The following is a 54,268-nucleotide window of genomic DNA, read 5'->3' on the forward strand; positions in this document are numbered from 1 at the left end:
TCAGCTTGCTGGAGCGGCTGGAGGTGCCCGAGGCCCAATCGCGCGCCTCGACGATGCCGGTGGCCAGGCCCCGCGTCGCCGCGTCCAGTGCCGTACCGGCGCCGACGATGCCGCCGCCGACGACCAGCACGTCCAACTCGGTCTCGGCCATCTTCGCCAGCGCCTCGGCACGCTGTTCCGGTCCCAGTGCCGCTGTCCTCACTGCTGCCTCCCGTGGTGCTCGTGTCGGTCATCGGACACCGCCCCCTGGATCCCCCCTCCGATGGTCCCCCATTTCCGCGACTTTGGCCGGTCGCTGGCCCTGCTAAGCGGCCAATCCGAAATATCTTTCATATAGGCCCTTAACCTTAAATTGCGCTACTTACAACCGGAGGGTTTCTTCAGGGACAGCTCCGGGACGATAGGGGAAGGGAAGACCGCTGTCATGCCCGCAGATCTCGCCGTTATCGGACTCGCCCATTCAGGGTTGCCGCTCGCCCAGGCCGCCACGGCGAGCGGAATCGGCACCATCGGGTACGACCCCGACAAAACCGCAGTCGCCGAAATCAGCGCTGGCCGCCCGCCGGGTGACGCGGCGTTGACCCCCGCCGAAGTGCGCCGGATGCTCGCCAAAGGATTCCGCGCCGAAACCGATCCCTCGGTCCTCGGACGCGTCCGCACCACCGTCATCTGCGCCCCCACCGCCCTCGGCGCCGACCGGGCGCTCGACATGAGCGCCGTGCGCACCGCGGCGCGCACCCTCGCCGCCCAGCTGCGCCCCCGCGCCACCGTCATCGTCGAATCGAGCGTCTACCCGGGCACCACCGAGGACGTCGTACGCCCTCTCCTGGAAGAGGGCTCAGGGCTCCGCGCCGGCCGGGACTTCCACCTCGCCTGCTCCCCCAGCCGCGTCGACCCGGGCAACCGCGTCCACGGATACCGCAACATCCCCAAGGTCATCGGCGGCCTCACCCCCGCCTGCACCGAGGCGGCAGCCGCCTTCTACGGACGGATCACCGACAAGGTCGTCCGCGCCCGCGGACCGCGCGAGGCCGAGACCGCCAAGCTGCTGGAGACCAACTACCGGCAGATCAACATCGCCCTGATGAACGAGATGTCCGTCTTCTGCCACGACCTCGGCATCGACCTGTGGGACGTGGTGCGCTGCGCCGAGACCAAGCCGTTCGGCTTCCAGCCCTTCCGCCCCGGCCCCGGCGTCGGCGGCCCCGGCGTGCCGCTCGACCCCAACTACCTGCCGTACCACAGCCGTTCCCTCGGCTATCCGCTACGCATGGTGGAACTCGCGCAAGAAGTCAACGAACGCATGCCGCGCTACGTCTCCCAGCGGGCGGCTGCGCTCTTGAACGAGCACGGCAAGTCCGCGCGGGGCGCGCGGATCCTGCTGCTCGGCGTCACCTACAAACCCGACCTGGCCAGCCAGGAGGGCGCCCCCGCGCGGGAGGTCGCCACGCGCCTGTTGGAGCTGGGCGCCCAGCTCAGCTACCACGATCCGTTCGTGCCCCAGTGGCGCGTGGCGGGCCGGCCCGTACCCCGCGCCGACTCCCTCTACGAGGCCGCCGCCGCGGCGGACCTCACGCTGCTGTTGCAGAACCACCGCACCTATGATTTGCAGGGGCTCGCTGCGAAGGCCCAGCTCTTGCTCGACACCCGAGGCGCCAGCCCCACGGGTGCGGCCCACCGTTTGTGAGGGCTCCGCCCTCTGTCACCCGTTGTTGGGGGCTTCGCCCCCACCCCCTTGGCCTCGCCGGCCGGGCGTTGGGGCGGCTCCTCCCCCAGACTCCGTCCGGGGGGACCCCCACCCAACAGCCCCCCGCTAGAGAGGCTCCGCCCCCCTAGGACCCCCCAGCCGCACCTAAGCCCTACTCCTACCTCACTCATCGCACCAAGACCCAGGCCCTTGGGCCGGCCGGTGACTACCCTGCAAGAGGCGTGAAAACCAAATGCTCCCGCAGGGAAGCCACCGGCCGGTCCGGGGGCCCCAGCCTTGATACGGAGCTCCCTCACGTGAGGGGCTCTGGAGTTCACGGCGGGGGGTCCTAGGGGGCGGAGCCCTCTAGCGGGGGGCTGTTGGGTGGGGGTACCAGGGGCGGAGCCCCGTCAGCGGCTGCGGGCGACCGTGACCTCAACTCGCTGGAACTCTTTCAGATCCGAGTAGCCGGTAGTCGCCATCGCCCGCCGCAGCGCGCCGAAGAAGTTCATGGACCCGTCCGGCGTATGGGAAGGACCAAGCAGGACCTCTTCCAGCGTGCCGACCGCCCCAAGGTCGACCCGGCGCCCGCGCGGCACATCCTCATGCACCGCTTCCATACCCCAGTGGCGCCCCCGCCCAGGCGCGTCCGAGGCCCGCGCCAGCGGGGACCCCATCATCACGGCGTCCGCCCCGCAGGCGATCGCCTTGGGCAGGTCGCCGGACCAGCCGACGCCGCCGTCGGCGATGACATGGACGTAGCGCCCGCCGGACTCGTCCATGTAATCCCGCCGCGCCGCGGCCACATCCGCGACGGCCGACGCCATGGGCACCTGGATGCCCAGCACGTTGCGCGTCGTGTGCGCGGCGCCGCCGCCGAAGCCGACGAGCACACCGGCGGCACCGGTACGCATCAGGTGCAGCGCGGCGGTGTACGTCGCGCAGCCGCCGACGATGACCGGAACGTCCAGCTCGTAGATGAACTGCTTGAGGTTCAGCGGCTCGGCCGCACCGGAGACGTGCTCGGCCGAGACGGTGGTGCCGCGGATCACGAACAGGTCCACGCCCGCGTCCACGACGGCCTTCGAGAACTGCGCCGTACGCTGCGGCGACAGCGCGGCGGCCGTCACCACGCCCGAGTCGCGGACCTCCTTGATCCGCTGGCCGATCAGCTCTTCCTTGATCGGCGCGGCGTAGATCTCCTGGAGCCGGCGGTTGGCCGTGTCCTCATTCAGCCCGGCGATCTCCTGGAGCAGCGGCTCCGGGTCCTCGTACCGCGTCCACAGACCCTCCAGGTTCAGGACGCCGAGGCCGCCCAGCTCACCGATGCGGATGGCGGAGGCCGGCGAGACCACCGAGTCCATCGGTGCGGCGAGGAACGGCAGCTCGAAGCGGTAGGCGTCGATCTGCCATGCGATGGAGACCTCCTTCGGGTCGCGGGTGCGCCTGCTGGGCACCACGGCGATGTCGTCGAAGGCGTACGCCTGCCGCCCGCGCTTGCCGCGCCCGATCTCGATCTCAGTCACGCTGCCGTTCCCTCGCTAGTCCTCAGTCGGCGAGATACAGGTCCTCGTCGAACACCGTGACCACCACGATGACCATCAGACCATGCCCGATCAGGTATTCGATGAGGATGCCGGGGGCAGCTTGTGCCTTCCGGTCGTCCTCGTGTGTTCCCACCGGCTCCGACGCCTTGTGATAGGGATCGTTGGCCAGCTTGGCCAAGCCCCGCTCAAGCATCTCACGGCGGTCCGCGCGCATGGAGTCGACGGGCTTCCGGGCCTCTATGGTGTACGTGACTCGATACGTCATGCCTGGGCCTCCCTCCTGCTGATTCGGCGGGCCGGCCTCATGCCGCGAGAGTCAGCGCCGCGGACGGTTCGGCGCCCGGGGCGTCAGGCGCCCCGTCTCCCGCGTCATCTGCTCCGTCGCCCGGGGAAAGACCTCGGCGCCGCGAACAGTTCGGGGCCTCCGTCTTCATCTGACCCCATCACCCGGGGGACCACCCCCGGGCCCCCGGCCGAAAAGACCTCAGCGCCGCGAATAGTTCGGGGCCTCCGTCGTCATCTGGATGTCGTGCGGGTGGCTCTCCTTGAGGCCGGCCGAGGTGATGCGGACGAAGCGGCCCCGCTCCTTCATCTCGGGGACGGTGCGCCCGCCGACGTAGAACATCGACTGCTTGAGGCCGCCCACCAGCTGGTGCACGACGGCGGAGAGCGGGCCGCGGTAGGCGACCTGGCCCTCGATGCCCTCGGGGATCAGCTTGTCGTCGCCGCTGACGCCCTCTTGGAAGTAGCGGTCCTTGGAGAAGGACCTGTTGTCCCCGCGCGTCTGCATCGCGGCGAGGGAGCCCATGCCGCGGTAGGACTTGAACTGCTTGCCGTTGATGAACAGCAGCTCGCCCGGGGACTCCTCGCAGCCCGCGAGCAGGCTGCCGAGCATGACCGTGTCGGCGCCCGCGACCAGGGCCTTGGCGATGTCGCCGCTGTACTGGAGGCCGCCGTCACCGATGACCGGGATCCCGGCCTCCTTGGCTGCGAGAGCCGCCTCGTAGATCGCCGTGACCTGCGGGACACCGATACCGGCGACCACGCGGGTGGTGCAGATGGAGCCGGGACCCACGCCGACCTTCACCCCGTCGACGCCGGCGTCGATGAGGGCCTTGGCGCCGTCGCGGGTGGCGATGTTGCCGCCGACGACGTCGACGCCCGGAGCGTTCGACTTGATCTTGGCGACCATGTCACCGACGAGCCGGGAGTGGCCGTGCGCGGTGTCGACGACGAGGAAGTCGGCCCCGGCCTCGACAAGGGCCTGCGCCCTGTCGTACGCGTCACCGGCGACGCCGACGGCCGCGCCGACCAGCAGCCTGCCCTCGGAGTCCTTGGAGGCCTGTGGGTACTGCTCGGCCTTCACGAAGTCCTTGACGGTGATGAGGCCCTTGAGCGTGCCGACGGGGTCCACCAGCGGAAGCTTCTCGATCTTGTGGCGGCGCAGCAGCTCCATCGCGTCGTCGCGCGAGATGCCGACCTGGCCTGTGACCAGCGGCATCGGCGTCATGACGTCGCGTACCTGGCGGCTGCGGTCCAGCTCGAAGGCCATGTCGCGGTTGGTGACGATGCCCAGGAGCTTGCCCGAGGCGTCGGTGACCGGGACGCCGCTGATGCGGAAGCGCCCGCACAGCGCGTCGGCCTCACCCAGCGTGGCGTCGGGCCGGATGGTGATGGGATCGGCGACCATGCCGGACTCGGACCGCTTGACCTGGTCCACGTGGTTGGCCTGGTCCTCTATCGAGAGGTTGCGGTGCAGGACGCCGACACCGCCCTGGCGGGCCATCGCGATGGCCATGCGGGCCTCGGTGACCTTGTCCATGGCGGCGGACAGCAGCGGCACGTTCACCCGTACGTTGCGGGAGACGTGCGACGCGGTGTCGATGTCCTGCGGGGCCATGTCCGACTCGCCCGGCAGCAACAGGACGTCGTCGTATGTCAGGCCAAGAGTGGCGAATTTGGCGGGCACTCCGTCGACGTTCTCTGTCATGACACCTTCCCATGCGGACCACCCCCGCTCGGGCGGGGCGCCGCTGCTTGTTCAGCCGCAGCTCCCATGCTATCGGCCTGGCGCGGGTGCCCGGACCGGCTGTGGAAAACCTCCCGGGCCCCCGTGACTACTGCTCGGCCAGTGCCCGCAGCCTGCTCAGCGCCCGGTGCTGGGCAACGCGCACGGCTCCGGGTGACATTCCCAGCATCTGTCCGGTCTCCTCGGCCGTCAGCCCGACGGCGACCCGCAGCAACACCAGCTCCCGCTGGTGCTCGGGGAGGCTGGCGAGGAGCTTCTTGGCCCACTCCGCATCGCTGCTGAGCACGGCCCGCTCCTCGGGGCCGAGGGAGTCGTCGGGCCGCTCGGGCATCTCGTCCGAGGGCACCGCCGTGCTGCCGGGGCCGCGCATGGCGGCGCGCTGGAGGTCGGCGACCTTGTGCTGGGCGATGGCGACGACGAACGCCTCGAAGGGCTTCCCCGTGTCCCGGTAGCGGGGCAGCGCGCACAGGACCGCGATGCAGACCTCCTGCGCGAGGTCGTCGACGAAGTGGCGTGCGTCACCCGGCAGTCGGGTCAGCCGGGTGCGGCAGTAGCGCACCGCGAGGGGGTGCACGCGGGCCAGCAGATCGTGGGTGGCCTGGCGGTCGCCGTCGACCGCGCGCCGGACGAGGGCGCTGACCTCCGCGACATCCGTCACGTCCGCGGGATCCGTCACCTGTGAGGGCTGCGCGGTGTCCGCGGGGTGCACGGGCGGCGCGGGCTCCGCGGCGTCGACCGCCGGGGCGCCTGCGGCGCCGCCCGCGGCGTTGACGGCGGCAGCGGCTGTGGCGGCGGCACTGACGACAACGTGGCCCTGGCCGGAAACGGCCCCGGGCGGTTGCCCGTTCTCGTCGTCACGCATCGGTCCATGGTGCACCGACGCCGCGCGGTCCGCCGCACCGCGCTGATAGAAATGAGCCGAAGCGTTATGAGCAGGCGCACTGGCCCTCATGTCCCACGCCCTCCCCTCACGCCTGACCGACCGGTCCCCGAGGAACTCCATACCTCAAGCATGCGGCACGCGCGAGATTTCTCGCCTGCCCCTCCGTGAGACAGCCCGGCTCCGGGCCTGACGTCCCACCCGTCTACAGCCGTGGACGGGCGGGAGTCGGCGGCCGGCCGGCGACTACCGGACGAGGCCCCAGCGGAAGCCGAGTGCCACCGCGTGCGCGCGGTCCGAGGCGCCGAGCTTCTTGAACAGCCGCCGGGCGTGGGTCTTGACCGTGTCCTCGGACAGGAACAGCTCACGCCCGATCTCGGCGTTCGAGCGGCCGTGGCTCATGCCCTCCAGGACCTGGATCTCCCGCGCGGTGAGCGTGGGCGCCGCGCCCATCTCGGCCGAGCGCAGCCTGCGCGGCGCGAGCCGCCAGGTCGGGTCGGCGAGGGCCTGGGTGACGGTCGCGCGCAGCTCGGCGCGGGACGCGTCCTTGTGCAGATACCCGCGGGCACCGGCCGCCACGGCCAGCGCCACGCCGTCGAGATCCTCTGCCACCGTCAGCATGATGATGCGGGCGCCGGGATCGGCGGAGAGCAGCCGTCGTACGGTCTCCACTCCGCCCAGGCCGGGCATCCGGACATCCATCAGGATCAGGTCGGATCGGTCGGCACCCCAGCGGCGGAGGACTTCCTCGCCGTTGGCCGCCGTCGTTACACGCTCGACGCCAGGCACGGTCGCGACCGCGCGGCGCAGCGCCTCTCGGGCAAGCGGGGAGTCGTCGCATACGAGGACGGATGTCATGACCGCCCTCCGCTGCTGATGCGCATCACCTTGAGCCTCCAGGCTGCTCTTCAGAATCGTCACCTGCGCGATTGACGGCCTCGGACAGATGTGCCCCGGCTTGTTTTCAAGTCAACCGCTTTCGCCCTTCCAACGACGGTCACCCGAAAGAGTTACGGCTTCCCGGGGCCGCCATCAGCACTCTACGTGAGCATCCGTACACGGATCAGCACTATCCCGTGTTCCGGAGGGCGGAACGACCATCTCTCCCGATGTGCCCCTATTTGGATCCATTCCTTTCGTTTTTCTGGATCACTCGCTAGATTCACAAAGAGTAATATTTACGCACGAGCGCCCCATGAGCCCTCACAAGCCCCAGCAGCAATCGAGGAGAGACGCGATGGCAGACTTCTCCCGCCTTCCTGGACCTAACGCGGACCTGTGGGACTGGCAGCTTCTGGCCGCCTGCCGAGGGGTGGACAGCTCGCTGTTCTTCCACCCGGAGGGGGAGCGCGGCGCGGCACGCAGTGCGCGGGAGGCTTCCGCCAAGGAGGTGTGCATGCGCTGCCCCGTGCGCGCCGAGTGCGCGGCGCACGCCCTCCAGGTCCGCGAGCCCTACGGGGTGTGGGGCGGGCTCACCGAGGACGAGCGCGAGGAGCTGCTGGGCCGGGCCAGGACCCGGATGGCCGCCGCGCCGCAGGGCGGCGAGGAGGACTAGCGGCCCGGCCGCTGCTCCCTCGGGGCCGAAGAAACGTTCACCCGCGGCCGGAGAGAACAGCAGTCGGGCCGGCCGCGCGGGCCGCTCCCCCGGAAGGCGGCACGCACACGCGGTGGACGGTCCCGCCGCGCGGGCGCGTGTTCGTTCAGCGCCGGGCCGCGGTCTCCAGCCTGTCCAGCATCGCGGCGACCGAAGGCACCTGCGCCAGGTCGGGCAGGGTCAGCGCCACCACCTCGCGCTGCACGGCGGGAGTGACCCGCACCGCGCGGGCGCCCTTGGTGCGTACGGACTCCACGGCCAGCTCCGGCAGCACGGCCACGCCCAGCCCCGCGCCGACGAGCCCGACCACGGCCGGGTAGTCGTCGGTCGCGAAGTCGATACGCGGGGTGAAGCCCGCCGCCTCGCACACCTCCACCAGGTGCCGTCGGCAGCGCGGGCAGCCCGCGATCCACGGCTCCTCGGCGAGCGTGCCGATACCGACCTCCTCGGCGTCCGCGAACGGGTGCCCCTCGGGCACCAGACCGACCAGCCGGTCGGTCAGCAGCGGACGGGCCACCAGGTCGTCCCACTCGGGGGCGGCGCCGTAGCGGAAGGCGAGCGCGATCTCGCTGTCCCCGCCGCGCAGCATCTCCACCGAGCGCGGCGGCTCGGCCTCCACCAGCGAGACCCGGGTGCCCGGGTGGTCGGCACGCATGGCCGCGACCGCCGTCGGCACCAGCGTGGAGCTGCCGCTGGGGAAGGACACCAGCCGCACCCGGCCCGCGCGCAGCCCCGCCAGCGCGGCGACCTCCTCCTCGGCCGCCGTCAGCCCCGCCAGGATCCCCGCGGCGTGCCGCGCCAGAGCCTCGCCCGCCTCGGTGAGCCGCATCTCGCGTCCGGCGCGCACCAGCAGCGGGGTGCCCGCCGATTGCTCCAGCGACTTCATCTGCTGGCTGATGGCCGGCTGGGTGCAGCCCAGCTCGCGAGCCGCGGCGGAGAAGGAGCCACCGGCGGCGACCGCGCGCAGGACGCGGAGATGACGGGCCTCGATCATCCGTCGAGCATAAGTCCGCCTTGGGGAGCATCCCAAAAAGCCCCTCGCGTCTTTGGGGCGGGGCGATCTAGCCTCAAAGGATGCAGCTCCTCTCCGTGAACATCGGCCGGCCTCGCCACTCCGAGCACAGCTCCGCCCAGGACCGGCTGACCGGTATCGACAAGCAGCCGACCGAGGGCCCCGTGGCCGTCTCGGCCCCGGGGCCGCGCGGCGCCGGCGGCAGCGGCCTGGCCGGGGACGCGGTCTGCGACCTGCGGCACCACGGCGGAAACGAGCAGGCGGTCTACGCCTTCGCGCGCGAGGAACTGGACTTCTGGGAGCGCGAGCTGGACAGGAAACTGCCCAACGGAGTCTTCGGCGAGAACCTCACCACCACGGGGGTCGCCGTCGACGACGCGCTGATCGGCGAGCGCTGGCGGGTCGGCGCGCCGGATAAGGGGCCGCTGCTGGAGGTCTGCTCGATCCGGATCCCCTGCCGCACGTTCGCGGGGTGGCTGGAGGAGCGCGGGTGGATGAAGCGGTTCATGGAGCGGAGGATGTCCGGCGCGTATCTGCGGGTCATCGAGCCGGGCGAGGTGTGCGCGGGCGACCCGGTGGAGGTGGTGCACCGTCCCGCTCACCAGGTGTCGGTGAGCCTGGTGTTCCGCTCGCTCACCCGGGAGCCGGAGCTGCTGCCGCTCATCCTGGAAGCCGGGGACGTGCTGGACCCCCTGGCGCGGGAGGTGGCGCTGCGGCGCACGTCCTGAAGCTGCGCACCTGGCCTGGAGCTGCGCGCGCACGGCCTGGAGCTGCGCACATGGCCTGAAAAAAGCGTCATTCGGCTTGCGGTGTCCGGCGCTTGGACTTCGTACGACGGGTTCCCCCGGGGGGCCGATAGCGTGCGCGTATGACGACTGCACTGATCACGGGAGCCACCGCCGGCATCGGCGCCGCCTTCGCCCGGCGGCTCGCCAACGGCGGCTACAACCTCGTGCTCGTCGCGCGGAACACGGAGCGGCTGTGGCGCGAGGCGACCGAGCTGCACGACCGGCACGGCGTCGAAGCCACCGTGCTGACCGCCGACCTGGCCACCGATGACGGCATCGCGGCCGTGGAGGAACGGCTCGACGACCGCGAGCACCCGGTCGACCTGCTGGTGAACAACGCGGGCTTCGGCAACAAGGGCCGCTACCTGGAAGTGCCGGTGTCCGAGGAGCTGACGATGCTCAAGGTGCACTGCGAGGCGGTGCTGCGGCTGACGTCGGCTGCGACCGGGTCCATGCTGGAGCGGGGCAGGGGCGGCGTGGTCAACGTCGCCTCGGTCGCGGCGTTCTTCCCCCGCGGGACCTACGGCGCGTCCAAGGCGTGGGTCACCCAGTTCACCCAGGGCGCCGCCAGGGATGTGGCGGGGCGGGGGGTGCGGCTGATGGCGCTGTGCCCCGGTCTGGTGCGCACCGAGTTCCACGAACGCGCCGGGATGGATGCCGGGGACGTCCCCGGCTGGATGTGGCTGGACGCGGACCGGGTGGTGGAGACCGCTCTCCGGGACCTGGCACGCGGGCGCACCCTCTCCGTACCTGACCCCCGCTACAAGGCCCTGCTCGGCGCCTCACGGCTGGTGCCTCGCGGCGTACTGGCCCGCGCCTCGTCGACCACGGGCCGCAAGTACGGCCCGAAGTAGCGGTTTTGAGCCCCTCCCCGGCGGAGGGCAGGGGCCGGAACGACGGAGGCGCACCCCCACAACCAGGTGCGGGGGTGCGCCTCCGAGCGGGAGCGGGATGCCTCAGTGGGCGTGGCCGTGGCTGTGGCCGCCCGCGGCCTCCTCTTCCTCGGCCGGCTTCTCGACGACCAGCGTCTCGGTCGTCAGCAGGAGCGAGGCGATCGAGGCGGCGTTCTCCAGCGCGGAGCGCGTGACCTTGACCGGGTCGATGACGCCGGCCTTCACCAGGTCCGCGTACTCACCCGTCGCCGCGTTGAAGCCGTGCCCGGCCTCCAGCTCGGCGACCTTGGAGGTGATGACGTAGCCCTCCAGGCCCGCGTTCTCGGCGATCCAGCGCAGCGGCTCGACGGCGGCGCGGCGGACGGTGGCGACACCGGTGGCCTCGTCGCCCTCCTTGCCGAGGTTGCCCTCCAGCACCTTGACCGCGTGCACGAGCGCGGAGCCACCGCCGGAGACGATGCCCTCCTCGACGGCCGCGCGGGTCGCGGAGATCGCGTCCTCCAGGCGGTGCTTCTTCTCCTTCAGCTCGACCTCGGTGGCCGCGCCGACACGGATGACGCACACGCCGCCGGCGAGCTTCGCCAGGCGCTCCTGGAGCTTCTCGCGGTCCCAGTCGGAGTCGGTGGACTCGATCTCGGCCTTGATCTGCGCGACCCGGCCCTGCACGTCCTCGGACTTGCCGGCGCCGTCGACGATCGTGGTGTCGTCCTTGGTGATGGTGATGCGGCGGGCCGAGCCCAGCACGTCGAGACCGGCCTGGTCGAGCTTGAGACCGACCTCCTCGGCGATGACGGTGGCGCCGGTCAGCGTCGCCATGTCGCCGAGCATCGCCTTGCGGCGGTCGCCGAAGCCGGGGGCCTTGACGGCGACGGCGTTGAAGGTGCCGCGGATCTTGTTGACGACGAGGGTCGAGAGGGCCTCGCCCTCCACGTCCTCGGCGATGATCAGCAGGGGCTTGGAGCCGCCGGCCTGCATGATCTTCTCCAGCAGCGGCAGCAGGTCCTGGATGGAGCTGATCTTGCCCTGGTGGATCAGGATGTACGGGTCGTCGAGGACGGCCTCCATACGCTCCTGGTCGGTGACGAAGTACGGCGAGAGGTAGCCCTTGTCGAAGGCCATGCCCTCGGTGAAGTCCAGCTCCAGGCCGAAGGTCTGGGACTCCTCGACGGTGATGACACCGTCCTTGCCGACCTTGTCCATCGCCTCGGCGATCAGCTCGCCGACCTGCTTGTCCTGCGCGGACAGGCCGGCGACGGAGGCGATGTCCTCCTTCGAGTCGATCGGGCGGGCCGTGGAGACCAGCTCGTCGGAGACGGCGGCGACGGCCGCGTCGATGCCCTTCTTCAGGGCGGCCGGGGAAGCACCCGCGGCGACGTTGCGCAGGCCCTCGCGGACCAGCGCCTGGGCCAGCACCGTGGCGGTGGTGGTGCCGTCACCCGCGATGTCGTTGGTCTTGGTCGCCACCTCCTTCAGGAGCTGGGCGCCAAGGTTCTCGTAGGGGTCCTCGACCTCGACCTCGCGCGCGATGGTCACGCCGTCGTTGGTGATGGTCGGGGCGCCGAACTTCTTGTCGATGACGACGTTCCGGCCGCGGGGGCCGATGGTCACCTTCACGGTGTCCGCGAGGCTGTTGACGCCCCGCTCAAGGGCGCGACGGGCGTCCTCGTCGAACTTCAGGATCTTGGCCATGGGAGCTGCTGTGTCCTCTCACACGTCTCGCACGAGCCGCGCCCTGGCCCCTGCTACCTCATGGGGAGCGGGCACCAGGGCGCGATTCACCTGCAAACTGCTGTGTCCGGATTACTGCTGTGTCCGGATTACTTCTCGACGATCGCGAGAACGTCGCGAGCCGAGAGGACGAGGTAGTCCTCGCCGCTGTACTTCACTTCGGTGCCGCCGTACTTGCTGTAGAGCACGATGTCGCCGACGGACACGTCGAGCGGCAGGCGGTTACCGTCCTCGAAGCGGCCCGGGCCCACGGCCAGGACGGTGCCCTCCTGGGGCTTCTCCTTGGCGGTGTCCGGAATGACCAGGCCCGAGGCCGTGGTCTCTTCAGCGTCGAGCGGCTGGACCACAATGCGGTCCTCAAGCGGCTTGATGGCAACCTTGGAACTGGCGGTCGTCACGATCCGACCTCCCCCTTCGGAGATCTCATCACGGGGTCACATGTCTGGAGTGGCGACCTGGTAGATCCGTCGTCGCGGGTGCCGGATCTGCCCGTCGCTACTGCTGGCACTCCCACGGGGAGAGTGCCAGGGTCGACATTATGCCGGGCTTAGCACTCGGTCAAGCGGAGTGCTAGCCGCACCGGCTGGTGGGGGTGTCTTGGTTGCCGTACGTTTTCGGCTTTCCCGCCGTGGGAGGTTGTCGCTCGCGCTCGTCCTCAAGCGCCGGACGGGCTACTTGTAGCCCGTCCGGCGCTTGAGGAGCGGGGGTTCGGGGCGGAGCCCCCTGAAAGAAGCAGGAAGGGGCGGGGTTGGGGAAGAGGGAGAATGGCGGGGTGGAACCGGACGTGTTCGAGCGGCTGCTCGGCGAGGAGGGGCAGGCGCTCCTGCATGAGGTGCGGGACGTGGATCCCGCGCGGGAGTTGGAGGCGGCCACCAAGCTGCGGCGCGCGTACGACGCCGACCTCGTGTCGGCCGCGCTCGCTCAGGCCAGGTTCCGGCAGCGCGCGGCGGCCAAGTTCGACGCGGCCGACGCCGCGCGGATGTACTTCACGCCGAACGGTCTGGAACAGGCCACCCGGGCGCCGGTCGCGGACCACCGGGCCCGCCGGTTCGCGGAGCTGGGTGCCCGCCGCGTCCTGGACCTGTGCTGCGGCGCCGGCGGCGACGCCCTCGCGCTGGCGCGGGCCGGGATCCAGGTGCTGGCCGTCGATCGTGACCCGCTGACCTGCGCGGTCGCCCGCGCCAACGCGGAGGCGCTGGGGCTGGCCGACCGGATGGAGGTGCGCTGCGCCGATGTCACCGAGGTCGCCACGGACGGCTGGGACGCGGTGTTCGCCGACCCGGCGCGCCGTACGGGGCGGGGCAGGGTGTTCGACCCCGAGGCGTACTCCCCGCCGCTGAGCTGGGCCGTGGAGACCGCGCGCCGCGCGCCGCCGGCGGCGGCGCTGAAGGTCGCGCCCGGCATCCCGCACGAGGCGGTGCCGCCGGAGGCCGGGGCCGAATGGGTCTCGGACGGCGGGGACGTGAAGGAGGCGGTGCTCTGGTTCACCGGATCGCCTGGTGAGATCAGGGCGACGCTGCTGCCCGCCGGCCGGACGCTGACCGGCCGGGGCCTGCCCGATCCGGACGTCGGGCCGGTGGGCCGGTTTCTCTTCGAACCGGATGGTGCGGTGATTCGCGCGCACTTGGTCGCCGAGGTGGCGGCGGAGGTGGGCGGGCGGCTGATCGACCCGACGATCGCGTACGTGACGGCGGACGCGCCGCACCGCACGCCGTATGCCACCGGGTACGAGATCACGGACGTCCTGCCGTTCAACGTCAAGAAGCTGCGCGCGCTGCTGCGGGAGCGCGGGGTCGGCGTCGTCACCGTGAAGAAGCGCGGCTCGGCCGTCGAACCGGAGGAACTGCGCCGCAAGCTGAAACTGGACGCGAAGGCGCACCGGGGGGCGTGCACGATCTTCCTCACCCGGGTCGCGGGCGCCCCGAGCATGCTGCTGGGGTACCCGCTGGGTCAGTCCGGGGCGTCCTGAGCTTCACGGTCGCGGCTGTCACGGCCGTCGCGCGTGCGGGAGAAGTCGCCCCTGATGACGCGCTCGGTCAGCGGGACCTCCCCGAGCGAGCCGTATCCGGTCGCCGCCCACAGGCTGCGCTCGGCCGGCACCTCGAAGTACGGCACGGTGCGCCCCTCGTGGGTGTCGGTGAGGGCCTCGGGCGCGCGGTGGCCGCTGACGGCCGAGGAGCAGGTGTCGCAGGCCGCGATGTGCAGCGCCTCGCGGCGGCCCAGCGGACGCCAGCGGATGCGGCCGGATGCCGGGCCGTGCAGGGGGTTGAAGAAGCACAGCGGCAGCGCGCTCTTGGGCTTCTTCCTGGGGCGCCGCCCCGTGCCGGGCCGGGACGCCGCCTCCGATGCCCGCGCCAGGGCACCACGGCCCTCGTGGACGAGGGCGAGGGCCCCGGCGAGGTCCGGCGTGCCCTGGGCCCCGTCCAGGACGGTGCCGGCCGCCGTGTAGGCGTCCAGGGCGAGCTGGAGTGCGGCGGCATCCGGTGCCTCGCCGGACTGGTGGGCGCTCAGCTCCTCGCCGAAGGCGAGCACCTCGCGCTGCGCGCGGGCGCGCAGATCGCGCTCGTCCGCCTCGCGCGCGGTGGCGAACACCGAACTCGGGGAGGTGAACGCGCCACCGCGTGACAGCCCGCCCGCGCGGCGGAGGCGGCGCACCAGCAGCCACAGCGCCGCCAGGACGGCCAGGCCCAGCGCGGCCAGGCCCCCGATCAGCAGCGGTGAGAGGCCGCCGCCGTCCTTGTCGTCCGCCAGAGAGCCGCCCTTGAGGTCCTTGGTCGCCTTCTCGTAGACCTTCAGGCCGTTGCCGCCCTCGACGATGTCGATCGCGCGGTCGAACTTCGCGTACAGGCTGCGGCCGTCCATGTCCTCCTGGCGGCCGACGGCGGCGACACCCCAGAACGCCTCGTGCTTGTCGCGCGGGTACTCGCGTGCCGACAGGAAGTCGTCACCCGACTTGCTGATCGACATGTAGACCGCTTCGCGCTTCGGGCTCTCCCCCAGCCGGTCGCGCACGACGTCCGCCATCTTGTCGGGGTCGCCGCCCCAGGAGTCACCGGAGATCAGCGGTACGAGGACGATCCGGATCGGGATCCCGGACTTCTCGATCCGCTGGACGAGCTTGCGCTGCTGGGAGGGCGGCAGACCCTGCTCGTACGAAGGGTCCACGTAGACGGGGGACTTGCGCAGGCCGTTCGCGATCTTCTGTCCGGGGCTGGCTTTGGCGGGTGCGGCGCTCGCGTCCGTCCCGGGCAGTGGCACGGCCAGCACCAGAGCGACGAGAGCGACGAGGAGCGCCTTCACGGTGGCTCGGAGGACGGCGCGTGGGTTACTGGACACCTAGCTGCTCCCGTACACGGCGGACGAGTTGGTCGATGGTCAGGCTCGCGCCCGTGCCGGTGCCCTGGGTGGCGCCGAGCGGGCCGGGAAGCCGGTCGTAGGGCTCGTGCGGTGCCGTGCGGCCACGGCCCGGCACACGCAGCAGCAACAGCCGCTCCGTCACGGCCGTCTCGTGCCGCAGCGCGGCGCGGGCGCCGTCGCCCGCCGTGGTGAGCGCGGCCCGGCACCCGGCGCACACGGGGCGGGCTCGCGCCCGCATCTCGTCGCCGGGCAGCTGGAGCCTCTTGGTGCCGACGGCGGGACCGTGCAGCGGGTTGAGCAGGCACAGGCGGAGCTCGGCGGGCAGCGTGCGGCGGGTGTCGCGCAGTACCGCGCCGCCCGCGCGGATGAGGGTGAGTCCTGCGGCGAGGGTGGGCGCGTCGGCCTCCTCGTCCGTGCGGCTGTCGCCGTCCTGGTCGAGCAGGAGCGTGGCCGCGTCGAGGCAGGCCCAGACGCGGGCCCGGACCTGCGCCGTGACTTGTTCGGACAGCCGCTCGAACTCCTCGTTCAACTCGTCCAGCTCGCGCCGGGCGGTTCTGCGCAACCATCCGGTGGACGGGCGGGCGGGGGCGTCCGGGGTGGTGTCCGGGCCGGCATCCAAGGCGGCGGAGGCGCCTCGCGGGGGCCCTCCGTTGGTGCCTCGCGGGCCGGAGGAGCGAGGGCCGCTCGCGAGGCCCGTACGGCGCGCCACGGCCAGTCCGGCCGCCGTCAGCGCGAGCGCGCCCAGCGCGGCGAAGGCTCCCAGGACGGCGCCGCTGGTCAACTGTCCGGAGTAGAGCGGCGGGAGCGCGTCCTCCTCCACCGGGTCGTCCACCCCGATCGGCGGCAGGAAGGGGTGATCGGGGCGTGCGCTGGCGGGCGCGTCGGCGATGTGGGAGAGCACCTGGTCGAGCTGACCGTAGAGGGCCGCTCCGCCGCTTTCCGCGTCGTCGGAGCTGCCCGAGCCGTAGCGCAGCTTCTCCGTGGACCGGAAGAGGGCGCCGCTGTCGACCTTGGCACCGTAGTTCGCGATCTCCACGCTCTCCTCCCCGTCCACGCCGGAGATCACATAGACCCCGTCCTTGCCGAGCCTCTCGTGCAGCTTCTTGGCCAGCACGTCGCTGTGGCCCGTCGACTCGTCCTCCGTGGTCATGGGGAGGGCCGCCATGTAGACCGGCACGTCCAGGCGGGCCAGGCGGGTCTTGAGTGCCTTGCGCTGCGCGGCGGTGAGGGGCTGGGGGGCGAGAGGGTCGACGTAGAGCGGGTCCTTCGCCAGCCCGTCGGCGACCCGTTCCGTCCTGGCCTCCATGTCGGCCTTCGTGGGAAGGGGGTCGCCGTCGGAGCGGGTGTCGTCGTACAGGAAGAACGCGCCGACGCCGATGACGGCCGCGGCGCCCACCGCCACCGGCAGGAGGACGGGGAGACCAGGACGGCGCCTGCCGCGCCAGTGGTACACGTACCATCCGGTCGCCAGAATCGTCAGCGGCACTCCGCTCAACAGGATGCCGGTCGAAAAGCTCTGGTCGTCCCGCTCGCTGCGGGTGGTGTGCAGGTCGTCCGGGTGCTCGTTCTTTCTGGACGCCTCGACGCCCTTCCCCGCGCGCTCGGCGGCGTCGCCGGACCGGACGATGTCGACAACCTTCGTGAAGGTGCGGAACGCGCCCGCGTCGTAGGGGAGTTCGAAGGTGGTGGCCGACTCGACGTCCTGGGCCGGCACGTCCACGTTGAACGCCGCGACGGTGGCCATGCCGCCGACGCCGTCGAGCAGCACGTACAGCCCCTTCTTGCCGAGCCGGTCGTGCACCGCCTCCAGCAGCCCGCTGGCGCCACCCGTGCTCGGCAGGACCATCACATACGTGGGCACTCCGGCGCGCTTGGCCTCCTTGGCGAAGGCGGGGGCTGAGGAGCGGGGGACGGTGCGCGGGAGCTGGTCGGAGAGGTAGACCGGACTCTCGCGGAGACGGGCGGCGAGGAAGGCGCTCTGGGAGGCGGGGACGTCCTTCGCGGTGGCGGTGGCGGTGGCCGCGCCCTTCGCCGCGTCGTCCTTCGCTGTGACCGGCGCCGCGCCCTTCGCCGCCGGGTCGGCGGTCGCGGGCGGAGCGGTGAGCGTCGCCAGTCCGGCGAGGAAGAGCGCCGCGCATATCCGCGCGCCGCGCCGCCGCACGCTCCCTCGCTTACGTATCGCGCCCCTCATCGAAGGTGCGGCTCCCTGCCTGCGCATCCCGGTCCCCACCCGTCCCATCCCTGTCCCGCTGTCCCGACCCTCCGAACGTCCGCCCCATCCTGCCGCGTCACCCACGGTGAGCACACCTCGACTCCGGTCCGCGCTCCGGTGCTGGTAGCGGCGGCGCCACCGGCCCCGACAGGGGGAATCGGACGACTGTGTCCCGCAGGCGGACCACGTCCCATTTCGTCCCGGCTCCGTGCGCCTCCATGACCGCGGGCATCGGGCCGTGGGTCCCGTCGTCCAGATCGCAGTAGAAGGAGCAGTACGGGAAGGACCGGCGAGCGGCGGTGAGGAGCGCTCGGGTGACGACGGGGGCCTCGGGGGACGCGGGGGTGCGGGGGCCGCCCTCGAACTCCAGCTCGTCGTTGCCGAGCGGCACATCCAGGCGGACGGCACCCGCCACGCTGCCGTCCGCACGGTACGCGGCGACCAGCGGGGGCTGCTCGTACGCGTTCCACTCGTCCACGGGGAACCAGCGCTCGCGCAGTTCGGGGGCGGGCAGCCGCTCGGTCGGCCACGAGTCGGTGGCCAGCAGGGTGTCCTGCCAGGCGACGAGGACCTCGTCCGGGGCATCGCGGGGATCGCCGTAGAGCTCGACCGCGTAGCCGTCACACTCGCCTGACCAGCGCATCGGGACGCTCTCCGCGCTCTGCCGCGGACGGAGGGCGGGAACGCTGAACTGGCGGGTACGACCCACCACTTCGAACCCGCGTGCCAGCAGGAAGCGGTGCTCGTCGCCGCCGTTCGCCGCCCGCACCGACAGGGGCGGACGGCCGGAGAGACCAGCAGCTCCGGGAGTCATGGGAGCGCCAGGAGCACCAGGAGCCCCCGAAGCACCGGAAGCACCGGAAGCACCGGAAGTCGCAGAGCCCTCGAAGTCCGCCGCCAGTTCCCGCAGCGCTGCCAGAGCCCTCGTACCGTAGCCCTGGCGGCGCAGCGCCGGAACGATCTCCAGGTGCCCGGTGCGCTCGCCCGCCCCGGTCTCTCCCGCCCCGCGCTCGTCCATCAGCGCGAAGACGCCCGCCAGGCCGACCACGGCGCCGCCCGGCCCCCCTTCGCGGCAGCGGTCCCGGAGCAGCAGAGCGCGTCGCTCCCAGCCGTACGAGGACGGGTCGCGGTCCGGTCTGAGGATCGAACGGGCGGTGCCGACCGGCCAGCTCTCGGCAGGGCCGAGCGCGTGCAGCACCGCCTCTACGGCGTCGGTGTCCGCCGATCCCGGCTCCCAGGGCTCAGCCTCGACGCACACGGCCACCTCCACGGGCACGGCCCCAGGCGCTCCCCCACGCGCGGGCGGCGCCCCCGCTCACACCCGTACGAAGCGCCACCGGTGCACCGGCCTGGCGATCATGTCACCCGCCGGGTCGGGCAGTTCGGGCACGTCGGCGTCGTAGCCGCCCTCCCACCAGGTGATGACCAGCACGCGGTCGCCGGGCGCGGTGTAGTGCTCGCGGCGCTCGGGCTCGGCGGACAGCTCCTGGGCGCGGGCCCACTCCAGCAGTCCGGGGGCGCGGCCGGGGGCGGCCTTGGCCTCCCACATGAGGGCGACGGTCGACATCAGGCGTAGAGGTTCTTTCTGCTCAGCTCGTGCACGTGATCGTGGTCGTGGGTGTGGCCGTGGGCAGGAGCGTGGTCATGGCCATGGGAGTCGGCGTCGCCGCCGCCCGTCCCGGGCACATGCGGCTCCGTCACGGGCAGGGAGGAGTCGGCCGGCAGGTCCCAGTCCGAGGCCGCGCGTCCCCGGGCGACCATCTCGGCGCCGAGCGCGGCGACCATCGCGCCGTTGTCGGTGCACAGCTTCGGCCGGGGCACCCGCAGCGTGATGCCCGCGTCGGCGCACCGCTCCTCGGCCATGGCGCGCAGCCGCGAGTTCGCGGCGACGCCGCCGCCGATCATCAGGTGGTCGACGCCCTCGTCCTTGCAGGCCCGGATCGCCTTGCGGGTCAGCACGTCCGTCACAGCCTCCTGGAAGGAGGCGGAGACATCCGCGACGGGCACCTCCTCGCCCGCGTTCCGCTTCGCCTCGATCCAGCGGGCCACGGCCGTCTTGAGCCCGGAGAAGGAGAAGTCGTACGGCGCGTCGCGGGGGCCGGTCAGCCCGCGCGGGAAGGCGATGGCGGCCGGGTCGCCCTCCTTCGCGTACTTGTCGATCACCGGCCCGCCGGGGAAGCCGAGGTGGAGCACCCGGGCAACCTTGTCGAACGCCTCACCCGCCGCGTCGTCGATGGTCGAGCCGAGCGGCCGTACGTCCGAGGTGATGTCGGGGGCGAGCAGCAGTGAGGAGTGCCCGCCGCTGACGAGGAGCGCCATCGTCGGCTCGGGCAGTGCGCCGTGTTCGAGCTGGTCCACGCAGATGTGCGAGGCGAGGTGGTTGACGCCGTAGAGCGGCTTGCCCAGCGCGTAGGCGTACGCCTTGGCCGCCGATACGCCCACCAGCAGCGCGCCCGCGAGACCGGGCCCGGCCGTGACGGCGATGCCGTCGAGGTCGGAGGCGGCGACTCCGGCGTCCTTCAGGGCGCGCTGGATCGTCGGGACCATGGCCTCCAGGTGGGCCCGGCTGGCGATCTCGGGCACGACACCGCCGAAGCGCGCGTGGGTGTCCACGCTGGAGGCGATCGCGTCGGCCAGCAGGGTGTGGCCGCGGACGATGCCGACGCCGGTCTCGTCGCAGGAAGTCTCGATGCCGAGAACGAGCGGTTCGTCAGCCATGGCTCTCTGTTCCTTGGGGAGTGCTGGGGTGTGGTGAGGCGAGGGAGACGGCGGGCGGTCCGGCGGCGGCCGGCCCGGAAGCACCCGCTTCTGAAGCGGGTGTGGACGAACCCTGCGCGGCCGTCCCTGAGACGGACGCCGACGCCGACGCCGGGTCGGCGAGGCGCATGACCAGGGCGTCCACGTTGGCGGGCTGGTAGTAGCCGCGGCGGACGCCGATGGGGGTGAAGCCGAAGCGTTCGTAGAGGCGCTGGGCCGGGAGATTGTCGACGCGGACCTCCAGGAGGACCTCCGCGCATTCGAAATCCGTGGCGGCGCCCAGCAGAGCGCGCAGGAGGCGGGAGCCCAGGCCGGTGCCGCGGTACGCGGGCAGGACGCCGATGGTCTGTATGTCGCCCGTGCCGCTGACCGCGGCGAGGCCCCCGTAGCCCACGAGGTCACCCTCGGGGTCGACGGCCACCAGATAGCGGCGGGTCGCCCCCCGGCCGCGTGCGAGCGCCAGCTCCGACCAGAACATCCCCTCCGACCAGGCGTCCTCGGGGAACAGCTCGCCCTCCAGCGCCAGCACGGGCTCGATGTCCCACCAGCGCATCTCACGCAGCGTGACCTCGGGCGCCCCGTCCCCGGAAACCGACCCCGGGGCCGAAGCCACATCCCGGCCGCCCACGTCCTGACCGCCCACGTCCCGCTCGCTCACCGTGGCGTGACCACCTTGTAGTTCGCCGGCACCTGCGCGTCGGGGCGGCGCAGGTACAGCGGGTGGGGCGGCAGCAGTTCCTCGCCGCGGGCCAGCCGCTCGGCCGCGAGCCGGGCGAGCGCCCGGGCCGACAGGTCGGCGGGCAGATCGTGACGTACCCCACGGAAGACGTCCTCGTACAGCACAGCGCCTGCCCCCACGGAGGGCAGCCCGGCGATCTCGACCCCGATCCTGGCCCCGCTCCCGGCCAGCTCGGCGGGGCGGTCGACGGCCGGCTCGCCGACGCGGGTGCGGGCGTCGGCGTACCGCGCCCAGTAGACCTCCTTGCGGCGCGCGTCGGTGGCCACGACGAAGGGCTCGTCCAGGCCCGACCCGTACGCGATGCCGTCCAGCGTGCACACGCCGTGCACGCGCAGCCCGAGCGCGGCGCCGAACGCCTCGGCGGTCGCGAGGCCGACCCGCAGGCCCGTGTAGGGGCCGGGCCCGACGCCGACGACCACGTCCGTGACATCGGCCAGCTTCCGCCCGGCCTCATTCAGCACCCGGTCGACCGAGGGCAGCAGCAGCTCCCCGTGGCGGCGGGCGTCGACCTGGTGGGCGGCGGCGAGCGTACGGTCGCCGTCGGCGTCGTGGAGGGCGACGGTGACGGCGGGTGTGGCGGTATCCAGCGCGAGCATCAACACCCGTCCAGCCTACGGCGCCCGCGCGGCGCCCTCTCAGCCGTGCGCCGCCGCTGCCTCCTTCTTGGCGCCCTTGCCGAACGGCACGTTGACGCCCGTCAGGTCGGCGCGGATGCCGTCCTTTGCGACGGAAATCCCACGAAGCCGCACGTCACCGGGCATCTTGGGCAGCTTGAGGTTGAGCGCGAGCTTGTCGGCGAGCTTCGGCTCCTCGATCTTCTTGAGGCCCTCGACGAGCGCCGGGTCGATACCGATCTTCTTCAGCAGCGAGGGGTGCGCGACGACGGCGTCGAGCATGTTGATGCGCATCACCTTGTCCACGAAGCGCGGCTTCCCGGTCACCTTGTGCAGCTCGCTCTCGCTGTGCCGGACGCGCTGCATCCGCTTGTCCGACAGCCCGAAGCGGTGGGCGATGGACCGCACCCCGAACAACGCCCTGGCCTTGGACGCGTCGCGCTGGATGCGCTCGGCCAGCGGGCGGGACAGCCGCAGGCCCTCGTCCTTGCCGGTGCCGGGGGTGTAGCTGAAGAGCCGGGGGACGTCGAGCTTCATGTCCTCCACGGTGGTGCCCACGGCGTGGTCACCCGTTCGCTGGAGGTGGGCGCGGGCCCGCACCTTGACCTCGGTACCGGCGACGGGAAGCTTGCCGTCGGCCAGCACGGTGCTGCGGCCACCGTCGGTGAACTTGACCTGCGAGGTGCCCAGCTCGCGGTCGAGGTCGTCGAAGGCGATCAGCACGTCGCCCTTCATCCGGCCGAGCACCGCGCCCTGGATCGAGGACGGGGCGTCGCCGACGATCTTCACATCGTTCACGGTTCCGTTGACCTGCGCGACCGAGACGCGGCCCGCCGGCACATCGGGAATCGTCACCTCGACGTGGTCGAGCCGGTCGCCGGCCACCTGGGTCAGGAAGGGGAAGCCCTTGATGTGGACCTCGGGGCGCGCGTGCAGATGCAGCGAGTCCTGCACCTTCTCGGCGGCCTTGCCCTCGGCGTAGAGCGCGGCCCAGCGGTCGCCGACGCCGAGGAAGGCCAGCAGCGCCAGGCAGGCGATGCCGAGCTTGACGGTCATCGTGAAGCGGGACCTGCGCCGTCTGCGCACGGCCCGCAGATAGGGCATCCGGTCCTCGTACTCCGGCTCGTCGTAGTCCGAGCGGAGGCTGAAGCCGAGCGGGCCCTCGTCGTACGGGTTGTCGTGCGGGCTGCCCTCGGGCGCCGGGTCGGCGCCCAGCGCGTCGTAGGGGTTCGGCGTGGGGGCGCCGGTGGGCTCGGGCGCGTCGGACGGCGCGAGCGAGGCCAGCTCGTCGTAGGGGTTCGCCGACGCGGCGCCCCGGGCGGGGCCGGGCACCTGGGCCGACGAGGCTCCGGCAGCCGACGCGGCTCCCGCAGCCGTCCCGGCTCCCTGCGTCGCCCCGTGGGAACCGTGGGCCGTGGGGGATCCGGTACGCCGGTGACTCCGGGGAACCTGGCGGCCCTGCTCGCCCTGCGGGGTGGGAACTTTCGGTATGGGAGTTGTGGAGCTTGGCGATGAACCGTGGGGGGTCATCGCCATATGCGAACACAAGGCCAGGCGTTACTCCAAGTCTCCTCTTGAGCCGCCGTCCGGCCGGTGCCGGTCCGTCCTGAACCGCAGGGCCCTGCTGCTACCGTCAACTCCAGCGCGCAGGGGGGCGCGAGGGCGCGTGTACGGAAGGCGTACGGGATCCGCCCGCACGGGAGCACGCACGAGAGGTGGCGGCGCACGGTGGCACGCAGCAGCGGCAGCAGCGCGGGAGTTGTGGTGGCCGGGCTGACGGCGGCGGCCCTCGCGGTGATCGGCTTCTTCGCCTTCCAGGCCTCCGCCGCCCAGGACCGCGTCGAGAAGCCCTCTTCCGCCAAGTCCCCCTCCCCCTCCCACGACGCCGAGAAGCGGCCCCCGAAGAAGGACACGGCGCTGCCCGCCCGCTCCGGGAGCGGCTTCCGTGTCGTCTACGCGCTGGGGCGCGAGCGGGTCTGGCTGGTCGGCAAGGACGGCAAGGTCACCGACACGTTCACGGTGAAGCCCAGCACGGTCAGCCCGCCGTCGGGCACCTACAAGGTCAGCTCGCGCTCGTCGCACGTCACCGGCTCGGACGGAGTGCCGATCGAGAACGTGGTGCGCTTCACAGATGTCAAGGGCGTCAGCATCGGCTTCAGCGCGGCGCTGAACGGCGCGACGCCGGAGGCGGACACCTCGCGCAAGACGGGCGGCATCCGCGAGAAGCGCGAGGACGGCGAGAAGATGTGGCTGCACGCCACGATCGGCACCCGGGTCGTCGTCGTCCGCTGATATCTGCCCGGAGGTCGTCCTCCGGCCCGCTCGGAGAGCTCGTCTCGCTGAGGCACCGGCCCTGGCTGAGGCATCGGCCCCACGGGACGTTACGCCGCGCCCTTGTCCGGGAGGTTCACCGGCAGCTGCGGCAGCTCGGCGGGCTCGGCCACGCCCGCGTCGGCCGGAACATCCGCCGACGCTTCCGCCGGCACCTCGGACGGCGGCCGGGAGACAGCGGCAGCGGCGGCACAGGACGCGAGCAGTTCGCTCATCGGCGGCATGGGCCGGGCCTGCCGCGCCGCGTGGGTCCGCGTCGGCCGCTGCTCGGACTTTCGTGCCGTCATGGCTCCCTCCGGGGGCTTCAGGCGCCTGGTCGACTGCGCCGTCAGGCATACTTAGGCATACCTAACCGTGCTCTCAGCCCCCATGGGACCACGCGGCACACCGACCGCGCAACATCTTACCGACACCATGTCGGAACGTGAGACCGCGCGCCGCGACCCGAGACCGGCCGAGGAGGAGGGCGCGGGGCCCGACCGCGCCGGGTCAGCGCAGCGCCGTGAGGTCCTCCTCCGCCCAGCGCGCGCCGACGCCGGTGACGGTCACGGTCCGTACGCCCTCCGCGCCCCCTTCAGGGGCGCCGCCCGCTTCGTCCGCCGAGCCCAGCGACCGGGCGATGACGACCTGGAGCCGGTCCTCGGTCAGCTCCTCGACCTTGCCCTCGCCCCACTCGACGACGACCACGGACTCGGGCAGCGAGACGTCCAGGTCGAGGTCCTCCATCTCCTCCAGGCCGCCGCCCAGCCGGTAGGCGTCGACGTGGACCAGCGCCGGGCCGCCGGTCAGCGACGGGTGGACGCGGGCGATGACGAACGTGGGCGAAGTCACCGCGCCCCGCACACCCAGCCCCTCGCCGAGGCCGCGCGTCAGCGTCGTCTTTCCCGCGCCCAGTTCACCCGTGAGCATGACGAGGTCCCCGGCGCGCAGCAGCCCGGCGAGCCGGCCGCCCAGCTCGCGCATGCGCTCACCGGTCGGAACGGTAACGGTGACGCTGACGTCCCCGCGCCCCTCCTGAAGACGAGGAGCCTGGGGACGGGGAGCCTGAAGATCGCGAGGATGAGGAGTGGGGTGCTGGCCGTGCGGTGCTTCCATGCGTCCGGATGGTACGCGCCAGCAGTGCGGCCACGTTCTCGTTGACCACCTCGGGACGCTCCAGCATCGCCAGGTGTCCGGTGGCCTCCAGAATCACGAACGCCGCGTCCGGCAGCGCTCCCGCGATCCGCTCGCTGTGCTCGCTCGGCGTCATCAGGTCCCGGTCTCCGGCCAGCACCAGCGCGGGCAGCCCGTCGAAGGCGGCCAGGGCCCCGGTCTTCTCGTGCTCGGCGAAGGCCGGGTAGAACTCCGCGACGACGTCGACCGGCACCGACTCGATCAGCCGCTCGGCGAACCGCGCCACACCTGGGTCCACCTCGCCGACGCTGCCGAAGGAGTACCTCTTGATCACCCCGGCGAACAGGTCCGCCGTCGCGCGCCGCCCCCGCTCCACCAGTTCGGACTGCGTGCCCAGCGCCCTGAGCACCCCCGGCACCAGCCGGCGCACGGCCCGCACCCCGGCGGCCGGCAGCCCGTAGGTGACCTCGGCGAGCCCGCCCGCACTGGTGCCGAGGAAGGCGGAACCCGCCACACGCCCGGCGACGTACTCCGGATACTGCTCGGCCAGCGCCATCACCGTCATGCCGCCCATCGAGTGCCCCACCAGCACCACGGGCCCCTCGGGGGCCGCCGCGTCGAGGACGGCCTTCAGATCGCGGCCGAGCAGATCGATGGAGACCGGTTCCCCGGCGGGTGCGCGGCCGGAGCGGCCGTGGCTGCGCTGGTCCCAGTAGACGGCGCGGACCGCGCCGCGCAGCGCGGCCCGCTGGAAGTGCCACACGTCCTGGCTCAGGCAGTAGCCGTGCGAGAAGACCACCGTCAGCGGCGGCTCCCCGGCCTCACGGTCCTCACGCGCGGGCGGCGTACGGCGCAGCAGCCGCAGCAGCCGGCCGCGGTAGCCCTCCGGGAGGGGTCCGTCCCCGTCGCCCTCCGCGCCCCCGGCGTCGGCGCCGTCGGCGCCGTTCAGGTGTATGGGCTCCACCTCGGGGCCGCCCGCCCCGTCCCCGGAGGCCGCCGCCGATCCGGCCGCCTCACCGGCGAAGTCGGCGGGCTCGTCCACCTCGAAGTACAGCGCGGTGCCGTCCTCCGCGTACGCCGTGCCGGGGGTGCCCCGCAGCGAGCCGTACGGTCCGGACGCGTCCAGGGCGAGGCGCGCTTTACGGCGCACCGCGCGGTTGACGGTGAGTCTCTCCAGCGCGACCCCCGCGGCGACCACGCCTATGGCCGCCCCGGCGAGGCCCGCCTTGCGCGTCCAGCCGCCCGCCGGGCCCGTGGAGGTGAGCGCGTCCTCGGCGCCGCTCACCGCCTCGGCCAGCTTGCCCATCTCGACGGCGCCTGCCGTGCGCGAGGCGCGGCGGGCCTCGTCGGCGGCGCCCAGCGCCGCGAGGGCGCCGGCCGCCGTGTCGGTGTCCCTCATCCGCCGGCCTTTCCCGCGCGCAGTGCCGCGCCCACGCCCCGGGCCGCGCTTGCGCGCCCGGCCACGCTCGCGGCGATTTCGGCCGCCCCCGTCCTGCTGTCCTCGCTCATGCTCTGGCCACCGTCCGTCCCCCGTCGCCGTACCGTCCAGCCCCCGTGCGCGCGGGTGCGTAGGGTCACCCGTACGCGCGTATGCCCGTCACTCGTTCACATATACCCGGGGAACCCGGTGGCTGATCCGGGTGACGATCTCGTACGAGATGGTGCCCGTGGCGCGCGCCCAGTCCTCGGCGGTGGGCTCGCCCTGGTCGCCGGGGCCGAAGAGCACGGCCCGCTCGCCCTCGGTCACCTGGTCACCGCCCAGGTCGACCGTGAACTGGTCCATCGCCACCCGGCCCGCCACCGTGTGCCATTTCCCGGCCACCAGCACGGGACCCGCCCCCGAGGCGTGCCGGGGGATGCCGTCGCCGTAGCCGAGCGGCACCAGGGCCAGGGTCGTCTCGCCGGGCGTGCGGTACTGGTGCCCGTAGCCGACGCCGTGGCCGCCGGGCACCCGCTTGACCAGGGCGAGCGAGGCGCTGAGCGTCATCGCGGGCCGCAGCCCCAGCCCGTCGGCCGTGCCGACCTCGGGGGACGGGGAGAGCCCGTAGACCGAGACGCCGGTGCGGACGAGGTCGAAGTGCGACTCGGGCAGGGTGAGCGTCGCGGGTGAGTTCGCGTGGTGGCGCACCTCGGGGTCGAGCCCGGCGCGCTCGGCCGTGGCCAGGGCCTCGTGGAAAACCTCCAGCTGCGCGGCGTTGGCGGGGTGCCCCGGCTCGTCGGCGCAGGCGAAGTGCGACCAGATCCCGGTGACCTTGAGCGCGCCCTCCGCCTCGGCGGCACGCGCGGCAGCCACCAGATCCGGCCAGTCGGCGGGCGGGCAGCCGCTGCGGCCCAGCCCGGTGTCGGCCTTCAGGTGCACGCGCGCGGGGCGCCCCGCCACGCGCGCGGCGGCCACGATCTCCCCCAGGGCCCAGCGCGCGCTCGCCGAGACGTCGATGTCCTGCTCGATCGCCTCCCGCCAGGGGCTGCCCGGCGTCCACAGCCAGCACATGATCCGGCCCTGGTCCCCGGCGGCGCGCAGCGCGAGCGCCTCCTCGGGGGTGGCGGTGCCCAGCCACCCGGCGCCCGCCTGGCGCGCGGCGCGGGCGCAGGGGATCGCGCCGTGTCCGTAGCCGTCGGACTTCATCACGGCCATCAGCTCGGCGCGCGGGGCGCGTTCACGGAGCGTGCGGACATTGGCGCGCACCGCGCCGAGGTCGATCTCGACGCGGGCGCGCTGGGCACCGGCCGTCTGCTGCTGGTCGCTCACCCTCTCAGTGTCTCAGGTGCCGAAGATCACCCGTCGGCACAGACGCTCCCGTGACCGTCCGTCCCGCCCTCACGCCCGGCCGTCCATGCCTTCGTGCCCGGCCGTCCACGCCCTCGTGCCCGGCCCGTCCGCGCCTCGGGGGGCGCCGTGCCCCCGCCTCAGTGGCCGGTGGCCCCGTCGATGCGCTCGCGCAGCAGGTCGGCGTGTCCGCCGTGCCGGGCGTACTCGGCGATCATCCAGACGAGCACCCGCCGTACCGAGACGGGATCGCCGGTGCGCTTGTGCACCCCGGTGGCGTCCAGGTCCATGGCGGCGACGATCTCGCGGGAGCGCTCGCACTCCCGCCGCCATACGGCCAGCACCTCCGCCGGGTCGCCGTCCAGCCGGTCGAAATCCTGCTCCGGATCCTCGTTCGAGTAATAGAGCATCGGCGCCTCTTCGCCGCCCAGTTGGATGCGGAACCACCAGCGCTCCACGCCCGCCAGATGCCGCAGCAGCCCGTGCAGGCTCATCCCCGAGGGTGGCACGGAGCGCTTCGACAGCTCCTGGGGCGTGAGGCCCGAGCACTTGAGCACCAGCGTGTCGCGGTACCAGTCCAGCGAGCGGGTCAGTATCTCCCGCTCGCTCCCCACCAGCGGAAGCGGCTCCCGGTCGTCGTCCGCCCACAAGGCGGCGAAGTGCTGCGGCGTGGCCTGCCCCGGCGCGGCGTCCGAGGCGCTTTGATCGCTCATGCCCGGAGTGTGACACCGCCCACTGACAACGCCCCGCCCCAACTGCCGTCCCCCGGCGCGCTCCCCACGCGGGGCACTGGCTGTAGAAGCGGCTCGACGCCGCTTCCGTACGGGACCGGGCGCCCGCCCAGGAGGACGCCGCGGGCCGGTGTGCCCCGGCTCCCCGGCCCGTCAGGGGGTCACGTGCCGCCCCAGGAAGTCGACTGCCGCTCGGAAAGGCCATCGCTCGGAAGGCCGCCGCTCTGGAACGGCCGCCGCTCAGGAATCCGGTCGCCCCATCAGGAGGTGACGTCCCGCCACGCCTTCGAGAGAGCGTCGGCGACATCCGTGGCCGACGGCGGATCGGGGGCGAGACGGCCCGCCAGGCCGTGGAGGTAGGCACCCGCCGAGGCGGCGTCGAGGGCGGAGAGGCCCGCGGCGAGGAGCCCTCCCACCAGCCCGGTCAGCACATCCCCGCTGCCGGCGGTGGCGAGCCGGCCCGTTCCTGTGGCGTTCACCCGTACAGGTGAGTCTCCGGGCTCGGCGACCAGCGTCGTCGAGCCCTTGAGCAGCACGGTCGCCCCCGTACGCTCCGCCAGGTCCCGCACGGCCGACAGCCGACCCGCCTCCACCTCCTCGCGCGCCACCCCCAGCAGCGCCGAGGCCTCGCCGGCGTGCGGCGTCAGCACAGTGGGCGCGGTGCGCGCGCGCACCGCCGCGAGGTCCATCAGCCGCAGGCCGTCGGCGTCCACCAGCACGGGCACGTCCGAGCCGATCACCTCGGCCACCGCCTGACGTGCCGCCGGCTCGTCGCCGAGCCCCGACCCGGCAGCCCAGGCCTGCACCCGGCCCGCTCGCCGGGGCGGCCCGGCGGAGACCAGTGTCTCGGGAAAGCGCGCGATGACCGCGTCCGATCCGGGCCCCACGTACCGCACTGCCCCGGCCCCGCTGCGCAGCGCGCCCGAGACGGCCAGCACGGCGGCGCCGGGATAGCGCGCCGAGCCCGCGACGACGCCGACGACACCGCGCCGGTACTTGTCGCTCTCGGCCGACGGCCTGGGCAGCAGCCGGGCCACATCGGCGTGCTGAAGCGCCTCGACCGCCCCGTCCTGTGGCAGGTGGGGGTCCAGGCCGATGTCGATGAGCCGTACGGCACCCGCGTACTCCCTCGCGGGGTCGATCAGCAGCCCCGGTTTGTACGCACCGAAGGTCACCGTCGCGTCGGCCCGCACCGCGGCGCCGTTCACCTCGCCGGTGTCGGCGTCCACCCCGCTGGGCAGGTCGACGGCCACGACGGGCACGCCCGCCTCCCGTACGAGGTCGGCCAACTCCACGGCGGCGGGCCGCAGTCCGCCCGTCCCGCCGATGCCGACGATTCCGTCCAGCACCAGGTCGGCCCGCCCGATGATCCCGGCGACCGGCTCGGCCACCCCTTCGACGACCGCGCCGGGCGCCACGACGGAACGCCCGCCCGCCGCGCGCAGCGCCGCGAGCCCGCCCTCGTGGGCGCGCTCGGGCGAGAGCAGCACCGCGGTCACCCCCGCGCCGCGCCGCGCCAGCCGGGCCCCGGCGTAGAGCGCGTCCCCGCCGTTGTCGCCGCTGCCGACGAGCAGCACCACCCGCGCCCCGTACGTCCGCCCCAGCAGCCGGGCGCACGCGACCGCGAGCCCCGCCGCGGCACGCTGCATCAGCGCCCCGTCCGGCAGCCGCGCCATCAGCGTCCCCTCGCCGGCCCGCACCGCCTCCACGCCGTAACCAGTCCTCATCCCCCCAGTGTGGCGCCCACCCCGCAACGACGCGCCCCGGGCCGGAGATCAGCCCGGCCCGCGAGGCTCCGTCGCCCACCCCGGCCACTGCACGCTGACCGCTCGGCCACCCCGCTCAGCCCTCCGCGACCACCACGGCCGAGGCCACGCCCGCGTCGTGCGAGAGGGACACATGCCAGCTGCGCACCCCCAGCTCCGCTGCCCGTTCCGCGACCGTGCCGCGCACCTTCAGATAGGGCTGGCCGGAGTCGGCCGTGCGGACCTCGGCATCCGTCCAGCGGAGGCCCAACGGCGCGCCCAGGGACTTGGCCAGGGCCTCCTTGGCCGCGAAGCGGGCCGCCAGCGAGGCCACCCCGCGGCGCTCCCCGCTGGGCAGCCACAGCTCACCGGCCACGAACAGCCGGTGCGCCATCGCGGGCGTGCGCTCCATGGACACGGCGAAGCGCTCGATCTCCGCGACGTCGATTCCCACCCCGATGATCACCGCTGCCTCACCCTGACCGCCCTCGCTTCCTTCGCGCCCCGTCCATGCCCCGGCCCGTCCATGCCCGGTCCGTTCACGCCCGGTCCGTTCCGTGCCCGCCCCGGTCCAACGGGGCGACGTCACCGACGTGGCGAGATTACGCGTCCGCCTTCACCGCCGCGCCCTCGAAGTCCGTGACGGTCATCCCGCCCGCCCGGCGCAGCTCCACCACCTGCTCCCGGCCCTCGCCCCCCAGCTCCACCACCTCGCGCACGCCGCCCAAGGCGCCGGCACCAGCGCCGACGCCGTCGTCGAACACCGCCGCGTCGGAGGCCAGGACGAACTCCCCGTCACCGTCCCCGTCGCCCCACCCCGCCACCAGCGGCGCGTCACGGCACGCGCCGACCATCGCGTCCGGGTCGTCGGCGTGCACGGCGACGAGCGTGAACGTGCCCTCCAGGCGGCGGCAGATCTGCCGCACCGCCTCGGCCAGCTCGCCGCAGGAGGAGAACGCCTCGGCGAGCAGCTGCGCGACGGCCTCCGTATCGGTCTCGGAGGCGAGTTCGTGGCCGCGCCCGCTCAACTCCGCCCGCAGCGCGGCCCGGTTGCCGAGCGTGCCGTCCTGCACGACCGCGACGCGGCCCGCGCCGTCCAGGTGGGGGTGCGCGTCAGCCTCGCCGAGTACGGCGTCGGCCCCGCCCGGCACGCTGGAGCTGCCCAGCACGCGGGAGCCGCCGGTCGCGGCACCGTGCTCGGCGCCGTGCGACGCGCGGCGGAGGTGGCCGAGCGCCGTTTGTCCCGCCGGCAGTGGCCGGGCGGCAAGCTCCTCATGAAGGCCGGCGAGGGTGCCCACGCGCTTCGCCGCCGCCAGCTGCCCGTCGGCGAGGACGGCGACCCCCGAGGACTCGTCGTCCGGGCGCTCCAGCCGCTGAAGGCCCGCGAGGACGACGTCGAGCGCCGACTGTCCGCCCACGTAGCCGACGATTCCGCACATGGATACCCCTTCCAGCCCCGTGACCTGCCATGTCTACCGCACAGGCAGGGCTGGACACCCCAGGGACCCCGTCACCGTCACCCGGGCGCGGGGCTCACTCGCCGAGCGCCATCCGGTCTATGGCCTCCCCGACCAGCTCCAGATACTCCGACTCCTCGCAGCGAGGCTTGCTGCCCATCACGTACATGTCCAGCGACTCCGTCAGGTCTTCCAAGAGGTCCTCGTCCGGGAGGCCGTCGGTCAGGTCGCTGTAGACATGGCCTGCGTAGACGTCCAGGGATCTATCGGGACGGTTACGTCTGAGGCGCTTGAGGCTTAATAGATGCGACATGGGCGGAATATAGCGATAATCACACCCGCCGTACACCTTCTCTACGTTCAGAACTCCACACGCCTGTATCTCCTCGAAAGGTTCCCAGGTCACACGAGAAGAGGGAATCGAAAGTCACTGATAGGCCAGAACCGTTCCGGGGCCCCCGGACGTGAGAGCGGCGCTCCGGCCGCGCAGAATGGCCAGGTGCCCACGAAGCCCTACCTCGACCTCAGCCGCGCGGAGTGGAGCGCCCTGCGCGCACGAACGCCCCTGCTGCTCACCGCCGCCGAGGTCGAGAACCTCCGCGGCCTGGGCGACGTCATCGACCTGGACGAGGTACGGGACATCTACCTGCCGCTCTCCCGGCTGCTCAACCTCCACGTGGAAGCCACGCACGGCCTGCGCGGCGCGCTCAACACGTTCCTCGGCGACAAGGGCCAAAGCGGCGGCACGCCGTTCGTGATCGGCGTCGCGGGCAGCGTCGCCGTCGGCAAGTCCACGGTCGCGCGCCTGCTCCAGGCGCTACTGGCCCTCCCCCGGCGCCTCAGCGGCGCGGGAGACGCGGGAGACGCGCCGATGCCCGAACACCCGCGCGTCGAGCTGGTCACCACGGACGGCTTCCTGCTGCCCAAGGCCGAGCTGGAGCGGCGCGGGCTGATGTCCCGCAAGGGCTTCCCCGAGTCCTACGACCGCCGGGCCCTCACCCGCTTCGTCGCCGACGTCAAGGCGGGCAAGCCCGAGGTGACGGGGCCGGTCTACTCCCACCTGATCTACGACATCGTGCCGGGCGAGACGCTGACGGTGCGCAGGCCCGACATCCTGATCGTCGAGGGCCTCAACGTCCTCCAGCCCGCGCTCCCCGGCAAGGACGGCCGCACCCGCCTCGCCGTCGCGGACTACTTCGACTTCTCGCTGTACGTCGACGCGCGTACGGACGACATCGAACGCTGGTACCTCGACCGCTTCCGCAAGCTGCGCGAGACCGCGTTCCAGAACCCGCGCTCGTACTTCCACAAGTACACGACGGTCTCCGAGGAAGAGGCCCTCGACTACGCCCGCAACACCTGGCGCACCATCAACGAGCCCAACCTCCGCCAGAACATAGCCCCCACCCGCGGCCGAGCGACCCTCCAACTCCACAAGGGCCCGGACCACAAGGTCCGGAGACTGTCACTGCGCAAGCTGTAGACGCACCCACCGCCGCAGCGGGCGGGCGTTCCGCGGGGCAGGGGGCACCTCCCCGGCCCGGGGCGCCGGGGAGGCCGGGAACAACGGAACCGCACCCGCCCACCCACCGCACCCCGCACCCGCACCCGCACCCGCACCCGCAAGCACTGCCGGCGCACCCGCCACGCGTCAGCCCAGCGTCCGCTTCACCACATCGGCAAGCCGCCCCGCGACAGCCCGGGCATGCTCGATATCCGCGGCCTCCACCATCACCCGCACCAGCGGCTCGGTCCCGGAGGACCGGAGCAGCACGCGCCCGGTCTCTCCCAACTCGCGCTCGGCCTCCGCGACAGCGGAAACCAGCTCGGGAGCGGTCGTGACTCGCGACTTGTCCACGTCCGGCACGTTCACCAGGACCTGCGGCAGCCGCTCCATCACCCCGATCAGCTCCGCCAGCGGCTTCCCCGTCGCCGCGACGCGAGCGGCCAGCATCAGGCCGGTCAGCGTCCCGTCGCCGGTGGTGGCGTGGTCGAGCACGATCACGTGCCCGGACTGCTCGCCGCCCAGCGAGAACCCGCCGCGCTTCATCTCCTCCAGCACATAGCGGTCGCCGACCGCGGTCTGGAGCAGCGAGATGCCCTCACGCTCCAGCGCGAGTTTGAAGCCGAGGTTGGACATGACCGTGGCGACGACGGTGTCCTTGCGCAGCTGCCCGGCCTCCTTCATGGCGAGGCTGAGTACGGCGAGGATCTGGTCCCCGTCGATCTCCCCGCCCGCCGCGTCCACGGCCAGGCAGCGGTCGGCGTCGCCGTCGTGGGCGACGCCCAGGTCCGCGCCGTGATGTACGACGGCGTCCCGCAGCCCGTCCAGGTGGGTGGAGCCGCACTCGTCGTTGATGTTGAGCCCGTCGGGGTCGGTGCCGATGGTCACGACGTCGGCGCCCGCGCGCGCGAACGCCTCCGGGGAGACGCGGGACGCCGCACCGTGCGCCCCGTCGATGACGACCTTGAGCCCGTCGAGCCGGTTGGGGAGGACGCCGACGAGATGGGCGACGTAGTTGTCGAAGCCCTCGTCGTAGTCCTTGACCCGGCCCACCCCGCCGCCGACGGGCCGCGCCCACGCCTCGCCCGCCGCGTGCTCGCGGTAGAGCGCCTCGATACGGTCCTCCAGCTCGTCCGCGAGCTTGTGGCCGCCGCGCGCGAAGAACTTGACGCCGTTGTCGGGCATCGGATTGTGGCTGGCCGAGAGCATCACGCCCAGGTCGGCGCCCAGCGCTCCCGTCAGATAGGCGACGGCGGGCGTCGGCAGCACGCCGACCCGCAGCACATCGACCCCGGCACTGGCCAGACCCGCCACGACGGCGGCCTCCAGGAACTCCCCGGAAGCGCGGGGGTCGCGCCCGACCACGGCCATCGGCCGGCTGTCGCCGCCCCTCACACTTGCCTCGGTCAGCACGTGGGCCGCCGCGACCGAGAGCCCGAGCGCCAGCTCGGCCGTCAGCCCCTCATTGGCGACGCCACGTACACCGTCCGTACCGAAGAGTCGTGCCACAGTCGTTCCTCCGAGTTCCGCGGGCGTTCATCACACGGGCTTCCGCGAGCCCGTTACACCAGGTATACGCCCTGTATTCCCCGTGGCGGTGCGGGGCCGTCGCCACCAAAAGACGGATGCCCCGTCGGCACCGAGGTGCGGACGGGGCATCCAGGCTGAAGCCTTCGCAGCCGACAGCCTCCAGCCGGCGCCAGGTCAGCGCTTGCTGTACTGCGTGCCCTTACGGGCCTTCTTGAGGCCGGCCTTCTTGCGCTCGACGGCACGCGAGTCACGCGTGAGGAACCCGGCCTTCTTGAGCGTGCCGCGGTTGTTGTCGACGTCCGCCTCGTTCAGCGCGCGGGCCACGCCCAGGCGCAGGGCGCCGGCCTGACCCGAGATGCCGCCGCCGGAGATACGGGCGACCACGTCGTAGCGGTCGTCCAGCTCCAGGACCTTGAACGGCTCGTTGACTTCCTGCTGGTGCACCTTGTTGGGGAAGTAGCCCTCAAGGGTGCGCCCGTTGACCTTCCACTTGCCGCTGCCCGGAATGATCCGGACGCGGGCGATGGCGTTCTTACGACGCCCGGTGCCGGCGGCCGGCTGCGGGTCGCCGAAGCGGGACGCGAGGGACTCGGAGGTGTACTCCTCCGGGGCCTCGGGGGTCTCGGTGGTGTATTCCTCGACGCCCTCGACGGGGGTCTCGGCGGTGGTCTCGGCCACGATTCTCCTCAGCTTCTCTTCAGTCTTAGGGGGTGGCCGGACTTACTGCGCGACCTGGCTGATCTCGAACGGCACGGGCTGCTGAGCAGCGTGCGGGTGCTGGTCGCCCGAGTAGACCTTCAGCTTCGAGAGCATCTGACGGCCCAGGGTGTTCTTGGGGATCATGCCCTTGACGGCCTTCTCGACCGCCTTCTCGGGGTTCTTGTCCAGCAGCTCGTCGTAACGGACGGAGCGCAGACCACCCGGGTACCCGGAGTGGCGGTACGCCAGCTTCTGGATCCGCTTGTTGCCGGACAGGTGCACCTTGTCGGCGTTGATGATGATGACGAAGTCACCAGTGTCAACGTGGGGCGCGTACACCGGCTTGTGCTTGCCCCTCAGGAGAGTGGCGGCCTGAGAGGCCAGACGGCCCAGGACCACGTCCTGAGCGTCGATGATGTGCCACTGGCGCTGGACGTCGCCGGGCTTGGGGCTGTACGTACGCACGGTCGTAGCCTTCGCTTCTTCAGTGAATTGGGTCCTGACAAGGCCACCAACAGATCATCCCGAACAGGACCGCACGCGGTGACGCAACCGCACACGACCGCCAGACGTCAGCCGGTGAGCCGGTGTAAAGACCCCCCACGTGAGAACAGGCAAGCCAATACACACAACGATCCGCCAGAATACCGACCCTCCCCCGCAAGGGTCAAAACCGGGGTTCACCGCACCCGCGCAACCCGCCCCTCCCCCCACACCGGCTCCGACGCCTCCCGCACCCGGCCGTCCGCACCGAAGACGAGATAGCGGTCGAAGGAGCGCGCGAACCAGCGGTCGTGCGTCACCGCCAGCACCGTGCCCTCGAAAGACTCCAGCCCCTCCTGAAGAGCCTCCGCCGACTCCAGGTCCAAGTTGTCCGTCGGCTCGTCCAGGAGCAGCGCCGTCACTCCCCCCAGCTCCAGCAGCAAGATCTGGAATCGGGCCTGCTGGCCGCCGCTGAGGCGGCCGAAGGGGAGCTCCGCCTGGCGGGTCAGCTCGTAGCGGCGCAGGACCGACATCGCGGCGCCACGGTCCCGCGCGTGCTCCTTCCACAGGATGTCCAGGAGCGTGCGCCCCTCCAGCTCGGGGTGGGAGTGGGTCTGCGCGAAGTGGCCCGGGACCACGCGCGCGCCCAGCTTCCACGCGCCCGTGTGCGCCACCTCACCCCCGGCCAGCAGCCGCAGGAAGTGGGACTTGCCCGAGCCGTTCGAGCCGAGCACGGCGACCCGCTCGCCGTAGAAGACCTCCAGGTCGAAGGGGCGCATCAGCCCCGTCAGCTCCAGGCCCTGGCAGGTCACGGCCCGCACGCCCGTGCGTCCGCCCCGCAGCCGCATGCGGATGTCCTGTTCGCGCGGCGGCTCCATCGGCGGGCCCGCCTCCTCGAACTTCTGAAGGCGCGTGCGCGCGGCCTGGAGGCGGGAGGCCATGTCCGAGTTGAAGGCGGCCTTCTGCTTGTACATGATCACGAGCCGCTTCAGCTTGGCGTGCTCCTCGTCCCAGCGCCGCCGCAGCTCCTCGAAGCGCGCGAACCGCTCCTTGCGCGCCTCGTGGAACGTCGCGAAGCCCCCGCCGTGCACCCATACGTCGCTGCCGGCGGCGCCCGGCTCGACGCTGACGATGCGGTCGGCCGCGCGGGCGAGCAGCTCACGGTCGTGGGAGATGAACAGCACCGTCTTCTTCGTCTCGCGCAGCCGCTCCTCCAGCCAGCGCTTGCCGGGGACGTCCAGATAGTTGTCCGGCTCGTCCAGCAGCAGCACCTCGTCGGTGCCGCGCAGCAGCGACTCCAGCACCAGCCGCTTCTGCTCACCGCCGGAGAGCGTGCGCACCTGCCGCCACTGCGCCTTCTCATACGGGATGCCCAGCGCGGCGACCGTACACATGTCCCACAGCGTCTCGGCTTCGTACCCGCGCGCCTCGGCCCAGTCGGCGAGCGCCTGCGCGTACTGGAGCTGAGCCTTCTCGTCGTCGACGGTCATCACCGCCAGTTCCGCCTCGTCCACGGCGCGCGCCGCCGCGCGGATCTCCGGGTGGGCCACCGAAACCAGCAGGTCACGCACCGTACTCTCGTCCCGTACGCTCCCCACGAACTGCGGCATCACCCCCAGCCCACCGCTGATGGTGATCGTCCCCGCCTCGGGTTTCAGCTCCCCCGCGATCAGCCGCAGCAGCGTCGTCTTGCCCGCGCCGTTGGCCCCCACCAGCGCCACCGAGGCGGCCTCGCCCACCCGCAGGAAGGCGTCGTCGAAGAGCGGCCTCCCGTCGGGAAGGTAGTACTCCAGATGTGCCACCTCGACATGTCCCATGTGCGGGATTGTCACCGTCGCCGTACCCCTCAACCAAGCGAATATCGAGCGCATAAGATGCGCCCATGAGCTTTGGGCAGGGGGGACCCGAGTGGGGTTCCGGTTCCACACCGGACTGGGCCGCGCTCGCCGAGCAGGCCGAACGCCACCGCAGCAGGCGCCGCCGCTGGCTGATGGCGGGCGGCGGCGCGCTGGCGACCGCCGCCGTCGCGGGCATCGTCGCGTTGGCCGTCGTCAACGAGGGCGGCGGGGACGGCGCCTCCGACAAGCCCTCCAGCTCGCTCCCGGCGCCCGAGGACCTGCCCTCCAGCAGCGACGCGCAGCCCACCTTCAAGGACGAGCCGCCGCCCCCGCCGCCGCCCAGGGACTTCATCGCCGACGCCGAGCACGACAAGGCGCCCCTGAGCGCGGCCACGCTCTTCCCGGCCAAGCGCATCACGGTCAACGGCCACTCCTACAAGCTCGCCTCCACCAGCACGAGCAAGAACTGCGCCCAGGCGGCACACGCGGGCCTCGGCCCGGTGCTGACCGGCAACGACTGCGACACGCTCTACCGCGCCACCTTCACCAGCAACGGCCTCGCCGTGACGGTCGGCATCGCCGCATTCGAGGACGCGAAGACCGCCGCGAAGGTCAAGAAGCAGTACCGGCCCAACCTGGTGGCCCTCCCCGGCAACGGCGTCCCCGACTTCTGCCGCACCGTCACCTGCCGTACGACGGCCAACAGTCTGGGCCGCTACGCCTACTTCACCATCGCGGGCCGCACCAACGGCAAGGAGTCGGGCCCCTCCGACACCCAGGCCCAGAAGGTGGCGCTCGACGGCTCCAACTACGCCTACGCCCGCGTCCTCCAGCGCGGCCGGGCCCAGTCCTCCGAGGCGGCCAAGGAACCGGCCTCCTGAAGCGGGCTCCGAAGCCGGGCCCTGGATCCGGGGTTTGCGGATCGGCCCCTGACGACACACAACGCGGTAACGAAGTTCTCCCTGTGCGCGGGCGCGCCCGGTCAGAGCGCTAGGGTCCGTGGCAGACCGTCAGGGCTGGGGGGACGAGGGGGCATCCGCCGATGGAGCGGGACGAGACCGTGATCGGCTGCGCCGGGGTACTGGTCATCGGCACCCGAGGAGCCGCAGGACCGGGCGAGGTCCTCGTACGGATCAGAGGCGGCACCGAGGCCTATCTCGCCTGGTCCCCCGAACCGTTGCCGGCCGGCGTGACCGTGCTCGTCATCGAGTCCCGCGGCACGCGCCAGGTCGACGTCAGCGAGTGGACCGACCCCCTCGACACGCTCACCGGCGGTATGGACCAAGCCAGTTGAGGAGATGAAGGATGTTCGGATATCGCGTCCCCGCACCCGACGAGGCGATGCTCATCTCAGGCGGCAGGCGAGGGCTGAAAGGCGCGCCCTTCCGGGTGGTGACCGGACACGGCAAGTTCGTGCTGCCGATCTTCCGTAAGACCCGCTTCCTGACCCTGGCGATGCGCGAGGCCGAGGTGGCGGAGACCTGTGTGACCCGGCAGGGCATCGTGCTGACGGTGCGCGCCGTGATCGCCTTCAAGGTCGGCAACGACACCGAGAGCATCGTCAACGCCGGGCAGCGCTTCCTTTCGGAGCAGGAGCAGATGTCGGTGCTGACGGGGCGGATCTTCTCCGGTCACCTGCGCTCCATCATCGGCTCCATGACGGTCGAGGAGATCGTCACCGAGCGGCAGAAGCTCGCCACCGAGGTGCTGGAGACGTCGAAGACCGAGATGGGGAAGATCGGCCTGATCGTCGACTCGCTCCAGATCCAGTCCATCGACGACGGCGACACCGGCTACATCGAGGCGATGTCGGCCCCCCACAAGGCGGCCATCCAGCGGCAGGCCAAGATCGCCGAGGCGAAGGCCACCCAGGCGTCGGTCGAGGCCCAGCAGGAGGCGGAGCGCAACCAGGCCGAGTACAACCGGCAGACCGCCGTCGTCCAGGCCGAGTACAAAGCCGAGGTCGACCGCGCCCAGGCCCAGTCCGCGCAGGCCGGACCGCTCGCCCAGGCGCACGCCCAGCAGGAGGTGCTCGCCGCACAGACGGAGCTGGCCGAGCGCGCGGCACGGCTGCGTCAGCAGGAGCTGGTGGCCGAGGTCGTCAAGCCCGCCGAGGCAGAGGCCGAGCGGATCAGGGTGGTGGCACTGGCCGACGCCGAACGGATGAAGATCCAGGCCGAGGCCGCGGCCTCCCACGACCGCGTCGCCCTCGACCAGCTGCTGATCAATCAGCTTCCGGAGATCGTCAAGGAGGCGGCGGCGGGCCTGTCCCACGCCAACGTCAACGTCCTCAACGGCGCCGACGGCCTCGGCGAGATCGCCGCGGGCCTCGTCGGCCAGGGCCTGACGATCCTGGACACCGTCAAGCAGAACCTGGGCACGCCCGGCGCCGAGAAGGGGGCCGAGCGAGCCACGACGACAAAGCCCCGCACCCCGCAGCAGCGCAGCGGCCCGGACGACGGCCCGGTCGCGATCCCCTGATTCCGGGGATCCGCACACACCGCCGAGGGGTTCGTACGGACCCGCCGAGGGATTCGTACGAACCCCGCCGAGGGATTCATACGAAACCCCGCCGAGGGATTCGTACGGACTCGTCGAGCGGTCGTACGGTTCAGCAGCAGCCGGACCCGTCCCCGCTGCCCGGCAGGGTCCGCTTGTTGCGGGACGCCAGGTTGCGGGCGGCCAGCTCGTCGTCGGCCGGGTACCCGACCTCCTCCAGGGTCAGCCCGTGCGGCCGTACGACGTGGACGGCCGAGTCCCGCACCCCGGCGGCCAGCACTTTCGCGGGCCACTCCGGGGGACGGTGCCCGTCGCCGACGAACAGCATGGCGCCCACCAGCGAGCGGACCATGTTGTGGCAGAACGCGTCCGCCCTGACCGTCGCCTCCAGCACCCCGTCCTCGCGCCGCACCCACTCCAGCCGCTGGAGCGTGCGGATCGTCGTCGCGCCCTCACGCTTCTTGCAGTACGCCGCGAAGTCGTGCTCGCCCACCAGGCCGCCCGCGGCCTCGTTCATGGCGTCGAGGTCCAGCGGCCAGTTGTGCCACAGCACATGGCCACGCTGAAGCGGATCGGCTCCGCCGGGGTGGTCGGTGACGCGGTAGGCGTAGCGGCGCCAGATCGCGGAGAACCGCGCGTCGAAGTGCGCGGGCGCCTCGCTCACCCGGAAGATCCGTACGTCCATGGGCAGCCGCCCGGCGAGCCGGCGCAACAGCCGCTCCCCGTGCTCGGCCCAGACGTCCCCGGGCAGGTCGACGTGGGCGACCTGCCCGCGCGCGTGCACCCCTGCGTCGGTCCGCCCGGCCACGGTCAGCTCCGGCTTCTCCGGCAGCCGCAGGACGACCCCCAGCGCGTCCTCGATCTCCTCCTGCACCGTCCGCCGCCCCCGCTGCCGGGCCCACCCGGAAAACTCCCGCCCGTTGTAAGCCAGATCCAGCCGCACTCGCACCACGTCACTCACGGTCCGATCTTCTCATTGCTCCAACCAGGACCCGCCGCACACGACAAAGTGGGCCCGCCCCCACAAGGGAGCGGGCCCACTCAGAGGTAAGAACGTCAGGCGTTCTTGGCCTCGCCGTCCTCGTCCTCGGCCTCGGCCGAGTCCTTCTTCAGCTCGGCCACAGCGTCGTCACCAGCGGCGTCCTTGGCGGTGCGCTTGGTCGCCGCCTCGGCCTCGCCGACAGCGGTCTGCTGCACGGTCAGGGCCTCGACCAGCTCGATGACCGCCATCGGGGCGTTGTCGCCACGACGCGGACCGATCTTGGTGATGCGGGTGTAGCCACCGGGACGGTTCTCGTACCGCGGGCCGATCTCGGTGAAGAGCGTGTGCACGACGCTCTTGTCCAGGACCGTGCGCATGACCTGACGGCGGTTGTGAAGGTCGCCCTTCTTCGCCTTGGTGATCAGACGCTCGGCGACCGGACGCAGGCGGCGGGCCTTCGCCTCGGTCGTCGTGATGCGGCCGTGCTCGAACAGAGCGGTGGCCAGGTTGCCCAGCATCGCCTTCTGGTGCGCGGCACTGCCACCCAGACGGGGACCCTTGGTGGGCTTCGGCATGATGTCTCTCCTCACGTTGTCCCTGCACCGGCCGTATCAGGCACCGGCGGCAGTCCCGGCCGTACGAGGTACCGGGAATTCGGCCCCGCGCCCCTCAAGGAGCGCGGGGTGGTGCGCCCCGTCAGGGGCGCGGGGAACTGCGCGACCAGCCACAACCGGCCCGCAGCTCCCCAACAACAGCACAGGGCGGACTCTCAGTACTGCCAGGTCTCCAGAACCCAGCGTCAGCGCCTCAGTACTGCTCGGTCTCCACGAACCCGGCATCCGCGTCGTCATCGGCGCCGAAGGCGTCCGCCGCGGCGGTCGGGTCGAATCCGGGCGGGCTGTCCTTGAGGGCCAGGCCCATGCCGGCCAGCTTCGCCTTGACCTCGTCGATCGACTTCGCGCCGAAGTTACGGATGTCGAGCAGGTCCGCCTCGGAGCGGGCCACCAGCTCGCCCACCGAGTGGATGCCCTCGCGCTTCAGGCAGTTGTACGACCGAACGGTGAGCTCCAGCTCCTCGATCGGCAGCGCCAGGTCCGCCGCGAGCGCGGCGTCCGTCGGCGACGGGCCCATGTCGATGCCCTCGGCGTCGACGTTGAGCTCGCGTGCCAGGCCGAACAGCTCGACCAGGGTCTTGCCCGCCGACGCCATGGCGTCACGCGGGCGCATGGCCTGCTTGGTCTCGACGTCGACGATCAGCTTGTCGAAGTCGGTGCGCTGCTCGACACGGGTCGCCTCGACCTTGTAGGTGACCTTGAGGACCGGCGAGTAGATGGAGTCGACCGGGACGCGGCCGATCTCCTGGCCCAGCTGCTTGTTCTGGACGGCGGAGACGTAGCCGCGACCGCGCTCGACGGTCAGCTCCATCTCCAGCTTGCCCTTGCCGTTCAGCGTGGCGAGGACCAGGTCCGGGTTGTGCACCTCGACACCGGCCGGCGGCGCGATGTCCGCGGCGGTGACCAGACCCGGGCCCTGCTTGCGCAGGTACATCACGACGGGCTCGTCGTGCTCCGAGGAGACGACGAGCGACTTGATGTTGAGGATGAGGTCGGTGACGTCCTCCTTGACGCCCGGCACGGTCGAGAACTCGTGCAGGACACCGTCGATCCGGATGCTGGTGACAGCAGCGCCGGGGATCGAGGAGAGGAGCGTACGACGCAGAGAGTTACCGAGGGTGTAGCCGAAGCCCGGCTCCAGCGGCTCGATCACGAACCGTGAGCGGAATTCGTCGACGACCTCTTCGGTCAGAGAGGGGCGCTGAGCGATCAGCATGTTGTGTGTGCCTCCAGTTATCGGCAACCGCTATTTGATGCCGTCACTGCAAGGGTACGGGCGGCAGGCCCCAAAAGGGACCCGACCGCCCACACCCTGCGAAGCCGCACCCGAATTACTTCGAGTACAGCTCGACGATCAGCTGCTCCTGCACCTGGGTGTCGATCACCTGGCGCTCGGGCAGCGAGTGCACGAGGATCCGCAGCTTGGACGGGATCGACTCAAGCCACGCCGGAACGGTCTTGTCTCCGGCTTCCGCGACAGCCACCTGGAAGGGGGTCATGCTGCGGGAGGCCTCGCGGACCTCGATGATGTCGCTCACGGACACCCGCGCCGAGGGAATGTCGGTCTTGCGACCGTTCAGCGTGATGTGGCCGTGCTTGACCAACTGACGTGCGTGGTCGCGGGACTTGGCAAAGCCGGCCCGGTAGACCACGTTGTCCAGACGGGTTTCGAGGATCCGCAGCAGGTTCTCGCCTGTCTTGCCCTGCTGGCGGTTGGCCTCGGTGAAATACCCGCGGAACTGCTTCTCCAGGACGCCGTAGATACGAGCGGCCTTCTGCTTCTCACGCTTCTGCAGCAGGTACTCGGAGTCCTTGGTGCGCCCGCGACCGTGCTCACCCGGGGGGTAAGGACGGATCTCGATCGGGCACTTCGCGCTCTCGCACTTGCTCCCCTTGAGGAAGAGCTTCTGCTTTTCCCGACGGCAACGCTTGCAGTCGGCCCCGGTGTAACGCGCCATTGTCGTTGATCTCCTACTTCAGTTGTCTCAGACTCGGCGACGCTTCGGCGGGCGGCAGCCGTTGTGCGGGGTCGGGGTGACGTCCTGAATGGAGCCGACCTCAAGGCCCGTGGCCTGGAGGGAGCGGATCGCGGTCTCACGGCCGGAGCCGGGACCCTTCACGAAGACGTCGACCTTGCGCATGCCGTGCTCCTGGGCGCGACGCGCGGCGTTCTCCGCGGCCATCTGCGCCGCGAACGGCGTCGACTTGCGCGAGCCCTTGAAGCCGACGTGGCCGGCAGAGGCCCAGGAGATCACGTTGCCGGTGGGGTCGGTGATCGAGACGATGGTGTTGTTGAACGTGCTCTTGATGTGAGCGTGCCCGTGGGCGACGTTCTTCTTCTCCTTGCGGCGCACCTTCTTGGCGCCGGCCGTACGGCCCTTCGGAGGCATATAGAGATAACTCCCGTGAGGTGGTCGGTCCTACTCGCGGACCGCTTGCAGCGTGTCCGGAGTGGACTACTTCTTGCCCGGCTTCTTCTTGCCGGCGATGGCGCGACGCGGGCCCTTACGGGTGCGGGCGTTGGTCTTCGTGCGCTGACCGTGGACCGGGAGACCGCGCCGGTGACGCAGACCCTCGTAGCAGCCGATCTCCACCTTGCGGCGGATGTCGGCCTGGATCTCACGGCGGAGGTCACCCTCTACCTGGAGGTTGTTGTCCACGTACTCGCGGAGCTTGACCATCTCCTCCTCAGCCAGCTCCCGCACGCGGGTGTCGGGGCTGACCCCGGTCTCGCGCAGGGTCTGCTGGGCAAGGGTGCGGCCAATGCCGAAGACGTAGGTGAGGGCGACCTCGACGCGCTTCTCGCGCGGGAGGTCGACGCCAGCGAGGCGTGCCATGAATGTGGCTCCTGATGATTCCGTCGGAGGTCTGCAGCAGCGCCGATCCTGTCCGGAAATGGACAGGTCCCCGGCCTCCGACCGGGGGTGTCGACACCGTCAGCGGTGTCGGGCCCTGCTTATGTGACTGTTGCTCGCGTCGCGCGAAGGAACTGCGAAAGGCAGGTCGTCGTACGTCAGCCCTGGCGCTGCTTGTGGCGCAGGTTCTCGCAAATGACCATGACCCGGCCGTGACGGCGGATCACCTTGCACTTGTCGCAGATCTTCTTGACGCTCGGCTTGACCTTCATGGTGTGAGGTTCTCCGGGTCTGGCCGTCCTCCCGGGAGCGGGAAGGCAGCACGATCTGTCGATCTACTTGTAGCGGTAGACGATCCGTCCGCGCGTCAGGTCGTAGGGAGACAGCTCCACCACAACCCGGTCGTCGGGAAGGATACGGATGTAGTGCATCCGCATCTTGCCGCTGATATGCGCGAGGACCTGGTGCCCGTTCTGGAGCTCCACCTTGAACATCGCGTTCGGGAGAGACTCGACGACGGTGCCCTCGATCTCGATGGCCCCTTGTTTTTTGGCCATGCTTGAGCGCTTCACCTTCCGGGATCGGCTACCTGGGGTGACCCAGAACTCCCCGTGGCAAACGGGTGCACCTGGGCCGACGAGCCAGTCTACGACAGCCCACCCAGAAAGACGAATCGAGAATTGTGCCCGCCGCCGGTGATCGTTATTCCCCTCAAAGAGCGAGGGCCCCGGGGCGGAGCTCCGCAGAGATCCCTACGCCAGCGGATCGGGCGCGGCCTCGACACCCAGCTCCGCGAGCTTGGCGCGGCCACCGTCCGGTGCGGTCAGCACCAAAGGCCCCTGCTCGGTCAGCGCGACGGAGTGCTCCCAGTGCGACGACCACGTACCGTCATTGGTCTTGACCGTCCAGTCATCCGAGAGCACGTGCGTCTTCGGCGTCCCCAGGGTCACCATCGGTTCGATCGCCAGGCACATGCCGGGCACCAGCTTGGGGCCGCGCCCGCGCCGCCGGTCGACGTAGTTCAGCAGGTGGGGGTCCATGTGCATCTGTGAACCGATGCCGTGGCCGCCGTAGTCCTCGACGATCCCGTACTTGCCGGAGGAGGGCCGGGGCTGGCGGCGGATGTAGCCCTCGACGGCCTTGGAGATGTCCACGAGCCGGTTGCCCTTGCGCATCGCGGCGAGCCCGGCCCACATCGACTCCTCCGTCACCCGGCTCAGCTCGCGCAGCTCGGCGGAGTGGCCGTCGCCGACGAAGACGGTCAGCGCGGCGTCCCCGTGCCAGCCGTCGATGATCGCGCCGGCGTCGATGGAGAGCAGGTCACCGGCCTTGAGGACGGTCTCGCGGTCCGGGATGCCGTGGACGACGACATCGTTGACGGACGTGCAGATGTTGCCCGGGAAGCCGCCGTAGCCGAGGAAATTCGGCTTGGCGCCGTGGTCGGCCAGCACCTTCGCGGCGACCTCGTCCAGGTCCTTCGTCGTGGCGCCGGGCACCGCGGCCTCGGCGCACGCCTTGTGCATGGCGGCGACGACCAGCCCTGCCTCGCGCATCTTCGCGATCTGCTCCGGGGTCTTGATCTCCACCATGACGGCTGCCGCCTTCCCTGACCGACGGGTGTCGGTACCGACCGAGTCCTGTTACTGCCTCATCAAGTCTGCCAGCCCCGAACCGGCCGGGACCCCGGCGTGAGGGCGGGACACGATGCGGGGGCCGGGCTCTGCCCGGCCCCCGCATCAAAGACGCCCGCTACGGCGAGCAACCACGTCGCACCGGGCCCGGCCGCACGATCACGTGCCGCACCCCGGCGTTCGGTCACTCCCGCGCGAGAGCGCGCATCGCGCGCCCCGTCACCTCGCCGACCTCACCGATCGCGGAGATCGTCGTGACGAGCCCCTGCTCCTTGTAGTGGTCGATGATCGGCTCGGTCTCGCTGTGGTAGACCGCGAGTCGCTTGCGCACGGTCTCCTCACGGTCGTCGTCGCGCTGGTACAGCTCGCCGCCGCACACGTCGCACACGCCGTCCTTCTTGGGCGGGCTGTACTGCGCGTGGAAGACGTGGCTGCTGTCGCTGCGGCAGATGCGCCGTCCGGCGATCCGCTTGACGACCTCGTCCTCGGGGACCTCCAGGTCCAGCACGGCGTCCAGCTTCTGGCTGCTCTCCGCCAGGAAGCTGTCCAGCGCCTGCGCCTGCGCGATGTTCCGCGGAAAGCCGTCGAGCAGGAATCCGCCTGCCGCGTCCGGCTCCTCCATACGGTCCTTCGCCATCCCGATGGTGACCTCATCGGGCACCAGCTGGCCGGCCCTCATGTACTCCTGTGCCTTCTGGCCGAGGGGGGTGCCCTGGCTGATGTTGGCACGGAAGAGGTCGCCCGTGGAGATGTGCGGAATGGACAGGTTCTCGGCGAGGAATGACGCCTGCGTTCCCTTGCCCGCACCAGGCGGCCCGACGAGGACGATACGCATCAGCGGAGGAACCCTTCGTAATGACGCTGCTGAAGCTGGCTCTCGATCTGCTTCACGGTCTCAAGCCCCACACCCACGATGATCAGGATGCTCGTTCCGCCGAACGGGAAGTTCTGGTTGGCGTTGAACATGATCAGCGCGACGGTCGGCACCAGCGCGATCAGCCCCAGATACAGAGAGCCCGGCCACGTGATGCGGTTCAGCACGTAACTCAGATACTCAGCCGTGGGACGACCGGCCCGGATGCCCGGGATGAAGCCACCATACTTCTTCATGTTGTCGGCAACCTCTTCGGGGTTGAAGGAGATAGCCACATAGAAGAAGGCGAAAAAGACAATCAGAAGGAAGTAGGTGGCGATGTAGAGAGGATGATCACCCTTCACGAAGTGTGAGTTGATCCACTGCGCCCAGCCCGACTGCGACTTGCTGAACTGCACGATCAACGCCGGAATGTAGAGCAGCGACGACGCGAAGATGACGGGGATCACACCCGCCTGATTGACCTTCAGCGGAATGTAGGTCGACGTTCCGCCGTAACTCCTACGGCCGATCATGCGCTTCGCGTACTGCACGGGAATACGGCGCTGAGCCTGCTCGACGAAGACCACGAGGGCCACCATCGCCAGACCGCAGAGGATCACGGCGCCGAATTCGATCCAGCCGTCGGCCAGCTTGCCCTGCTTCTTGATCGCCCACAGCGCGCCGGGGAAGCCGGCGGCGATGGAGACGAACATCAGGATGGACATGCCGTTGCCGATGCCCTTGTCGGTGATCAGCTCACCCATCCACATGATCAGACAGGTGCCCGCCGTCATCGTGATCACCATCACGATGGTGGGAAAGATTCCCTGGTCCGGAATGATCTGGCTGGCGACGCTGCAGTTCTGGAAGAGCGAGCCGCTGCGCGCGGTGGCCACCAGTCCGGTGGCCTGGAGAATGGCGAGAGCGACGGTCAGATAGCGCGTGTACTGCGTGATCTTCCCCTGGCCGGCCTGCCCCTCCTTCTTCAGCGCCTCCAGGCGCGGAATGACCACGACCAGCAGCTGAAGGATGATGCTCGCCGTGATGTACGGCATGATCCCCAGCGCGAAGATGGTGATCTGGAGGAGGGCGCCGCCGCTGAACATATTGACCAGGCCGAAAAGGCCCTGCGCGCCCTTGGCCTCGTCCATGCATGCCTGGACGTTCTCGTAACTGACGCCCGGCACCGGGACGTGCGCTCCGATTCGGAAGAGCACCATGATGCCGAGCGTGAAGAGCAGCTTCTTGCGCAGGTCGGGCGTCTGGAACGCCCGGGCGAACGCGGTGAGCACGGTGCCTCCTGCGCCCCCCGCGGTAGTGGCGCGAGAGGTGACGGTCTTGAGGATCGACAGAAATCAACAGTGCACGCCACCTTACCGGCGACGGCACGACCTAGAAACGACCGGCCGTGCAAACGACCAGCCGGGGATGCCCCGTTGGGACATCCCCGGCCTGTCGTTCACCTGGACAACGAACTCAGATGAGTTCGGTGACGGTGCCGCCGGCAGCGGTGATCTTCTCCTTGGCAGAGCCGGAGACCTTGTCGACGGTCACCGTCAGTGCCACCGAGATGTCGCCGGCGCCAAGCACCTTGACCAGCTCGTTCTTGCGCACAGCGCCCTTGGCGACCAGCTCGGCCACCGTGACCTCGCCCCCCTCGGGGAACAGCTCGGCCAGCTTCTCCAGGTTCACCACCTGGAAGTGCTTGTGGGCGGGGTTCTTGAAGCCCTTGAGCTTGGGCAGCCGCATGTGCAGCGGCATCTGCCCACCCTCGAAGCGCTCCGGAACCTGGTAGCGGGCCTTGGTGCCCTTGGTGCCACGACCAGCGGTCTTACCCTTGGACGCCTCACCACGACCCACACGGGTCTTGGCGGTCTTGGCACCCGGGGCAGGACGGAGGTTGTGGACCTTCAGCGGGTTCTCGTCCGCCATCTCAGTCGACCTCCTCGACCGTCACGAGGTGGCGCACGGTGTGCACCTGCCCGCGAACGACGTCGCTGGCCTCGCGAACGGCCACATCGTTGACGCGCTTGAGACCGAGGGTCCGCAGCGTGTCACGGTGGTTCTGCTTGGTCCCGATAACGGAACGCGTCTGCGTGATCTTCAGGCGAGCCATTACGCGCTCACCCCTGCACGCGCCCGCAGCAGTGCGGCGGGTGCTACGTCCTCAAGCGGCAGACCACGACGGGCGGCGATCTCCTCGGGGCGCTGAAGCCCCTGGAGAGCCGTACGCGTGGCGTGCACGATGTTGATCGGGTTCGACGAGCCGAGCGACTTGCTCAGCACGTCGTGGATGCCCGCGCACTCCAGCACGGCACGCACCGGGCCACCGGCGATCACACCGGTACCGGGCGAAGCCGGCTTGAGCAGCACGACACCCGCTGCCTCCTCACCCGTGATCGGGTGCGGAATGGTGCCCTGGATACGCGGGACCTTGAAGAAGTGCTTCTTGGCCTCCTCAACGCCCTTGGCGATGGCGGCCGGCACCTCCTTGGCCTTGCCGTATCCGACACCCACGGTGCCGTCACCGTCGCCCACCACGACCAGCGCGGTAAAGCTGAAGCGACGACCACCCTTCACTACCTTGGCGACGCGGTTGATCGCGACAACGCGCTCAACGTACGCGGTCTTCTCAGCGGCAGCGCCGCCGTCCCGGCCCTTACGGTCCCGCCGCTCGCCGCCACCGGCGCCGCCACCGCGGCGCTGGGGTCCAGCCATTGGAATTACCTCTCTCGTTTACGTCCGCTAGCTCACAGCGACATTCAGTCGCTGCCGCGACGGGCTTGCTCAGAACCTGAGCCCAGCCTCGCGGGCGGCGTCAGCCAGAGCGGCAATCCGCCCTGCGTACTTGTTGCCACCGCGGTCGAACACGACGGCCTCGACACCCGCGGCCTTCGCCCGCTCGGCGACCAGTGCGCCGACCTGCTTGGCCTGCGCGCTCTTGTCACCCTCGACACCGCGGACGGTGCCGTCCAGGTGCGACGCCGAGGCCACGGTGTGGCCCGCGATGTCGTCGATCACCTGCGCGGTGATACCACGGTTGGTGCGCGTCACCACAAGACGGGGGCGCTCGGGCGTGCCCGAGACCTTCTTGCGGATACGGATGTGACGGCGCTTGGCAGCGGCACGCTTGTAGGCGTCGCCCTTGGCGATCTTCACGCCGTATGCCATGGCTTACTTACCAGCCTTTCCGACCTTGCGGCGGATGACCTCGCCCGCGTACTTCACGCCCTTGGCCTTGTAGGGATCGGGCTTCCGCAGCTTGCGGATGTTCGCGGCGACCTCGCCGACCTGCTGCTTGTCGATGCCCTCGACGGTGAACTTGGTCGGCGACTCGACCTTGAAGGAGATGCCCTCGGGCGCCTTCACCAAGATCGGGTGGCTGTAGCCCAGCGAGAACTCCAGGTCGGAGCCCTTCGCCTGGACGCGGTAACCGACACCGCTGATTTCGAGGTCCTTGCTGAATCCCGTGGTCACGCCAGTGATCATGTTCGCCACCAGCGTGCGGGACAGACCGTGCAGGGCCCTGTTCCGGCTCTCATCGTTGGGGCGCGTGACGGCGATGACGCCGTCTTCACCCGTGGCGATCTCGATGGGCGCGGCAACGGTGTGCGCGAGGGAGCCCTTGGGCCCCTTCACGGCGACCGTCTGGCCATCGATGGTGACGTCCACACCGGCGGGAACCTGGATGGGGAGCTTGCCGATTCGCGACATTGCTTCTTCCTCCGTTCCCGACTACCAGACGTAGGCGAGGACTTCCCCGCCCACACCCTTCTTGCTGGCCTGCTTGTCGGTGAGGAGACCGTGCGACGTGGAGATAACCGCCACGCCCAGGCCGCCGAGCACCTTCGGCAGGTTGGTGGACTTTGCGTAGACCCGCAGACCCGGCTTCGAGATCCGCTTGATGCCTGCGATCGAACGCTCGCGGTTCGGGCCGAACTTCAGCTCGAGCACGAGGCTCTTGCCGACCTTGGCCTCTTCGACCTTCCAGCCGGTGATGTAACCCTCCTGCTGGAGGATCTCCGCGATGTGCGACTTGATCTTGCTGTGCGGCATCTCGACGGTGTCGTGGTACGCCGAGTTCGCGTTACGCAGACGCGTGAGCATGTCTGCGATTGGATCGGTCATGGTCATGTGATGGCCTTCGGCCTCTCTCGCCGGGGTTTCCCTATGTGCGTCGTCCTTCTCCCCGTCCGCCGGCCTTGCGGCCGACGACGGGACAGGTGCGTCGCGGGGGACCTACGGCGTAGTAAGCGACTTTTCAGCTTACCGAGAGTCCTGGCTCATCCCCAAACGGGGATGGTTTACCAGGAGCTCTTGGTTACGCCCGGCAGCTCGCCACGGTGGGCCATCTCACGAAGGCACACGCGGCACAGGCCGAACTTGCGGTAGACGGAGTGGGGGCGGCCACAACGCTGGCAGCGCGTGTAGGCACGCACCGCGAACTTGGGCTTGCGGCCGGCCTTGGAGATCAGGGCCTTCTTCGCCATGGTCAGTTCTCCTTGAACGGGAAGCCGAGGTGACGAAGCAGGGCGCGGCCCTCGTCGTCGGTGGTCGCCGTGGTGACCACGGTGATGTCCATGCCCCGGACCCGGTCGATCTTGTCCTGGTCGATCTCGTGGAACATGACCTGCTCCGTGAGACCGAAGGTGTAGTTGCCCCTGCCGTCGAACTGCTTCGGCGACAGACCGCGGAAGTCGCGGATGCGCGGCAGCGCGAGCGACAGCAGCCGGTCCAGGAACTCCCACATCCGGTCGCCGCGCAGCGTGACGTGCGCACCGATCGGCTGACCCTCGCGCAGCTTGAACTGCGCGATGGACTTGCGGGCCTTGGTCACGGCGGGCTTCTGCCCGGTGATCGTGGCGAGGTCCTTGATGGCACCGTCGATCAGCTTGGAGTCGCGGGCGGCGTCGCCCACACCCATGTTGACCACGATCTTGGTCAGACCGGGGATCCGCATGACGTTGTCGTAGGAGAACTCGTCCTGCAGCTTGCCCTGGATCTCGGCGCGGTAGCGCTGCTTCAGGCGCGGGGCCTCAGTGGTGGCAGTCATCAGATGTCCTCACCGGTCCGCTTGGCAACGCGGATCTTGTTGCCGTCGTCGTCGAAGCGGTACCCGACGCGGGTCACGACCTTCTTGCCGTCCTTCTCCACGACGAGCTGAACGTTGCTCACGTGGACAGGGGCCTCGGTCGTGACGATGCCGCCGGTCTTCGACCCGCGGGCCGTCTGGCCGGCCTTGGTGTGCTTCTTGACCCGGTTGACACCCTCGACCAGGACACGGTTCTCGCGGGGGTAGGCCACGATGACCTTGCCCTGCTTGCCCCTGTCCTTACCGGTGATGACCTGGACCAGGTCGCCCTTCTTGATCTTCATGGTCACAGCACCTCCGGCGCGAGAGAGATGATCTTCATGAACTTCTTCTCGCGCAGCTCGCGGCCCACGGGGCCGAAGATGCGGGTGCCGCGGGGGTCACCGTCGTTCTTGAGGATGACGGCCGCGTTCTCGTCGAAGCGGATGTACGAGCCGTCCGGGCGGCGGCGCTCCTTGACGGTGCGCACGATGACGGCCTTGACGATGTCGCCCTTCTTCACGTTCCCACCGGGGATCGCGTCCTTGACGGTAGCGACAATGACGTCACCGATGCCCGCGTAGCGTCGGCCCGAGCCGCCGAGGACACGGATGGTGAGAATTTCCTTCGCACCCGTGTTGTCGGCGACGCGAAGCCGAGACTCCTGCTGGATCACGTCTATCTCCTGTATGTCTGCCGGTTCCCGGCAGGGATCTCACGATCCCTGCCGAGCCTGGCGGAACTGACCTCGGGCCGGACACGGCCCCAGGCTGTATCGATGCAATTCCCTTGCGGGAATCGCCTACTTTGCCTTCTCGAGGATCTCGACGATGCGCCAGCGCTTGGTGGCGGACAGCGGCCGGGTCTCCATCAGGAGGACGCGGTCGCCGACGCCGGCAGCGTTCTGCTCGTCGTGCGCCTTGAGCTTGTTGGTACGGCGGATGACCTTGCCGTACAGCGCGTGCTTGACGCGGTCCTCGACGGCGACGACGACGGTCTTGTCCATCTTGTCGCTGACGACGAGACCCTCGCGGGTCTTGCGGAAGCCGCGCGCCTGCTCGTTCGCCGCGGCGGAGCCGCTATTGGATGCAGTAGTCACATTCGTCTCGCTCATCAGGCGCTCTCCACCGTCTCGATGCCCAGCTCGCGCTCACGCATCAGGGTGTAGATCCGGGCGATGTCCTTGCGCACGGCCTTGAGCCGGCCGTGGTTTTCGAGTTGCCCGGTCGCCGCCTGGAAGCGGAGGTTGAACAGCTCTTCCTTGGCCTCGCGGAGCTTGGTGACAAGCTCCTCGTTGCCCAGCTCGCGCAGCTCGGACGCCTTGGTTCCGGCCGCCATCACGCGTCACCTGCCTCGCGCCGCACAATGCGGCACTTCATCGGAAGCTTGTGAGCTGCGCGGGTGAGCGCCTCACGAGCAATCTTCTCGTTCGGGTACGTCAGCTCGAACATCACGCGTCCGGGCTTGACGTTCGCGATCCACCACTCCGGCGAACCCTTACCGGAACCCATGCGGGTCTCGGCAGGCTTCTTCGTCAGCGGACGGTCCGGGTAGATGTTGATCCACACCTTGCCGCCACGCTTGATGTGACGGGTCATGGAGATACGAGCTGCCTCGATCTGCCGGTTCGTCACGTAGGCACCGGTCACAGCCTGGATGCCGTACTCACCGAATGCGACCTCGGTACCGCCCTTGGCCATACCCGAACGCTTGGGGTGGTGCTGC

Annotated in this window: 63 protein-coding genes and 1 pseudogene (2 of these 64 only partly in view); 10 read left to right on the top strand and 54 right to left on the bottom strand. The window is 70.8% G+C overall.

Annotated elements, in window-relative coordinates; genetic code table 11:
• Positions 1-202 carry the 5' end (the start) of a glycerol-3-phosphate dehydrogenase/oxidase gene (locus OHB04_RS16870; RefSeq protein ID WP_326688523.1) on the bottom strand. 1,505 nt of this gene lie to the left of the window's left edge, so only the first 202 of its 1,707 coding nucleotides appear in the window; the start codon lies at positions 200-202; the stop codon falls past the left edge of the window.
• Positions 203-424: 222 nt separating this feature from the next.
• On the opposite strand from OHB04_RS16870, the gene OHB04_RS16875 reads away from it, so the two are divergent.
• Positions 425-1,687, top strand: coding sequence for a nucleotide sugar dehydrogenase (locus OHB04_RS16875; RefSeq protein WP_326688524.1), 1,263 nt, complete (start codon positions 425-427; stop codon positions 1,685-1,687).
• A gap of 410 nt (positions 1,688-2,097) precedes the next feature.
• Here the strand turns inward: OHB04_RS16875 and OHB04_RS16880 are convergent, their stop codons facing one another.
• The 5 genes from OHB04_RS16880 to OHB04_RS16900 all read right to left on the bottom strand — a co-directional run bounded on the left by OHB04_RS16880 (position 2,098) and on the right by OHB04_RS16900 (position 7,001).
• A complete protein-coding gene (locus OHB04_RS16880) occupies positions 2,098-3,213 on the bottom strand; it encodes a GuaB3 family IMP dehydrogenase-related protein (RefSeq protein WP_326688525.1) in 1,116 nt (371 codons plus the stop codon).
• A gap of 22 nt (positions 3,214-3,235) precedes the next feature.
• Positions 3,236-3,499: a hypothetical protein gene (locus OHB04_RS16885; RefSeq protein WP_326688526.1), complete on the bottom strand. Its 264-nt coding sequence runs from the start codon at positions 3,497-3,499 to the stop codon at positions 3,236-3,238.
• 219 nt (positions 3,500-3,718) lie between these two features.
• The gene (guaB, locus tag OHB04_RS16890) at positions 3,719-5,224 is read right to left on the bottom strand and encodes an IMP dehydrogenase (RefSeq protein ID WP_326688527.1); all 1,506 of its coding nucleotides are present in this window, start codon (positions 5,222-5,224) and stop codon (positions 3,719-3,721) included.
• A 127-nt stretch (positions 5,225-5,351) separates the two neighbouring features.
• Positions 5,352-5,939, bottom strand: a complete 588-nt coding sequence (locus tag OHB04_RS16895; RefSeq protein WP_326692773.1) for a sigma-70 family RNA polymerase sigma factor — start codon at positions 5,937-5,939, stop codon at positions 5,352-5,354.
• A 450-nt stretch (positions 5,940-6,389) separates the two neighbouring features.
• Positions 6,390-7,001, bottom strand: a complete 612-nt coding sequence (locus tag OHB04_RS16900; RefSeq protein WP_003948568.1) for a response regulator transcription factor — start codon at positions 6,999-7,001, stop codon at positions 6,390-6,392.
• A 379-nt stretch (positions 7,002-7,380) separates the two neighbouring features.
• Here OHB04_RS16900 and OHB04_RS16905 point away from each other — a divergent pair, with 379 nt between their 5' ends.
• A complete protein-coding gene (locus OHB04_RS16905; protein ID WP_326807741.1) occupies positions 7,381-7,698 on the top strand; it encodes a WhiB family transcriptional regulator in 318 nt (105 codons plus the stop codon).
• 145 nt (positions 7,699-7,843) lie between these two features.
• Here OHB04_RS16905 and OHB04_RS16910 read toward each other — a convergent pair whose 3' ends face one another.
• Positions 7,844-8,731, bottom strand: coding sequence for a LysR family transcriptional regulator (locus OHB04_RS16910; RefSeq protein WP_326688529.1), 888 nt, complete (start codon positions 8,729-8,731; stop codon positions 7,844-7,846).
• 80 nt (positions 8,732-8,811) lie between these two features.
• Between OHB04_RS16910 and OHB04_RS16915 the strand changes: the two genes are divergently transcribed.
• Both OHB04_RS16915 and OHB04_RS16920 read left to right on the top strand, forming a co-directional pair.
• Positions 8,812-9,477, top strand: a complete 666-nt coding sequence (locus OHB04_RS16915; RefSeq protein WP_326688530.1) for an MOSC domain-containing protein — start codon at positions 8,812-8,814, stop codon at positions 9,475-9,477.
• Positions 9,478-9,617: 140 nt separating this feature from the next.
• Positions 9,618-10,391, top strand: a complete 774-nt coding sequence (locus OHB04_RS16920; protein ID WP_326688531.1) for an SDR family NAD(P)-dependent oxidoreductase — start codon at positions 9,618-9,620, stop codon at positions 10,389-10,391.
• 102 nt (positions 10,392-10,493) lie between these two features.
• Here OHB04_RS16920 and groL read toward each other — a convergent pair whose 3' ends face one another.
• Positions 10,494-12,119, bottom strand: a complete 1,626-nt coding sequence (gene groL, locus OHB04_RS16925) for a chaperonin GroEL (protein WP_326688532.1) — start codon at positions 12,117-12,119, stop codon at positions 10,494-10,496.
• A gap of 128 nt (positions 12,120-12,247) precedes the next feature.
• On the bottom strand, positions 12,248-12,556 hold the full coding sequence (gene groES / locus OHB04_RS16930) for a co-chaperone GroES (protein WP_019354894.1): 309 nt from the start codon (positions 12,554-12,556) through the stop codon (positions 12,248-12,250).
• 374 nt (positions 12,557-12,930) lie between these two features.
• Between groES and OHB04_RS16935 the strand changes: the two genes are divergently transcribed.
• Complete coding sequence (locus OHB04_RS16935) at positions 12,931-14,127, top strand: class I SAM-dependent methyltransferase (RefSeq protein WP_326807742.1); 1,197 nt, start codon at positions 12,931-12,933, stop codon at positions 14,125-14,127.
• On the opposite strand, the gene OHB04_RS16940 is transcribed toward OHB04_RS16935, so the two are convergent.
• From OHB04_RS16940 to OHB04_RS16975, 8 genes are all read right to left on the bottom strand, one after another.
• The gene (locus OHB04_RS16940) at positions 14,109-15,494 is read right to left on the bottom strand and encodes a hypothetical protein (protein WP_326807743.1); all 1,386 of its coding nucleotides are present in this window, start codon (positions 15,492-15,494) and stop codon (positions 14,109-14,111) included. The genes OHB04_RS16935 and OHB04_RS16940 overlap by 19 nt on opposite strands.
• Complete coding sequence (locus OHB04_RS16945) at positions 15,484-17,706, bottom strand: hypothetical protein (protein WP_326807744.1); 2,223 nt, start codon at positions 17,704-17,706, stop codon at positions 15,484-15,486. The genes OHB04_RS16940 and OHB04_RS16945 overlap by 11 nt, the downstream gene beginning before the upstream one ends.
• Positions 17,707-17,803: 97 nt before the next feature.
• Positions 17,804-19,003: a hypothetical protein gene (locus tag OHB04_RS16950; RefSeq protein WP_326807745.1), complete on the bottom strand. Its 1,200-nt coding sequence runs from the start codon at positions 19,001-19,003 to the stop codon at positions 17,804-17,806.
• 39 nt (positions 19,004-19,042) lie between these two features.
• Positions 19,043-19,294 carry a hypothetical protein gene (locus tag OHB04_RS16955; RefSeq protein ID WP_326688537.1) on the bottom strand — a complete coding sequence of 84 codons (252 nt, stop codon included), beginning with the start codon at positions 19,292-19,294 and terminating at the stop codon, positions 19,043-19,045.
• On the bottom strand, positions 19,294-20,445 hold the full coding sequence (gene tsaD, locus OHB04_RS16960; protein ID WP_326807746.1) for a tRNA (adenosine(37)-N6)-threonylcarbamoyltransferase complex transferase subunit TsaD: 1,152 nt from the start codon (positions 20,443-20,445) through the stop codon (positions 19,294-19,296). Before tsaD ends, OHB04_RS16955 begins: the two co-directional genes overlap by 1 nt.
• Positions 20,438-21,037 carry a ribosomal protein S18-alanine N-acetyltransferase gene (gene rimI / locus OHB04_RS16965; protein ID WP_326809464.1) on the bottom strand — a complete coding sequence of 200 codons (600 nt, stop codon included), beginning with the start codon at positions 21,035-21,037 and terminating at the stop codon, positions 20,438-20,440. The genes tsaD and rimI overlap by 8 nt, the downstream gene beginning before the upstream one ends.
• Before the next feature lie 101 nt (positions 21,038-21,138).
• Positions 21,139-21,825 (bottom strand): tRNA (adenosine(37)-N6)-threonylcarbamoyltransferase complex dimerization subunit type 1 TsaB, encoded by a 687-nt coding sequence (tsaB, locus tag OHB04_RS16970; RefSeq protein ID WP_326807747.1) that lies wholly within the window; start codon positions 21,823-21,825, stop codon positions 21,139-21,141.
• 33 nt (positions 21,826-21,858) lie between these two features.
• Complete coding sequence (locus OHB04_RS16975; protein WP_326688540.1) at positions 21,859-23,169, bottom strand: LmeA family phospholipid-binding protein; 1,311 nt, start codon at positions 23,167-23,169, stop codon at positions 21,859-21,861.
• 396 nt (positions 23,170-23,565) lie between these two features.
• Here OHB04_RS16975 and OHB04_RS16980 point away from each other — a divergent pair, with 396 nt between their 5' ends.
• Positions 23,566-24,129 (top strand): hypothetical protein, encoded by a 564-nt coding sequence (locus OHB04_RS16980; protein ID WP_326688541.1) that lies wholly within the window; start codon positions 23,566-23,568, stop codon positions 24,127-24,129.
• 89 nt (positions 24,130-24,218) lie between these two features.
• Here OHB04_RS16980 and OHB04_RS16985 read toward each other — a convergent pair whose 3' ends face one another.
• The 9 genes and pseudogenes from OHB04_RS16985 to OHB04_RS17025 all read right to left on the bottom strand — a co-directional run bounded on the left by OHB04_RS16985 (position 24,219) and on the right by OHB04_RS17025 (position 32,294).
• Positions 24,219-24,455: a hypothetical protein gene (locus tag OHB04_RS16985; RefSeq protein ID WP_326688542.1), complete on the bottom strand. Its 237-nt coding sequence runs from the start codon at positions 24,453-24,455 to the stop codon at positions 24,219-24,221.
• Positions 24,456-24,657: 202 nt separating this feature from the next.
• Complete coding sequence (tsaE, locus tag OHB04_RS16990) at positions 24,658-25,131, bottom strand: tRNA (adenosine(37)-N6)-threonylcarbamoyltransferase complex ATPase subunit type 1 TsaE (RefSeq protein WP_326688543.1); 474 nt, start codon at positions 25,129-25,131, stop codon at positions 24,658-24,660.
• Positions 25,132-25,135: 4 nt separating this feature from the next.
• Positions 25,136-26,587 (bottom strand): alpha/beta fold hydrolase, encoded by a 1,452-nt coding sequence (locus tag OHB04_RS16995; RefSeq protein ID WP_326692775.1) that lies wholly within the window; start codon positions 26,585-26,587, stop codon positions 25,136-25,138.
• A gap of 291 nt (positions 26,588-26,878) precedes the next feature.
• Positions 26,879-28,030, bottom strand: a complete 1,152-nt coding sequence (alr, locus tag OHB04_RS17000) for an alanine racemase (protein WP_326688544.1) — start codon at positions 28,028-28,030, stop codon at positions 26,879-26,881.
• A gap of 158 nt (positions 28,031-28,188) precedes the next feature.
• On the bottom strand, positions 28,189-28,761 hold the full coding sequence (locus tag OHB04_RS17005; protein WP_326807748.1) for a DinB family protein: 573 nt from the start codon (positions 28,759-28,761) through the stop codon (positions 28,189-28,191).
• Positions 28,762-29,039: 278 nt separating this feature from the next.
• Entirely contained in the window at positions 29,040-30,506 is a 1,467-nt protein-coding gene (locus tag OHB04_RS17010) for an NAD(P)H-hydrate dehydratase (RefSeq protein WP_326807749.1), read from the bottom strand.
• 115 nt (positions 30,507-30,621) lie between these two features.
• Positions 30,622-30,990: a holo-ACP synthase gene (locus OHB04_RS17015; protein WP_326688547.1), complete on the bottom strand. Its 369-nt coding sequence runs from the start codon at positions 30,988-30,990 to the stop codon at positions 30,622-30,624.
• 157 nt (positions 30,991-31,147) lie between these two features.
• Positions 31,148-31,963 (bottom strand): annotated as a pseudogene (locus OHB04_RS17020) (hypothetical protein); the annotation flags it as partial.
• A 94-nt stretch (positions 31,964-32,057) separates the two neighbouring features.
• The gene (locus OHB04_RS17025) at positions 32,058-32,294 is read right to left on the bottom strand and encodes a hypothetical protein (RefSeq protein WP_326688548.1); all 237 of its coding nucleotides are present in this window, start codon (positions 32,292-32,294) and stop codon (positions 32,058-32,060) included.
• A gap of 186 nt (positions 32,295-32,480) precedes the next feature.
• On the opposite strand from OHB04_RS17025, the gene coaA reads away from it, so the two are divergent.
• Complete coding sequence (gene coaA, locus OHB04_RS17030; RefSeq protein ID WP_326688549.1) at positions 32,481-33,464, top strand: type I pantothenate kinase; 984 nt, start codon at positions 32,481-32,483, stop codon at positions 33,462-33,464.
• Between the two features lie 168 nt (positions 33,465-33,632).
• On the opposite strand, the gene glmM is transcribed toward coaA, so the two are convergent.
• The 4 genes from glmM to OHB04_RS17050 all read right to left on the bottom strand — a co-directional run bounded on the left by glmM (position 33,633) and on the right by OHB04_RS17050 (position 38,014).
• Positions 33,633-34,994, bottom strand: a complete 1,362-nt coding sequence (gene glmM / locus OHB04_RS17035) for a phosphoglucosamine mutase (protein ID WP_326688550.1) — start codon at positions 34,992-34,994, stop codon at positions 33,633-33,635.
• Positions 34,995-35,189: 195 nt separating this feature from the next.
• Positions 35,190-35,693, bottom strand: a complete 504-nt coding sequence (gene rpsI, locus OHB04_RS17040; RefSeq protein ID WP_326807750.1) for a 30S ribosomal protein S9 — start codon at positions 35,691-35,693, stop codon at positions 35,190-35,192.
• Positions 35,694-35,735: 42 nt separating this feature from the next.
• Positions 35,736-36,179 (bottom strand): 50S ribosomal protein L13, encoded by a 444-nt coding sequence (rplM, locus tag OHB04_RS17045; RefSeq protein ID WP_326688552.1) that lies wholly within the window; start codon positions 36,177-36,179, stop codon positions 35,736-35,738.
• 215 nt (positions 36,180-36,394) lie between these two features.
• The gene (locus OHB04_RS17050; protein WP_326807751.1) at positions 36,395-38,014 is read right to left on the bottom strand and encodes an ABC-F family ATP-binding cassette domain-containing protein; all 1,620 of its coding nucleotides are present in this window, start codon (positions 38,012-38,014) and stop codon (positions 36,395-36,397) included.
• A 65-nt stretch (positions 38,015-38,079) separates the two neighbouring features.
• Here OHB04_RS17050 and OHB04_RS17055 point away from each other — a divergent pair, with 65 nt between their 5' ends.
• The 3 genes from OHB04_RS17055 to OHB04_RS17065 all read left to right on the top strand — a co-directional run bounded on the left by OHB04_RS17055 (position 38,080) and on the right by OHB04_RS17065 (position 40,516).
• A complete protein-coding gene (locus tag OHB04_RS17055; RefSeq protein ID WP_326807752.1) occupies positions 38,080-38,916 on the top strand; it encodes a hypothetical protein in 837 nt (278 codons plus the stop codon).
• Positions 38,917-39,077: 161 nt separating this feature from the next.
• The gene (locus OHB04_RS17060) at positions 39,078-39,329 is read left to right on the top strand and encodes a hypothetical protein (RefSeq protein ID WP_326807753.1); all 252 of its coding nucleotides are present in this window, start codon (positions 39,078-39,080) and stop codon (positions 39,327-39,329) included.
• Positions 39,330-39,340: 11 nt separating this feature from the next.
• Positions 39,341-40,516: a flotillin family protein gene (locus tag OHB04_RS17065; protein ID WP_326688556.1), complete on the top strand. Its 1,176-nt coding sequence runs from the start codon at positions 39,341-39,343 to the stop codon at positions 40,514-40,516.
• A 130-nt stretch (positions 40,517-40,646) separates the two neighbouring features.
• Here OHB04_RS17065 and truA read toward each other — a convergent pair whose 3' ends face one another.
• The 24 genes from truA to rplP form a co-directional block, all read right to left on the bottom strand.
• Positions 40,647-41,495, bottom strand: coding sequence for a tRNA pseudouridine(38-40) synthase TruA (gene truA, locus OHB04_RS17070; RefSeq protein ID WP_326688557.1), 849 nt, complete (start codon positions 41,493-41,495; stop codon positions 40,647-40,649).
• 95 nt (positions 41,496-41,590) lie between these two features.
• The gene (rplQ, locus tag OHB04_RS17075; RefSeq protein WP_326688558.1) at positions 41,591-42,091 is read right to left on the bottom strand and encodes a 50S ribosomal protein L17; all 501 of its coding nucleotides are present in this window, start codon (positions 42,089-42,091) and stop codon (positions 41,591-41,593) included.
• Positions 42,092-42,323: 232 nt separating this feature from the next.
• On the bottom strand, positions 42,324-43,346 hold the full coding sequence (locus OHB04_RS17080) for a DNA-directed RNA polymerase subunit alpha (RefSeq protein ID WP_326688559.1): 1,023 nt from the start codon (positions 43,344-43,346) through the stop codon (positions 42,324-42,326).
• A gap of 115 nt (positions 43,347-43,461) precedes the next feature.
• Positions 43,462-44,088 carry a 30S ribosomal protein S4 gene (gene rpsD, locus OHB04_RS17085; protein WP_326688560.1) on the bottom strand — a complete coding sequence of 209 codons (627 nt, stop codon included), beginning with the start codon at positions 44,086-44,088 and terminating at the stop codon, positions 43,462-43,464.
• A gap of 27 nt (positions 44,089-44,115) precedes the next feature.
• Positions 44,116-44,520 carry a 30S ribosomal protein S11 gene (rpsK, locus tag OHB04_RS17090; RefSeq protein WP_016473404.1) on the bottom strand — a complete coding sequence of 135 codons (405 nt, stop codon included), beginning with the start codon at positions 44,518-44,520 and terminating at the stop codon, positions 44,116-44,118.
• Positions 44,521-44,586: 66 nt separating this feature from the next.
• Positions 44,587-44,967, bottom strand: coding sequence for a 30S ribosomal protein S13 (rpsM, locus tag OHB04_RS17095; RefSeq protein ID WP_326688561.1), 381 nt, complete (start codon positions 44,965-44,967; stop codon positions 44,587-44,589).
• 176 nt (positions 44,968-45,143) lie between these two features.
• Positions 45,144-45,257 carry a 50S ribosomal protein L36 gene (gene rpmJ / locus OHB04_RS17100; protein WP_009740505.1) on the bottom strand — a complete coding sequence of 38 codons (114 nt, stop codon included), beginning with the start codon at positions 45,255-45,257 and terminating at the stop codon, positions 45,144-45,146.
• Between the two features lie 63 nt (positions 45,258-45,320).
• Positions 45,321-45,542, bottom strand: a complete 222-nt coding sequence (gene infA, locus OHB04_RS17105; protein WP_003948620.1) for a translation initiation factor IF-1 — start codon at positions 45,540-45,542, stop codon at positions 45,321-45,323.
• Between the two features lie 195 nt (positions 45,543-45,737).
• Positions 45,738-46,574, bottom strand: coding sequence for a type I methionyl aminopeptidase (map, locus tag OHB04_RS17110; protein WP_326688562.1), 837 nt, complete (start codon positions 46,572-46,574; stop codon positions 45,738-45,740).
• 226 nt (positions 46,575-46,800) lie between these two features.
• Complete coding sequence (locus OHB04_RS17115) at positions 46,801-47,451, bottom strand: adenylate kinase (protein WP_326688563.1); 651 nt, start codon at positions 47,449-47,451, stop codon at positions 46,801-46,803.
• Positions 47,451-48,764 (bottom strand): preprotein translocase subunit SecY, encoded by a 1,314-nt coding sequence (gene secY, locus OHB04_RS17120; protein ID WP_326688564.1) that lies wholly within the window; start codon positions 48,762-48,764, stop codon positions 47,451-47,453. The genes OHB04_RS17115 and secY overlap by 1 nt, the downstream gene beginning before the upstream one ends.
• A gap of 184 nt (positions 48,765-48,948) precedes the next feature.
• The gene (rplO, locus tag OHB04_RS17125; RefSeq protein WP_326688565.1) at positions 48,949-49,404 is read right to left on the bottom strand and encodes a 50S ribosomal protein L15; all 456 of its coding nucleotides are present in this window, start codon (positions 49,402-49,404) and stop codon (positions 48,949-48,951) included.
• A 1-nt stretch (position 49,405) separates the two neighbouring features.
• Entirely contained in the window at positions 49,406-49,588 is a 183-nt protein-coding gene (gene rpmD, locus OHB04_RS17130) for a 50S ribosomal protein L30 (RefSeq protein WP_019354934.1), read from the bottom strand.
• A complete protein-coding gene (rpsE, locus tag OHB04_RS17135) occupies positions 49,588-50,190 on the bottom strand; it encodes a 30S ribosomal protein S5 (RefSeq protein ID WP_326688566.1) in 603 nt (200 codons plus the stop codon). Before rpsE ends, rpmD begins: the two co-directional genes overlap by 1 nt.
• A gap of 69 nt (positions 50,191-50,259) precedes the next feature.
• Complete coding sequence (gene rplR / locus OHB04_RS17140; protein ID WP_326688567.1) at positions 50,260-50,643, bottom strand: 50S ribosomal protein L18; 384 nt, start codon at positions 50,641-50,643, stop codon at positions 50,260-50,262.
• A 3-nt stretch (positions 50,644-50,646) separates the two neighbouring features.
• The gene (gene rplF, locus OHB04_RS17145; RefSeq protein ID WP_326688568.1) at positions 50,647-51,186 is read right to left on the bottom strand and encodes a 50S ribosomal protein L6; all 540 of its coding nucleotides are present in this window, start codon (positions 51,184-51,186) and stop codon (positions 50,647-50,649) included.
• Between the two features lie 21 nt (positions 51,187-51,207).
• Positions 51,208-51,606: a 30S ribosomal protein S8 gene (gene rpsH / locus OHB04_RS17150; RefSeq protein WP_326688569.1), complete on the bottom strand. Its 399-nt coding sequence runs from the start codon at positions 51,604-51,606 to the stop codon at positions 51,208-51,210.
• Between the two features lie 170 nt (positions 51,607-51,776).
• Positions 51,777-51,962 (bottom strand): type Z 30S ribosomal protein S14, encoded by a 186-nt coding sequence (locus OHB04_RS17155; protein WP_326688570.1) that lies wholly within the window; start codon positions 51,960-51,962, stop codon positions 51,777-51,779.
• Between the two features lie 2 nt (positions 51,963-51,964).
• Positions 51,965-52,525 (bottom strand): 50S ribosomal protein L5, encoded by a 561-nt coding sequence (gene rplE / locus OHB04_RS17160; RefSeq protein WP_326688571.1) that lies wholly within the window; start codon positions 52,523-52,525, stop codon positions 51,965-51,967.
• Entirely contained in the window at positions 52,525-52,848 is a 324-nt protein-coding gene (gene rplX / locus OHB04_RS17165) for a 50S ribosomal protein L24 (RefSeq protein WP_208876098.1), read from the bottom strand. Before rplX ends, rplE begins: the two co-directional genes overlap by 1 nt.
• Positions 52,849-52,850: 2 nt before the next feature.
• Complete coding sequence (gene rplN, locus OHB04_RS17170) at positions 52,851-53,219, bottom strand: 50S ribosomal protein L14 (protein WP_016473418.1); 369 nt, start codon at positions 53,217-53,219, stop codon at positions 52,851-52,853.
• Between the two features lie 126 nt (positions 53,220-53,345).
• Positions 53,346-53,657, bottom strand: coding sequence for a 30S ribosomal protein S17 (rpsQ, locus tag OHB04_RS17175; RefSeq protein ID WP_326688572.1), 312 nt, complete (start codon positions 53,655-53,657; stop codon positions 53,346-53,348).
• Positions 53,657-53,881: a 50S ribosomal protein L29 gene (gene rpmC / locus OHB04_RS17180; protein WP_326688573.1), complete on the bottom strand. Its 225-nt coding sequence runs from the start codon at positions 53,879-53,881 to the stop codon at positions 53,657-53,659. Before rpmC ends, rpsQ begins: the two co-directional genes overlap by 1 nt.
• Positions 53,881-54,268: the 3' portion of a 50S ribosomal protein L16 gene (rplP, locus tag OHB04_RS17185; protein ID WP_326688574.1), read on the bottom strand. It continues 32 nt past the right edge of the window; 388 of the gene's 420 nt are visible here — the last part of the coding sequence; the start codon falls outside the window, past its right edge; its stop codon occupies positions 53,881-53,883. The genes rpmC and rplP overlap by 1 nt, the downstream gene beginning before the upstream one ends.

The organism is Streptomyces sp. NBC_01775 (assembly GCF_035917675.1).
Taxonomy (GTDB): Bacteria; Actinomycetota; Actinomycetes; order Streptomycetales; family Streptomycetaceae; genus Streptomyces.

Coding starts and splice junctions, on each gene's coding strand:
- OHB04_RS16875 (WP_326688524.1), top strand. CDS start 425: ATGCCCGCAGATCTCGCCGTTATCGGACTCGCCCATTCAGGGTTGCCG.
- OHB04_RS16885 (WP_326688526.1), bottom strand. CDS start 3,499: ATGACGTATCGAGTCACGTACACCATAGAGGCCCGGAAGCCCGTCGAC.
- guaB (WP_326688527.1), bottom strand. CDS start 5,224: ATGACAGAGAACGTCGACGGAGTGCCCGCCAAATTCGCCACTCTTGGC.
- OHB04_RS16900 (WP_003948568.1), bottom strand. CDS start 7,001: ATGACATCCGTCCTCGTATGCGACGACTCCCCGCTTGCCCGAGAGGCG.
- OHB04_RS16905 (WP_326807741.1), top strand. CDS start 7,381: ATGGCAGACTTCTCCCGCCTTCCTGGACCTAACGCGGACCTGTGGGAC.
- OHB04_RS16910 (WP_326688529.1), bottom strand. CDS start 8,731: ATGATCGAGGCCCGTCATCTCCGCGTCCTGCGCGCGGTCGCCGCCGGT.
- OHB04_RS16915 (WP_326688530.1), top strand. CDS start 8,812: ATGCAGCTCCTCTCCGTGAACATCGGCCGGCCTCGCCACTCCGAGCAC.
- OHB04_RS16920 (WP_326688531.1), top strand. CDS start 9,618: ATGACGACTGCACTGATCACGGGAGCCACCGCCGGCATCGGCGCCGCC.
- groL (WP_326688532.1), bottom strand. CDS start 12,119: ATGGCCAAGATCCTGAAGTTCGACGAGGACGCCCGTCGCGCCCTTGAG.
- OHB04_RS16945 (WP_326807744.1), bottom strand. CDS start 17,706: ATGAGGGGCGCGATACGTAAGCGAGGGAGCGTGCGGCGGCGCGGCGCG.
- OHB04_RS16955 (WP_326688537.1), bottom strand. CDS start 19,294: ATGTCGACCGTCGCCCTCATGTGGGAGGCCAAGGCCGCCCCCGGCCGC.
- tsaD (WP_326807746.1), bottom strand. CDS start 20,445: ATGGCTGACGAACCGCTCGTTCTCGGCATCGAGACTTCCTGCGACGAG.
- rimI (WP_326809464.1), bottom strand. CDS start 21,037: ATGCGCTGGTGGGACATCGAGCCCGTGCTGGCGCTGGAGGGCGAGCTG.
- OHB04_RS16985 (WP_326688542.1), bottom strand. CDS start 24,455: ATGACGGCACGAAAGTCCGAGCAGCGGCCGACGCGGACCCACGCGGCG.
- tsaE (WP_326688543.1), bottom strand. CDS start 25,131: ATGCGCGAGCTGGGCGGCCGGCTCGCCGGGCTGCTGCGCGCCGGGGAC.
- OHB04_RS16995 (WP_326692775.1), bottom strand. CDS start 26,587: ATGGGCAAGCTGGCCGAGGCGGTGAGCGGCGCCGAGGACGCGCTCACC.
- OHB04_RS17005 (WP_326807748.1), bottom strand. CDS start 28,761: ATGAGCGATCAAAGCGCCTCGGACGCCGCGCCGGGGCAGGCCACGCCG.
- OHB04_RS17010 (WP_326807749.1), bottom strand. CDS start 30,506: ATGAGGACTGGTTACGGCGTGGAGGCGGTGCGGGCCGGCGAGGGGACG.
- OHB04_RS17025 (WP_326688548.1), bottom strand. CDS start 32,294: ATGTCGCATCTATTAAGCCTCAAGCGCCTCAGACGTAACCGTCCCGAT.
- OHB04_RS17050 (WP_326807751.1), bottom strand. CDS start 38,014: ATGGGACATGTCGAGGTGGCACATCTGGAGTACTACCTTCCCGACGGG.
- OHB04_RS17055 (WP_326807752.1), top strand. CDS start 38,080: ATGAGCTTTGGGCAGGGGGGACCCGAGTGGGGTTCCGGTTCCACACCG.
- OHB04_RS17060 (WP_326807753.1), top strand. CDS start 39,078: ATGGAGCGGGACGAGACCGTGATCGGCTGCGCCGGGGTACTGGTCATC.
- OHB04_RS17065 (WP_326688556.1), top strand. CDS start 39,341: ATGTTCGGATATCGCGTCCCCGCACCCGACGAGGCGATGCTCATCTCA.
- rplQ (WP_326688558.1), bottom strand. CDS start 42,091: ATGCCGAAGCCCACCAAGGGTCCCCGTCTGGGTGGCAGTGCCGCGCAC.
- OHB04_RS17080 (WP_326688559.1), bottom strand. CDS start 43,346: ATGCTGATCGCTCAGCGCCCCTCTCTGACCGAAGAGGTCGTCGACGAA.
- rpsD (WP_326688560.1), bottom strand. CDS start 44,088: ATGGCGCGTTACACCGGGGCCGACTGCAAGCGTTGCCGTCGGGAAAAG.
- rpsK (WP_016473404.1), bottom strand. CDS start 44,520: ATGCCTCCGAAGGGCCGTACGGCCGGCGCCAAGAAGGTGCGCCGCAAG.
- rpsM (WP_326688561.1), bottom strand. CDS start 44,967: ATGGCACGCCTCGCTGGCGTCGACCTCCCGCGCGAGAAGCGCGTCGAG.
- rpmJ (WP_009740505.1), bottom strand. CDS start 45,257: ATGAAGGTCAAGCCGAGCGTCAAGAAGATCTGCGACAAGTGCAAGGTG.
- infA (WP_003948620.1), bottom strand. CDS start 45,542: ATGGCCAAAAAACAAGGGGCCATCGAGATCGAGGGCACCGTCGTCGAG.
- map (WP_326688562.1), bottom strand. CDS start 46,574: ATGGTGGAGATCAAGACCCCGGAGCAGATCGCGAAGATGCGCGAGGCA.
- OHB04_RS17115 (WP_326688563.1), bottom strand. CDS start 47,451: ATGCGTATCGTCCTCGTCGGGCCGCCTGGTGCGGGCAAGGGAACGCAG.
- rplO (WP_326688565.1), bottom strand. CDS start 49,404: ATGGCGGACGAGAACCCGCTGAAGGTCCACAACCTCCGTCCTGCCCCG.
- rpmD (WP_019354934.1), bottom strand. CDS start 49,588: ATGGCTCGCCTGAAGATCACGCAGACGCGTTCCGTTATCGGGACCAAG.
- rpsE (WP_326688566.1), bottom strand. CDS start 50,190: ATGGCTGGACCCCAGCGCCGCGGTGGCGGCGCCGGTGGCGGCGAGCGG.
- rplR (WP_326688567.1), bottom strand. CDS start 50,643: ATGGCATACGGCGTGAAGATCGCCAAGGGCGACGCCTACAAGCGTGCC.
- rplF (WP_326688568.1), bottom strand. CDS start 51,186: ATGTCGCGAATCGGCAAGCTCCCCATCCAGGTTCCCGCCGGTGTGGAC.
- rpsH (WP_326688569.1), bottom strand. CDS start 51,606: ATGACCATGACCGATCCAATCGCAGACATGCTCACGCGTCTGCGTAAC.
- OHB04_RS17155 (WP_326688570.1), bottom strand. CDS start 51,962: ATGGCGAAGAAGGCCCTGATCTCCAAGGCCGGCCGCAAGCCCAAGTTC.
- rplE (WP_326688571.1), bottom strand. CDS start 52,525: ATGACTGCCACCACTGAGGCCCCGCGCCTGAAGCAGCGCTACCGCGCC.
- rplX (WP_208876098.1), bottom strand. CDS start 52,848: ATGAAGATCAAGAAGGGCGACCTGGTCCAGGTCATCACCGGTAAGGAC.
- rpsQ (WP_326688572.1), bottom strand. CDS start 53,657: ATGAGCGAGACGAATGTGACTACTGCATCCAATAGCGGCTCCGCCGCG.
- rpmC (WP_326688573.1), bottom strand. CDS start 53,881: ATGGCGGCCGGAACCAAGGCGTCCGAGCTGCGCGAGCTGGGCAACGAG.